48 protein-coding genes and 1 tRNA gene (1 of these 49 running past the window's edge) are annotated in these 57,671 nt (G+C 66.6%); 28 read left to right on the top strand and 21 right to left on the bottom strand.

Going from position 1 to position 57,671, the window contains the following annotated elements; translation table 11 throughout:
* Positions 1–1,079, top strand: the 3' portion of a protein-coding gene (locus GJG85_RS28895; RefSeq protein WP_089489149.1) for a mechanosensitive ion channel domain-containing protein. Its footprint begins 1,312 nt before the window's first position; the window shows 1,079 of its 2,391 coding nt (coding positions 1,313–2,391); its start codon lies beyond the left edge, outside the window; the stop codon is at positions 1,077–1,079.
* Between the two features lie 33 nt (positions 1,080–1,112).
* On the opposite strand, the gene GJG85_RS28890 is transcribed toward GJG85_RS28895, so the two are convergent.
* Positions 1,113–1,949: a CerR family C-terminal domain-containing protein gene (locus GJG85_RS28890; protein ID WP_204384138.1), complete on the bottom strand. Its 837-nt coding sequence runs from the start codon at positions 1,947–1,949 to the stop codon at positions 1,113–1,115.
* A 91-nt stretch (positions 1,950–2,040) separates the two neighbouring features.
* On the opposite strand from GJG85_RS28890, the gene GJG85_RS28885 reads away from it, so the two are divergent.
* From GJG85_RS28885 to GJG85_RS28835, 11 genes are all read left to right on the top strand, one after another.
* Positions 2,041–3,159 carry an HlyD family secretion protein gene (locus tag GJG85_RS28885; protein WP_124630539.1) on the top strand — a complete coding sequence of 373 codons (1,119 nt, stop codon included), beginning with the start codon at positions 2,041–2,043 and terminating at the stop codon, positions 3,157–3,159.
* A complete protein-coding gene (locus GJG85_RS28880) occupies positions 3,152–4,741 on the top strand; it encodes an MDR family MFS transporter (RefSeq protein WP_050011317.1) in 1,590 nt (529 codons plus the stop codon). The genes GJG85_RS28885 and GJG85_RS28880 overlap by 8 nt, the downstream gene beginning before the upstream one ends.
* A 13-nt stretch (positions 4,742–4,754) precedes the next feature.
* Complete coding sequence (locus GJG85_RS28875; RefSeq protein WP_204384136.1) at positions 4,755–6,242, top strand: efflux transporter outer membrane subunit; 1,488 nt, start codon at positions 4,755–4,757, stop codon at positions 6,240–6,242.
* 235 nt (positions 6,243–6,477) lie between these two features.
* On the top strand, positions 6,478–8,013 hold the full coding sequence (locus tag GJG85_RS28870; RefSeq protein WP_050011319.1) for a catalase: 1,536 nt from the start codon (positions 6,478–6,480) through the stop codon (positions 8,011–8,013).
* 79 nt (positions 8,014–8,092) lie between these two features.
* Positions 8,093–8,704 (top strand): ankyrin repeat domain-containing protein, encoded by a 612-nt coding sequence (locus tag GJG85_RS28865; protein ID WP_050011320.1) that lies wholly within the window; start codon positions 8,093–8,095, stop codon positions 8,702–8,704.
* A gap of 401 nt (positions 8,705–9,105) precedes the next feature.
* The gene (locus tag GJG85_RS28860) at positions 9,106–10,266 is read left to right on the top strand and encodes an efflux RND transporter periplasmic adaptor subunit (protein ID WP_050011321.1); all 1,161 of its coding nucleotides are present in this window, start codon (positions 9,106–9,108) and stop codon (positions 10,264–10,266) included.
* A 20-nt stretch (positions 10,267–10,286) separates the two neighbouring features.
* A complete protein-coding gene (locus GJG85_RS28855; RefSeq protein WP_124630544.1) occupies positions 10,287–13,430 on the top strand; it encodes an efflux RND transporter permease subunit in 3,144 nt (1,047 codons plus the stop codon).
* 4 nt (positions 13,431–13,434) lie between these two features.
* Positions 13,435–14,865 (top strand): efflux transporter outer membrane subunit, encoded by a 1,431-nt coding sequence (locus GJG85_RS28850; RefSeq protein WP_089489144.1) that lies wholly within the window; start codon positions 13,435–13,437, stop codon positions 14,863–14,865.
* Between the two features lie 101 nt (positions 14,866–14,966).
* Entirely contained in the window at positions 14,967–15,659 is a 693-nt protein-coding gene (locus GJG85_RS28845) for a response regulator (protein WP_050011324.1), read from the top strand.
* Positions 15,656–15,994: a hypothetical protein gene (locus GJG85_RS28840; protein WP_235356134.1), complete on the top strand. Its 339-nt coding sequence runs from the start codon at positions 15,656–15,658 to the stop codon at positions 15,992–15,994. The genes GJG85_RS28845 and GJG85_RS28840 overlap by 4 nt, the downstream gene beginning before the upstream one ends.
* Positions 15,995–16,622: 628 nt before the next feature.
* The gene (locus tag GJG85_RS28835; protein WP_089489142.1) at positions 16,623–18,458 is read left to right on the top strand and encodes a S53 family peptidase; all 1,836 of its coding nucleotides are present in this window, start codon (positions 16,623–16,625) and stop codon (positions 18,456–18,458) included.
* A gap of 142 nt (positions 18,459–18,600) precedes the next feature.
* Here the strand turns inward: GJG85_RS28835 and GJG85_RS28830 are convergent, their stop codons facing one another.
* Positions 18,601–19,251 (bottom strand): pyridoxamine 5'-phosphate oxidase family protein, encoded by a 651-nt coding sequence (locus GJG85_RS28830; RefSeq protein WP_204384489.1) that lies wholly within the window; start codon positions 19,249–19,251, stop codon positions 18,601–18,603.
* 237 nt (positions 19,252–19,488) lie between these two features.
* Here GJG85_RS28830 and GJG85_RS28825 point away from each other — a divergent pair, with 237 nt between their 5' ends.
* Positions 19,489–21,015 (top strand): PLP-dependent aminotransferase family protein, encoded by a 1,527-nt coding sequence (locus GJG85_RS28825; RefSeq protein WP_204384135.1) that lies wholly within the window; start codon positions 19,489–19,491, stop codon positions 21,013–21,015.
* A gap of 7 nt (positions 21,016–21,022) precedes the next feature.
* On the opposite strand, the gene GJG85_RS28820 is transcribed toward GJG85_RS28825, so the two are convergent.
* The 7 genes from GJG85_RS28820 to GJG85_RS28790 form a co-directional block, all read right to left on the bottom strand.
* Positions 21,023–22,573: a phospholipase D family protein gene (locus GJG85_RS28820; RefSeq protein ID WP_204384133.1), complete on the bottom strand. Its 1,551-nt coding sequence runs from the start codon at positions 22,571–22,573 to the stop codon at positions 21,023–21,025.
* A gap of 310 nt (positions 22,574–22,883) precedes the next feature.
* A tRNA-Ile gene (locus GJG85_RS28815) sits at positions 22,884–22,962 on the bottom strand.
* A 138-nt stretch (positions 22,963–23,100) separates the two neighbouring features.
* Entirely contained in the window at positions 23,101–25,518 is a 2,418-nt protein-coding gene (rpoD, locus tag GJG85_RS28810; RefSeq protein WP_080334133.1) for an RNA polymerase sigma factor RpoD, read from the bottom strand.
* 88 nt (positions 25,519–25,606) lie between these two features.
* The gene (gene dnaG, locus GJG85_RS28805) at positions 25,607–27,481 is read right to left on the bottom strand and encodes a DNA primase (protein WP_124553982.1); all 1,875 of its coding nucleotides are present in this window, start codon (positions 27,479–27,481) and stop codon (positions 25,607–25,609) included.
* A 70-nt stretch (positions 27,482–27,551) separates the two neighbouring features.
* Positions 27,552–27,998 carry a GatB/YqeY domain-containing protein gene (locus tag GJG85_RS28800; protein WP_050011331.1) on the bottom strand — a complete coding sequence of 149 codons (447 nt, stop codon included), beginning with the start codon at positions 27,996–27,998 and terminating at the stop codon, positions 27,552–27,554.
* A gap of 194 nt (positions 27,999–28,192) precedes the next feature.
* Positions 28,193–28,405, bottom strand: coding sequence for a 30S ribosomal protein S21 (rpsU, locus tag GJG85_RS28795; protein ID WP_006479415.1), 213 nt, complete (start codon positions 28,403–28,405; stop codon positions 28,193–28,195).
* A 105-nt stretch (positions 28,406–28,510) separates the two neighbouring features.
* Positions 28,511–29,740 carry an NAD(P)/FAD-dependent oxidoreductase gene (locus GJG85_RS28790; protein WP_256975831.1) on the bottom strand — a complete coding sequence of 410 codons (1,230 nt, stop codon included), beginning with the start codon at positions 29,738–29,740 and terminating at the stop codon, positions 28,511–28,513.
* A gap of 121 nt (positions 29,741–29,861) precedes the next feature.
* Between GJG85_RS28790 and tsaD the strand changes: the two genes are divergently transcribed.
* Positions 29,862–30,902 (top strand): tRNA (adenosine(37)-N6)-threonylcarbamoyltransferase complex transferase subunit TsaD, encoded by a 1,041-nt coding sequence (gene tsaD / locus GJG85_RS28785; protein ID WP_050011333.1) that lies wholly within the window; start codon positions 29,862–29,864, stop codon positions 30,900–30,902.
* 89 nt (positions 30,903–30,991) lie between these two features.
* Here the strand turns inward: tsaD and folE2 are convergent, their stop codons facing one another.
* The 4 genes from folE2 to GJG85_RS28765 form a co-directional block, all read right to left on the bottom strand.
* Positions 30,992–31,801: a GTP cyclohydrolase FolE2 gene (gene folE2, locus GJG85_RS28780; RefSeq protein WP_050011334.1), complete on the bottom strand. Its 810-nt coding sequence runs from the start codon at positions 31,799–31,801 to the stop codon at positions 30,992–30,994.
* A 153-nt stretch (positions 31,802–31,954) separates the two neighbouring features.
* Positions 31,955–33,859, bottom strand: coding sequence for a 1-deoxy-D-xylulose-5-phosphate synthase (gene dxs / locus GJG85_RS28775; RefSeq protein WP_050011335.1), 1,905 nt, complete (start codon positions 33,857–33,859; stop codon positions 31,955–31,957).
* Positions 33,860–33,940: 81 nt separating this feature from the next.
* Positions 33,941–34,825 carry a polyprenyl synthetase family protein gene (locus GJG85_RS28770; protein WP_050011336.1) on the bottom strand — a complete coding sequence of 295 codons (885 nt, stop codon included), beginning with the start codon at positions 34,823–34,825 and terminating at the stop codon, positions 33,941–33,943.
* Positions 34,822–35,115 (bottom strand): exodeoxyribonuclease VII small subunit, encoded by a 294-nt coding sequence (locus GJG85_RS28765; protein ID WP_006479428.1) that lies wholly within the window; start codon positions 35,113–35,115, stop codon positions 34,822–34,824. The genes GJG85_RS28770 and GJG85_RS28765 overlap by 4 nt, the downstream gene beginning before the upstream one ends.
* Positions 35,116–35,384: 269 nt before the next feature.
* Here GJG85_RS28765 and GJG85_RS28760 point away from each other — a divergent pair, with 269 nt between their 5' ends.
* The gene (locus GJG85_RS28760; protein ID WP_050011337.1) at positions 35,385–36,491 is read left to right on the top strand and encodes an aromatic ring-hydroxylating dioxygenase subunit alpha; all 1,107 of its coding nucleotides are present in this window, start codon (positions 35,385–35,387) and stop codon (positions 36,489–36,491) included.
* A 117-nt stretch (positions 36,492–36,608) separates the two neighbouring features.
* Positions 36,609–37,478: a sulfurtransferase gene (locus GJG85_RS28755; protein ID WP_050011338.1), complete on the top strand. Its 870-nt coding sequence runs from the start codon at positions 36,609–36,611 to the stop codon at positions 37,476–37,478.
* 54 nt (positions 37,479–37,532) lie between these two features.
* Here the strand turns inward: GJG85_RS28755 and GJG85_RS28750 are convergent, their stop codons facing one another.
* The 3 genes from GJG85_RS28750 to polA form a co-directional block, all read right to left on the bottom strand.
* Entirely contained in the window at positions 37,533–38,408 is an 876-nt protein-coding gene (locus tag GJG85_RS28750) for a dienelactone hydrolase family protein (protein ID WP_050011339.1), read from the bottom strand.
* Between the two features lie 301 nt (positions 38,409–38,709).
* The gene (locus GJG85_RS28745; protein ID WP_050011340.1) at positions 38,710–40,044 is read right to left on the bottom strand and encodes an NAD(P)/FAD-dependent oxidoreductase; all 1,335 of its coding nucleotides are present in this window, start codon (positions 40,042–40,044) and stop codon (positions 38,710–38,712) included.
* A 278-nt stretch (positions 40,045–40,322) separates the two neighbouring features.
* A complete protein-coding gene (gene polA / locus GJG85_RS28740; protein WP_050011341.1) occupies positions 40,323–43,076 on the bottom strand; it encodes a DNA polymerase I in 2,754 nt (917 codons plus the stop codon).
* Position 43,077: 1 nt separating this feature from the next.
* Between polA and GJG85_RS28735 the strand changes: the two genes are divergently transcribed.
* From GJG85_RS28735 to GJG85_RS28720, 4 genes are all read left to right on the top strand, one after another.
* Positions 43,078–43,836, top strand: coding sequence for a TIGR00730 family Rossman fold protein (locus GJG85_RS28735; RefSeq protein ID WP_050011342.1), 759 nt, complete (start codon positions 43,078–43,080; stop codon positions 43,834–43,836).
* Between the two features lie 400 nt (positions 43,837–44,236).
* Positions 44,237–44,536, top strand: coding sequence for a hypothetical protein (locus tag GJG85_RS28730; protein ID WP_050011343.1), 300 nt, complete (start codon positions 44,237–44,239; stop codon positions 44,534–44,536).
* A gap of 170 nt (positions 44,537–44,706) precedes the next feature.
* A complete protein-coding gene (locus tag GJG85_RS28725) occupies positions 44,707–45,699 on the top strand; it encodes a helix-turn-helix domain-containing protein (protein ID WP_050011344.1) in 993 nt (330 codons plus the stop codon).
* Between the two features lie 149 nt (positions 45,700–45,848).
* Positions 45,849–46,412, top strand: coding sequence for a Tautomerase enzyme (locus GJG85_RS28720; RefSeq protein WP_204384131.1), 564 nt, complete (start codon positions 45,849–45,851; stop codon positions 46,410–46,412).
* Between the two features lie 260 nt (positions 46,413–46,672).
* Here GJG85_RS28720 and GJG85_RS28715 read toward each other — a convergent pair whose 3' ends face one another.
* Positions 46,673–47,605: a LysR family transcriptional regulator gene (locus GJG85_RS28715; protein ID WP_050011346.1), complete on the bottom strand. Its 933-nt coding sequence runs from the start codon at positions 47,603–47,605 to the stop codon at positions 46,673–46,675.
* A gap of 271 nt (positions 47,606–47,876) precedes the next feature.
* Here GJG85_RS28715 and GJG85_RS28710 point away from each other — a divergent pair, with 271 nt between their 5' ends.
* From GJG85_RS28710 to GJG85_RS28700, 3 genes are all read left to right on the top strand, one after another.
* Positions 47,877–48,227 carry a cupin domain-containing protein gene (locus GJG85_RS28710; protein ID WP_239468960.1) on the top strand — a complete coding sequence of 117 codons (351 nt, stop codon included), beginning with the start codon at positions 47,877–47,879 and terminating at the stop codon, positions 48,225–48,227.
* A 63-nt stretch (positions 48,228–48,290) separates the two neighbouring features.
* On the top strand, positions 48,291–49,094 hold the full coding sequence (locus GJG85_RS28705; protein WP_089489724.1) for a glucose 1-dehydrogenase: 804 nt from the start codon (positions 48,291–48,293) through the stop codon (positions 49,092–49,094).
* A 26-nt stretch (positions 49,095–49,120) separates the two neighbouring features.
* A complete protein-coding gene (locus GJG85_RS28700) occupies positions 49,121–50,092 on the top strand; it encodes an aldo/keto reductase (RefSeq protein ID WP_204384129.1) in 972 nt (323 codons plus the stop codon).
* Between the two features lie 384 nt (positions 50,093–50,476).
* Here the strand turns inward: GJG85_RS28700 and GJG85_RS28695 are convergent, their stop codons facing one another.
* Both GJG85_RS28695 and GJG85_RS28690 read right to left on the bottom strand, forming a co-directional pair.
* Complete coding sequence (locus tag GJG85_RS28695) at positions 50,477–50,674, bottom strand: hypothetical protein (protein ID WP_124593245.1); 198 nt, start codon at positions 50,672–50,674, stop codon at positions 50,477–50,479.
* Positions 50,675–50,955: 281 nt separating this feature from the next.
* Complete coding sequence (locus tag GJG85_RS28690; protein WP_050011350.1) at positions 50,956–52,482, bottom strand: AMP nucleosidase; 1,527 nt, start codon at positions 52,480–52,482, stop codon at positions 50,956–50,958.
* 129 nt (positions 52,483–52,611) lie between these two features.
* Between GJG85_RS28690 and GJG85_RS28685 the strand changes: the two genes are divergently transcribed.
* The 5 genes from GJG85_RS28685 to GJG85_RS28665 all read left to right on the top strand — a co-directional run bounded on the left by GJG85_RS28685 (position 52,612) and on the right by GJG85_RS28665 (position 56,129).
* Complete coding sequence (locus GJG85_RS28685) at positions 52,612–53,007, top strand: hypothetical protein (protein ID WP_027782546.1); 396 nt, start codon at positions 52,612–52,614, stop codon at positions 53,005–53,007.
* Between the two features lie 99 nt (positions 53,008–53,106).
* The gene (locus tag GJG85_RS28680; RefSeq protein ID WP_050011351.1) at positions 53,107–54,105 is read left to right on the top strand and encodes a homoserine kinase; all 999 of its coding nucleotides are present in this window, start codon (positions 53,107–53,109) and stop codon (positions 54,103–54,105) included.
* Positions 54,096–54,905 (top strand): BPSS1780 family membrane protein, encoded by an 810-nt coding sequence (locus GJG85_RS28675; RefSeq protein WP_050011352.1) that lies wholly within the window; start codon positions 54,096–54,098, stop codon positions 54,903–54,905. Before GJG85_RS28680 ends, GJG85_RS28675 begins: the two co-directional genes overlap by 10 nt.
* Before the next feature lie 189 nt (positions 54,906–55,094).
* On the top strand, positions 55,095–55,547 hold the full coding sequence (locus GJG85_RS28670) for a MarR family transcriptional regulator (protein ID WP_050011353.1): 453 nt from the start codon (positions 55,095–55,097) through the stop codon (positions 55,545–55,547).
* A 162-nt stretch (positions 55,548–55,709) separates the two neighbouring features.
* A complete protein-coding gene (locus GJG85_RS28665) occupies positions 55,710–56,129 on the top strand; it encodes an organic hydroperoxide resistance protein (RefSeq protein WP_050011354.1) in 420 nt (139 codons plus the stop codon).
* A 116-nt stretch (positions 56,130–56,245) separates the two neighbouring features.
* Here GJG85_RS28665 and GJG85_RS28660 read toward each other — a convergent pair whose 3' ends face one another.
* Together GJG85_RS28660 and GJG85_RS28655 are read right to left on the bottom strand one after the other, a co-directional pair.
* Positions 56,246–56,422, bottom strand: a complete 177-nt coding sequence (locus tag GJG85_RS28660; RefSeq protein WP_069618521.1) for a DUF3563 family protein — start codon at positions 56,420–56,422, stop codon at positions 56,246–56,248.
* 80 nt (positions 56,423–56,502) lie between these two features.
* Complete coding sequence (locus tag GJG85_RS28655) at positions 56,503–57,612, bottom strand: PHB depolymerase family esterase (RefSeq protein WP_089489132.1); 1,110 nt, start codon at positions 57,610–57,612, stop codon at positions 56,503–56,505.
* Positions 57,613–57,671: the final 59 nt, after the last annotated feature.

Genomic DNA, 57,671 nt, shown 5'->3' with positions numbered 1-57,671 from the left:
GCCGCGACGACGATCGCACGCTCGTTCATCTGCACGCATACCGCTACTACCCGCTGCTGCGCCAGATCGTGTCGGGCGCGATCGGCGTCGTGACCGTCGTGCTGCTACTGCAGATCTGGGGCGTGCCGATCTTCCGCGCATTCGAGACGGGCACGATCGGCCACCGGCTCGCGTCCGCGCTGGTGACGATCGCGATCGCGGCGATCGTCGCGCTCGTCGTGTGGGAAGCGGCCAACATCGCGATCGAGCGCCGGCTGCAACGCTGGACGCGCGAAGGCAACCTGGTGCGCGCCGCGCGGCTGCGCACGCTGCTGCCGATGCTGCGCTCGCTGCTGTTCGTGATGATCGCGCTCGTCGTCGTGCTGACGGGCCTCAGCGAACTCGGCGTAAACGTCGGCCCGCTGCTGGCCGGCGCCAGCATCTTCGGCGTCGCGCTCGGTTTCGGCTCGCAGAAGCTCGTGCAGGATTTCATCACCGGGATCTTCCTGCTGATGGAAAACGCGATGCAGGTCGGCGACTGGGTCACGCTCGCCGGCGTGTCGGGGACGGTCGAATACCTGTCGATCCGCACCGTGCGGCTGCGCGCCGGCGACGGGTCGCTGTACACGATTCCGTTCAGCTCGGTGACGACCGTCAACAACACGAATCGCGGGCTCGGCAACGCGGCCGTCAAGGTCAGCATCGCGTACGGCGAGGACGTCGAGCGCGCGATCGCGACGCTGAAGGAAATCGGCGCCGCGTTGCGCGACGATCCGAAGTACCACGACGGCATCCTGTCGGACTTCAGCTACTGGGGCATCGACCAGGTCGACGGCGCGGCGCTCGCGCTGGCCGGTCAGATCCAGTGCACGGACTCGGCGCGCTGGAGCGTGCAGCGCGAATTCAACCGGCGGATCGCGGAGACGTTCCTCGAACGCGGGATTCGGATCGCCAATCCGCAGCGCAGCGTCGTGGCCTATGCGGACGGGTCGCGACCCGTCGGCAGCGATGACAACGACGCGCGCCCAGACGCGCAGAATACCGCCGAACCGGCGGCCCGGCCGCCGTCGCCCGACGCAGCGGAGCGCAAGCCGGGATGATCGCGATCGCCCGGGGCCGGTGACCGGCGGCGCTCAACGCGCGGCGGGCTTCTTCACGCGCGCCGTGCTTTTCGCGGCGGGCGGTGCGGCCCCCGGCTTCGCCGCACGTCGTTTCGCCGCGGCACCCTGCCCGCGCTTCGCGGCGGTTTCCGGACCAGCGGCCCCCGCATCGCGCTGCGCATGCCATTGCTCGAGCAGCACGCGCGTCTGGTCGGCAATCGTGTCGGTCACCAACGCCGCGCGTTCGCCCTCGAACGCGTCCCATTCGAGCAACTGCAGCGCCGAACGCTGCGCGATGTGGAACACCGTGATCTGCCCGAACAGGCTCAGCGCGCGCAACCGCGTGACGGCATCGTCGGCCGGCCGCCCCGAGATGCGGCCGATCAGCTCCGCGCTCACGTCGTTCAGCGGCTTGCGCATGCGCTTCATCAGGATTTCGCTCGCGCTCGCCGGTTCCTGGCCGCCTTGCTCGCGCGCGAAGAACATCCGCTGGTTCATCGTCTTCGGCGCGGTGAACATTCGGTCCGACAGCGCCCGCAGCAGCCCGATGAACGCATCGATCAGCGCATCGACGCTCGCGTGGGCGTCGAGCATCGCACGCGCATGGCCGACCGCCGGCGCGAACACCTGCCAGCCGTGCTCGGCGATCGTCTCGACGCACGCGCGGTACACGCCTTCCTTGTTCTCGAAGTAGTACTGGAGCGCCGGCGCGTTCACGCCCGCCATCGCGGCGATCTCGCGCGTCGACGCGCCCGCGAACCCGCGTTCGCCGAACAGTTCGATCGCCGCCTCGATGATCCGCTGACGCGTTTCGTCGCCGCGCGCGTAGCCGCCCGCCGACGTGCGGCGCAGCTTCTTCGCTTCGTTCATGCCTTCCTCGTCATTCGCTCGATCGACATTCTACTTGACACAATTTTATCAACTGGAATAATTCTTCCACTTGGAATAAATTGGATCCCGCATGTCGACGCCACAAGACCCGCCACAGAAAGCAGATCGTCAGGAAAACGGAACAAAACCTCGCAACGGCGGAACGAGGCGGCGCGTCCTGCTCGCGGTCGCCGTGCTCGCGACTGTCGGCGGCGCGGTGTGGCTCGGCCGCTGGTGGACGGTCGGCCGCTTCATCGAAAGCACCAACGACGCGTACCTGCAGGCGGACAGCATGACCGCCGCACCGAAGGTCGCCGGCTACGTGACCGACGTCTACGTGCGCGACAACCAGCCCGTGAAGGCCGGCGATCCGCTCGTGCGGCTCGATGTCCGCCAGTACCAGGTGGCGCTCGCGCAAGCGCAGGCGACCGTCGACGCCCGTCGCGCCGATATCGCGCGCGCCGAGGCCGACATCAGCCAGCAGCGCGCGAATCTCGACCAGGCCGACGCGCAGGCGAAGGTGTCGCGCATCAACGCGCAGCATGCGAGCGACGAATACACGCGCTATGCGCCGCTCGCGGCGACCGGCGCCGAAACGCACGAACGCGTGGCAGACCTGAAGAGCACGCGCGACCAGGCGGCGGCGACGCTCGCCGCGAACAACGCGTCCATCGCCGCCGCCCGCACGCAGATCGCGTCGTTCACCGCGCAACTCCAGCAGGCGCGCGCGCAGCTCGAGGCCGCGCAGGCCAGCGCCGCGCAGGCGCAGCTCGACCTCGACAATACGATCGTGCGCAGCACGCTCGCGGGCCGCGTCGGCGACCGGACGGTGCGCGTCGGCCAATACGTGCAGCCCGGCACGCGGCTGCTGACCGTCGTGCCGGTCGATTCGATCTATCTCGTCGCGAATTTCAAGGAAACGCAGATCGGCAACATGCGCATCGGCCAGCCCGTCGAGCTGCACGTCGACGCGCTGCCGGACGGCCCGCTGTCCGGTGTCGTCGACAGCTTCGCGCCCGGCACCGGCGCGCAGTTCGCGCTGCTGCCGCCGGAGAACGCGACCGGCAACTTCACGAAGATCGTCCAGCGCGTGCCGGTGCGCATCCGCCTCGCCGCGAACGCTCGCGCGCAACGCATGCTGTTGCCCGGGCTGTCGGTGACGGTCGACGTCGATACGCGCTCGGTGCGCGACGAGCAGCATCATGGCTGATACGCCCGCCACGATACCCATGCCGCCGCACGAAGGCCGCGCGAGCGTGACCGACTGGATCGCGGTCGCGGCCGGCGCGCTCGGCGCGCTGATGGCGACGCTCGACATCTCGATCACGAATTCCGCGCTGCCGCAGATCCAGGGCGAAATCGGCGCGACCGGCACCGAAGGCACGTGGATCTCGACCGGCTACCTGATGTCGGAAATCGTGATGATCCCGCTCGCCGCGTGGCTCACGCGCGTGTTCGGGCTGCGCAATTTCCTGCTGACGAACTCCGCGCTGTTCATCGCGTTCTCGATGATGTGCGGCTGGTCGCATTCGCTGCCGATGATGATCGCCGGCCGGATCGGCCAGGGCTTCACCGGCGGCGCGCTGATCCCGACCGCGCAGACGATCATCCGCACCCGCCTGCCGCTGTCGCAGTTGCCGGTCGGGATGACGCTGTTCGGCCTGATCGTGCTGCTCGGGCCGCTGTTCGGTCCGGTGCTCGGCGGCTGGCTCGCGGAAAACGTGAACTGGAGCTGGTGCTTCTTCCTGAACCTGCCCGTGTGCCTGCTGCTGATGGCGCTGCTGGTGTTCGGCCTGCCGTCGGACCGCCCGCAATGGAGTGCGTTCTTCAACGCGGACTGGCTCGGCATCCTCGGCCTCGCGATCGGCCTGAGCTCGCTGACCGTCGTGCTCGAGGAAGGTCAGCGCGAACGCTGGTTCGAATCGCAGATGATCGTCACGCTAAGCGTCGTGTCGTTCGTCGGGATGGTCCTGATCGCGCTGTCGCAGCGCTTCGCGAAGCGGCCGATCATGCGGCTGTCGCTGATGCGCAACCCGCGTTACGCGAGCGTGATCGTGATCGTGTCCGCGGTGGGCGCCGGGCTGTACGGCGTGTCCTACCTGCTACCGCAGTTCCTCGCGATCGTCGCCGGCTACAACGCGGAACAGGCCGGTGCGATCATGCTGCTGTCGGGGCTGCCGGCCTTTCTGGTGATGCCGATCCTGCCGCGCCTGCTCGGCAAGGTCGATTTCCGCATCCTCGTGATCACCGGGCTGCTGCTGTTCTGCCTGAGCTGCATGCTCGACATCAGCCTGACCGCGCAGAGCGTCGGCCACGATTTCGTGTGGTCGCAACTGATCCGCGGCCTCGCGCAGATGCTCGCGATGATGCCGCTCAACCAGGCGTCGATGGCGGCCGTCGCGCGCGAAGACTCGGGCGACGCGGCCGGGCTCTACAACATGGCGCGCAATCTCGGCGGCTCGATCGGGCTCGCGATCATCGGCACCGTGATCGACCGCCGCACGACCTTCCATACGGCCGTGCTGCGCGAATCGGTGAGCGCGAACTCGCTGATCGGTCAGGATCGCCTGTCGGCCTATGCGGCCAACTGGTTCGCGCACACCGGCGATCTCGCGTATTCGAACATGCGCGCGCTCGGCCAGTTCGCGCGGCAGATCCAGATCCAGGCCGTCGTCATGACCTATTCAGAAACCTTCTATCTGCTGGGCCTCGCGCTGCTCGCCTGCGTGCCGCTCGCGCTGCTGCTGAGAACGCCGCCGCGCGGCCCGCAACCGATGTCGTCCGGCCATTGACCCGTCATACGCGATGAAATCCTTCTCCCTGCCCCGCCGCCCCGTGCTCACCCTGTGCGTGGCCGCGTGCCTGCTCGCCGGCTGCACGGTCGGCCCCGACTATCGCGGCGCGCCCGCCGCGCCGGATGCGCCGACCTTCGTGCGTGCGCCTGCCACCGGCGTCGACACCGCCGCGCCCGCGCCGAGCGCGTGGTGGCACGCGTTGAACGATCGCCAGCTCGACGAGCTGATCGTTGCCGCGCTCGTGTACAACCCCGACCTGCACGCCGCGCAAGCGCGCTTGCGCGCGGCGCGCGCGCAGCTCTCGCAACAGCGCGCCGCGCAGATGCCGAAATCGTCGGCCACCGTCGCGGCCATCCGCATGCGCGAACCGGACGTCGGCGCGCTCGGCTCGCTGCTGCCGTCGAACGGCTCGGAACAACCAGGCAGCACGTCGCCGTCGCTCGGCGGCGCGGGCCCGCTGCAACTCTATTCGGCGGGCTTCGACGCGACGTGGGAAATCGACCTGTTCGGCGGCACGCGCCGCGCGGTCGAAGCCGCGTCCGCGCAAGCCGAGGCCGTCGATGCCGATCTCGCCGACACGCAGGTGTCGATCGCGGCCGAAGTCGCGAATGCGTACGTCGACCTGCGCGACCAGCAGCAACGGCTTGCGTTGTCGCGGCGCACCGCGCAATTGCAGCAGCAGATGCTCGAACTCACGCGGCAGCGGCGCGCGCGCGGCGTCGCGGCCGATGCGGAGATCGAGCGGCTGACCACGCAGGTCGAGAACACCCGCGCGTCGTTGATCCCGCTCGATGCCCAGGTGACCGAATCGCTCGACCGGCTCGCGATCCTGACGGGCCGCGCGCCGGGCGCGCTGGACGCCGCGCTGTCGACTCTGGACGCCGCATTGCCGACGCTGCCCGGCAGCGTCGCGATCGGCGATCCGGCCACGCTGCTGAAACAGCGCCCCGACATCCGCGCGGCCGAACGCCGGCTCGCATCGAGCAATGCGCAGATTGGCGAACACGTCGCCGACTATTTCCCGAAGGTGACGTTGCTCGGCGATCTCGGCTTCAGCGCGACCGACCCCGGCCATTTGTTCCGCAAGCAGAATTTCACCTGGGTGGGCGCACCATACCTGCAATGGAACATTCTCGATTTCGGGCGTACGCGCGGCGCGGTGCGCGCAGCCGAAGCGTCGCGCGACGAAGCGGAAGCGAATTATCAGAAGGCCGTGCTCGGTGCGTTGCAGGACGCCAATACCGCACTGCAGCGTTACGGGCATCAGCGCGAGCACGTCGTCGCATTGACGAAGGTGCAGACGTCGGCCGTGCATTCGTGCACGCTGATGGACCAGCGCTATCGCGCGGGCGTCGCGTCGATGATCGACCTGCTCGATACGCAACGCGAAGCGCTGTCCGCGCAGCAGAACGTGATCGCCGGGCAGGCCGAACTGATCAAGGACTATGTGTCGGTGCAGAAGAGCCTCGGGCTCGGATGGCAGGCAAGCGCCGGTTGACTGCGCGGCCGAAAATCATGCACGGCCGATACATCATCCTCATCGAAACAATCCGGCAATAACTCATTGCGCGCGCAACAATACGGCTTGGTTTCTTGCGCAACAAACAGGCTCGCACCGCATCGCCCCACGGCTATCGAAAACATATCGAATATCAATTAGCCAATCGTCTGACGATCTCTTCTAATTCAGTCGGCTTCCCCACCACCGATCGGATTCAAGGAGTTCCATCGTCATGTCCTCATCTTCCCATCGCGTGCTGCGGCACGCAGTCGCCGCGATCTGCGTCGCACTCTCCGCCTCTCCGTACGCCGCCGAACTCACGCGCGACACCGGCGCGCCCGTCGGCGACAACCAGAATTCGCAAACGGCCGGCCCGGCCGGCCCGGTACTGCTGCAGGACTCCGCGCTGATCGAGAAACTGCAGCGCTTCGATCGCGAACGCATTCCGGAACGCGTCGTGCATGCGCGCGGCACCGGCGCGTTCGGCGAGTTCGTGCCGAGCGCCGACATTTCCGACCTGACGAAAGCGAAAGTCTTCACGCCGGGCACCCGCACGCCGGTGTTCGTGCGCTTCTCCACCGTGATGGGCTATCGCGGCTCGCCGGAGCAGGCGCGCGACCCGCGCGGCTTCGCGGTGAAGTTCTATACGCAGCAGGGCAACTGGGACATGGTCGGCATCAACTGGCCGGTGTTCTTCATTCGCGACGGCATCAAGTTCCCCGACTTCGTGCACGCGAACAAACCGAGCGCCGTGACCGGCGTGCAGGACCCGAACCTCGCGTTCGACTTCTTCGCGCACACGCCCGAAGCGACCCACATGCTGACGCGGCTGTACACGGACGAAGGCATGCCCGATTCGTATCGCCGCATGGACGGCTTCGCGGTGCATGCATTCAAGTTCGTCAATGCGCAAGGCGACGTGCATTACGTGAAGTTCCACTGGAAGAGCCAGCAAGGCGTGCACGGCCTGCGCCCGCAAGAAATCGCCGCATCGATCGGTCGCGACTGGAACCTGATGACGAACGATCTGTACGGCGCGCTGAAACAGGGCGATTTCCCGAAGTGGGACCTGTACGTGCAGGTGCTCACGCCGAAGGACCTGAACCGCTTCGACTTCGACGCACTCGACGACACGAAGGTGTGGACCGGCGTACCTGAACGCAAGATCGGCACGATGACGCTCAACCGCGTGCCCGACAACTACTTCCAGTCGACCGAGGAATCGGCGTTCGCGCCGTCGCGGCTCGTGCCGGGGATCGAACCGTCCGAAGACCGGATGCTGCAGGATCGCCTGTTCGCGTACGCCGACACGCAGCTGTACCGGCTCGGCGCGAACTACATGGATCTGCCGATCAACCGCCCGGTCGTGCCGGTCGTCAACAACAACCAGGACGGCAAGATGAATGCCGGCGACCGCAAGGGCGAGGTCAATTACGAACCGTCGACGCTGAACGAACTCGCGCAGGATCCGCAGTACAAGTCGGTCCGCATGGCGCTCAGCGGCACGACGCAGCAGGAAGCGATCCGCAAGAAGCTGCCGTTCCGTCAGGCCGGCGAGTACTACCGCAGCCTGTCGCAGCAGGACAAGGACGACCTCGTCACCGCGCTGTCCGGCGATCTCGGCCAGGTGAAGAACGCGCAGAACCAGTACGCGATGCTGTCGTACTTCTACAAGGCCGACGCCGACTACGGCACGCGTCTCGCGCAGGCCGTTCACGCGAACGTCCAGCAAGTGCAGTCGCTCGCGGCGAAGCTGAGCGACAACTGATCCCTCGCGGCTCCGGTCGCTGCCGACGTGTGCGCTCGCGCCGCCCACGTCGGCCCGGCCACTTCATCAGGACACTCTCATGCGATCCGAACGCTTCCCCCACGCGATCCGCGCGGCCGCGGCGGCGCTCGCGCTGGCCGCGCTCGCCGGCTGCGCGCACCTGCCCGACCGGCCGACGTACGGCAAGGCCGACCCTGCCGCGCTGCGCCGCTATGACGACGACTGGTTCGACGCGGCGCGCGTCGGCCGCGTCGATATCCTGCGCGCGTTGCACGACGCCGGCTATCCGGTCGACGCGACCGACAGCCACGGCTACACGGCCGTGATCCTCGCGTCGTACGACGGCCAGCCCGCCGCACTCGACTACCTGTTGTCGGCCGGCGCCGACGCGTGCGCCGGCGATCGTCACGGCAACACCGCACTAATGGGTGCGCTGTTCAAGAACGAACCCGACATCGCGCGACGCCTGATCGACACGCGCTGCCCGATCGACCAGACGAACGGCGCCGGCGAAACCGCGCTGGGGTTCGCGACGCTGTTCAACCGCTTCGAGCTGATTCCGCTGCTCGTGGCGCATGGCGCGAATCCGAACCATGTCGACCGGCGCGGCCAGTCGCTGCTTCAGCTCGCGCTGACGCACGACAACACGTATGCCGCGGACGCACTGCGGAAGGCCGGCGCAAAACAGTAGCGCGACTACGCGTCAAATGGCGCGACGCATTCGCTGACCTCCATCCGCGTCGCCATCACGCGATGCCCGCGCCCTGTCGCGCACGTGTGCGCCCTGCGGTCCCGTCGTCGCCAGCCAGCGCAGACGCACCGCCTCGTCGGCCAGTCCGCCCGGCCGCCCTGCCGGCTCGATCTTTAAACACCAACGCGAACCGACGCGCGCATCGAGCCGAAACACCGCGCGCATGAACACCGCGCCGCCCCCTGTTCGTCCGGGCGTTCCGCTTCGGCTCCCCCTCCTTTCGGCGCCTTTCGCCGCCTCCATCGAATCTCCATCTTTCCGCATCAAAGCCCCCAACTAATCCAAGCACACTCCGCCCCGTCAAAGCAGGCAGTGGGCTGCCTGCGCTTCCTGGAGTCGCTATGAAGAATCAGAAACGATGCTGCCACGGCGCCGTATGCGCGCTGGTGGCGGCGATGCTGGTGGGTTGCGGGCCGGCCGAGCAGCAGGCCGCCGCACCGGCCACTCCGGTCGCGGCCATGACCGTGACCGCCATGCGCGTCGACGTGACCGAAGACCTGCCGGGCCGCGTCGCGGCCGTGCGGGTGGCCGAGATCCGGCCGCAGGTGAGCGGCATCGTGCAGCGCAGGCTGTTCGAACAAGGCACCGAAGTGCGCGTGGGCCAGCCGCTGTTCCAGATCAATCCGGCGCCGTTCAAGGCCGAGATGGATACCGCCGCCGCGTCGCTGCAGCGGGCACAGGCCGCGCTCGAACGCGCGAAGGTGCAGACCGCACGCTTCAAGCCGCTCGTCGAGGCCGATGCGATCAGCCGCCAAGTGTACGACGACGCCGTATCGCAACGCGACCAGGCCGCGGCCGACGTCGCGCAGGCCCGCGCGACGCTCGCGCGCCGCCAGCTCGACCTGAAGTTCGCGACCGTGGAAGCGCCGATCGCCGGCCGCATCGACCAGGCGCTCGTGACCGAAGGCGCGCTGGTGTCGAGCGGCGACAGCCAGCCGATGGCGCGCATCCAGCAGATCGACCAGGTGTACGTGGACGTGCGCCAGCCGGCCGCGTCGCTCGAAGCGCTGCGCGGCGCGCTCGCGTCGCAGCCGCAAGCGTCGGACCGCAACGGCCTGCCGGTCGACGTGCTGCGCGACGACGACACCCGCTACGACGTGAAGGGCCGCATGCTGTTCTCGGGCGTCAACGTCGATCCGGGCACCGGCGACGTGCTGCTGCGCGTGCTGGTCGACAACCCGAAGCGCCAGTTGCTGCCGGGCATGTACGTGCGTGCCCGGATTCCGCGCGCGCACTACGCGAACGCGGTGATGGTGCCGCAGCAGGCCATCGTGCGCGCCGGCGGCAAGCCGCAGGTGTGGGTGCTCGACACAAAGGGCATCGCGCACCTGAAGGCGGTCGAGGTCGGCGAACTGACGAACCGCAGCTACCGCATCAAGTCGGGCCTGCAGGCCGGCCAGAAGATCGTCGTCGAAGGCATGGAACGCCTGACCGACGGCGCGCCGGCGGCCGCGACCGACTGGAAGTCGCCTGACGCGGCCGCCACCGCGTCCGCGCACTGAGTCACGAGGAGCCTCCAGCCATGGCTGAATTCTTTATCCGACGCCCGGTGTTTGCGTGGGTGATCGCGCTCTTCATCATCCTGACGGGGCTGATCGCGATCCCGCAATTGCCGGTCGCGCGCTATCCGTCGGTCGCGCCGCCGTCCGTCACGATCACCGCAACCTATCCCGGCGCCACGCCGCAGACGATGAACGACGGCGTGCTGAGCCTCATCGAGCGCGAACTGTCCGGCGTCAAGAACCTGCTGTACTTCGAATCGTCGGCCGACACGTCCGGCGGCGCGCAGATCACCGTCACGTTCAAGCCCGGCACTAATCCTGAGATGGCGCAGGTCGACGTGCAGAACAAGATCAAGTCGATCGAGCCGCGCCTGCCTGCCGCGGTGCGCCAGAACGGGCTGATCGTCGAATCCGCATCGTCCGGCTTCCTGATGCTGATCGGCCTGCGCTCCGACAGCGGCCGCTTCGACGAAGGCGCGCTCGCCGACTACATGGCGCGCAGCGTGTCCGAGGAGTTGCGGCGCATCGACGGCGTCGGGCGTGTGCTGCAATTCGGCTCCGAGCGCGCGATGCGCATCTGGGTCGATCCGCAGAAGCTGATCAATTTCGGCCTGTCGATGAACGACCTGACGACCGCGATCGGCCAGCAGAACGTGCAGATCGCGCCGGGCAGCCTCGGCGCGCTGCCCGCGCTGCCGGGCCAGCGCGTGACCGTGCCGCTGACCGCGCAAGGTCAGCTCACGACGCCGGAGGAATTCGCGAAGGTCGTGCTGCGCGCGAACGCGGACGGCTCGAAGGTCGTGCTCGGCGACGTCGCGCGCGTCGAACTTGGTTCGCAAAACTACATGTTCGTGAGCCGCGAGAACAACAAGCCGGCCACCCTCGCCGGCGTCCAGCTCGCACCGGGCGCCAACGCGGTGAAGACCGCAGACGCGATCCGCACGCGCATGGCTGAACTGAGCAAGTCGATGCCGTCTGGCATGAGCTATTCGATCCCGCTCGACACGTCGCCGTTCGTGAAGATCTCGATCGAGAAGGTGCTGGCCACGCTGTTCGAGGCGATGGTGCTCGTGTTCCTCGTGATGTATCTGTTCCTGCAGAACGTGCGCTATACGCTGATCCCGGCCATCGTCGCGCCGGTCGCGATGCTCGGCACCTTTGCGGTGATGCTGCTGACCGGCTTCTCGATCAACGTGCTGACGATGTTCGGCATGGTGCTCGCGATCGGCATCATCGTCGACGATGCGATCGTCGTCGTCGAGAACGTCGAGCGCCTGATGGCCGAGGAAGGGCTGTCGCCGAAGGACGCGACGTCGAAGGCGATGAAGGAAATCACCGGCGCGATCATCGGCATCACGCTGGTGCTGACCGCGGTGTTCCTGCCGATGGCGATGGCGAGCGGCTCGGTCGGCGTGATCTACAAGCAGTTCACGCTGTCGATGGCCGTGTCGATCCTGTTCTCCGCGCTGCTGGCGCTGACGCTCACGCCGGCCCTGTGCGCGACGATGCTCAAGCCGCTCGCACCGGGCCATCACGAAAAGCGCGGCTTCTTCGGCTGGTTCAACCGCCGCTTCGATCGCCTGACGACCTGGTACGAGACGCGCGTCGGCCGCCTGGTCGGCCGCACCGGCCGCGTGATGCTCGTGTTCGTCGCAATCGCGGGCGCACTGGTGTTCGGTTTCCGCAGCCTGCCGTCGTCGTTCCTGCCGGACGAGGACCAGGGCTACTTCATCACCAGCTTTCTGCTGCCCGCGGACGCTACCGCCGAGCGCACGCATGACGTGGTCAACACGCTGGAGAAGCATCTTGCTTCGCGTCCGGCAATCCAGTCGAGCATTTCCGTGATCGGCTACGGCTTCTCGGGCCAGGGTCCGAACGCGGCGATCAACTGGTCCGTGATGAAGGACTGGAAGAACCGCGGCGGCGCATCGACGCTCGAGGAAGGCATGCTCGCGCAGCAGGCGATGGCCGGCGTGACCGAAGGCACGGTGATGAGCCTGCTGCCGCCGGCGATCGACGAGCTCGGCAACAGCTCGGGCTTCTCGATGCGTCTGGAAGACCGCGCGAACCAGGGCACGGCCGCGCTCAAGGCAGCGGAAGTCAAGCTGCTCGAACTCGCCGCGCAAAGCAAGGTCGTGACCGGCGTGTACCCGGACAGCCTGCCGGCCGGCACGAGCATCCGCCTCGAGATCGACCGCGCGAAGGCGCAGGCGCTCGGCGTGTCGTTCACGACGCTCAGCGACACGCTGTCGACTGCGATGGGCTCGACCTACGTGAACGACTTCCCGAACGCAGGCCGCATGCAGCAGGTGATCATCCAGGCCGACGCGCCGGCGCGCATGCAGATCGACAACGTGATGAAGCTGTACGTGCGCAACGCGGCCGGCGGCATGGTGCCGCTGTCCGAGGTGGTGCGCCCGGTGTGGGCCGACACGCCGCTGCAGATGGTGCGCTTCAAGGGCTATCCGTCCGCACGGATCTCGGGCACCGCCGCCCCCGGCCAGTCGAGCGGCGCGGCGATGGCCGAGATGGAACGGCTCGCCGCGCAACTGCCGCCGGGCTTCGCGGTCGAGTGGACCGGCCAGTCGCTGCAGGAACGCCAGTCGGCGTCGCAGGCGCCGATGCTGATGGTGCTGTCGATGATCGTCGTGTTCCTGGTGCTCGCCGCGCTGTACGAAAGCTGGTCGATTCCGCTGTCGGTGATGCTGGTGGTGCCGCTCGGCCTGATCGGCGCGATCGGCGCGGTGCTGCTGCGCGGCTTGCCGAACGACGTGTTCTTCAAGGTCGGGATGATCACCGTGATCGGTTTGTCCGCGAAAAACGCGATCCTGATCGTCGAGTTCGCGAAGCAGTTGCGCGAGGAAGGCAAGGGATTGATCGAGGCAGCCGTGCAGGCGTCGAAGCTGCGCCTGCGCCCGATCCTGATGACCTCGCTCGCGTTCGGCCTCGGCGTCGTGCCGCTGATGATCGCGACCGGCGCCAGCGCCGAGACGCAGCATGCGATCGGCACCGGCGTGTTCGGCGGCATGGTGACCGCGACGGTCCTGGCCATTTTCTTCGTCCCTGTTTTCTTTGTGTTCGTGATGAGCATCCAGGAGCGCATCGGCGCATGGCGGGCGTCCCGCAAGCAGCCGGCCGCCCCGACTCACGGACAGGAAGGTTGATGCCATGCGATTGCTTATTCTTCCCCTCGTCCTCGCGCTGTCGGCCTGCTCGCTCGCGCCGACGCTCGTCAAACCCTCGATGCCGGTGCCGACGGCCTACACCGCCGCCGCGGCCGCCGATCTCGACGCGAATGCCGCCGACCTCGGCTGGCGCACGATGTTCGGCGACCGCCGCCTGCAGCGCCTGATCGAGCTCGCGCTCGACAACAACCGCGACCTGCGCGTGGCGGCGCTGAACGTCGAGGCCGCCGAGGCGCAGTACGGCATCCAGCGCGCCGCGCGGCTGCCGTCGATCGGCGCCGGCGCGAACTTCACGCGCCAGCGTACGTCGGACGACACGCAGTCGAATCCGCCGCTGTTCGGCACGACGCAGAACCAGTACGGCGTGAACGTCGGCATCAGCGCGTTCGAGATCGACCTGTTCGGCCGCGTGAAGTCGCAGTCGGATGCCGCGTTCGCACGCTACCTCGCGACCGATCACGGCCGCCGCGCGGTGCAGATCTCGCTCGTCGGCGGCGTGGCCGACGCGTACTTCGCGGAACGCCTCGCGTACGAGCAACGCCAGTTGTCCGAGCGCACGCTCGCCGACTGGCGGCAGTCGCTCGATCTCGCGCGCCGCCTGAAGGAAGCGCATCAGGCGAGCGGCGTCGACATCGCGCAGGCCGAAGGCCAGGTCGCGAGCGCGACGGCCGATCTCGAAGCGCGCACGCGCGCCGTCGAGCAGGCGCGCAATGCGCTGCGCGTGCTGGTCGGCGCCGAACTGCCGAAGGATCTGCCCGAGCCGCTGCCGCTTCAGCAGCAACCGGTGATGACGCAATTGCCGGCCGGCCTGCCGTCCGAACTGCTGTTCCGTCGCCCGGATATCCAGCAGGCCGAACAAAACCTCGTCGCCGCGAATGCGGACATCGGCGCCGCGCGCGCCGCGTTCTTCCCGCGCCTGTCGCTGACGTCGTCGATCGGCTTCCTCAGCCCCGCGATGGGCAGCCTGTTCGACGGCGGGCAGCGCGTATGGAGCTTCGCGCCGCAGGTCACGGTGCCGATCTTCCAGGGCGGCCGGCTGCGTGCCGAGCTGCGCCTCGCGGAAGTGCGCAAGTCCGGCGCGGTCGCCGAATACGAACGCGCGATCCAGGCCGCGTTCCGCGAAGTGGCCGACGGCATCGCCGGACGCGAAACCTTCGGCCGCCAGATCGACGCGCAGACGCGCGTGGTCGGCTCGGCCGAGCGCCGCACCGACCTGTCGAATCTGCGCTATCGCGCCGGTGTCGAGGGGCGGCTGGAGTTGCTCGATTCGCAGCGGCAGCTCTATGCGGCACGGCAGGCGCTGCTCGACCTGCGCCGCAGCGAGCTCGGCAATGCCGTTGCGCTGTACAAGGCCCTCGGCGGCGGCCTGACGGACCAGGACGTCGCACCGTCGAAGCACGTGGTGCAGAACTGAACGAACGGCGCCGCTCCGCCCGCGCAGCAGCGTGGCAGAACGGCGCGCCCCGCGCCCGGCAATGGGCCGCCCCGATTGTTCGACATCGCACGGCACACTCCATGACGAATTCCCTGATACTGATTGCAGAAGACGAGCCCGACATCTCGGACATCCTCGATGCGTACCTGAAACGCGACGGCTTTCGCACCTACCGCGTCGCCGACGGCCAAGCGGTGCTCGACATGCAGCCGCACCTGAAGCCCGACCTGATCCTGCTCGACGTGAAGATGCCGCAGAAAAACGGCTGGGACGTGCTCGCCGAGCTGCGGCGGCGCGACAACACGCCCGTCGTCGTCGTCACCGCGTTCGATCGCGACCTCGACCGGCTGCAGGCGCTGCACGCCGGCGCGGACGACTACATCGTCAAGCCGTTCAACCCGGCCGAGGTCGTCGCGCGGTTGCGCGCGATCCTGCGCCGGTCCGCCGCGCCGCCGGCCCAGCGCATGCTGCGCGTCGGCGACCTGGAGATCGATACCGACAGCTATCTGGCCCGCGTGCGCACGGCTGACACCGAGGTGCCGATCACGCTGACGCTGACGGAGTTCCGGCTGCTCGCGCACATGGCGAGATCGCCGAGCCGCGTGTTCACGCGCGGCGAGTTGCTCGATGCGTGCATGGCCGACGTGAGCGCGCTGGAACGCACGGTCGACAGCCACATCTGCAGGCTGCGCAAGAAACTCGAACAGGCCGGCGCACCGGGCATGCCGGAAGTGATGCGCGGCGTCGGCTACCGGCTGCGGGGCGCGCAGTGATCGTGGCCGGCGATCGGTCGGCGCGCACGGTTTCCCGCGACGGCTGCCCGGCCGACCTCGCGCGCTTCATCGAGCACTTCAATGAGATGACTCATCCAATGCAATCGACGAATCCACCTGATGCGGCAGCCCCCGTCGCCGGCCGCAACCGCGTCACGCGCACCCAGCTCACTGAACTCCAAACCCGGCTCGACGCCATCAAGGTGCTCGCCACCGATGCGCACGCTGCCTCTCACGACGCGCTGCTTCAGCATGTCGACGCGCTGTTCCGGTGCGTCGAAGACCTTCAGGTGGCCGAACGACAGGCGCCGGCGATTCGAACATTTCCTCGATAACGAACGGCCGTTTCAACACGCATCGGAAAGGATCGGCGAGTCGCTTTCGGCATTACCTGCGTTACCGGTTTCGAACATTACAAAATGCCGCCGATCTTTCAAAATCATTGCGCCTTATTCGATTTAATTTTGTTTCATATAATCAGAAAAAGTTTGACATCGCGCTTTCGTTCTTGATACCGTCCGATGCAAGCAATCCGACGGATTGCCCGCCACGTAATCGATTCCGCTCCACATTTTTTCGCTTCCGCTGCACCGAAGTACGCGCCGCCGAATGATTCGTTCGTCCGCCGGCGCGTGCAGTATCCCGATGCATTTCACTGGACGGCTGCCATCCGGCAGCGGGCCGAAGGACCGAATCAAATGAGCAGGACAACGAAGCTGTTGCTCTAGCAATCCCGCCCGCGCCGACTCCGGCGCGACTGCCCCGCCCTGCGGCGCAGCCTTCCCGTTACCGCGTTTTCCGTATTTCGCCTCCGGAGAAAACCCGCTTTCCGGATCGGGCGAAAGGCCCTGTCGCGTCCGTGCCATCCGCCCGTATGCGACAGAAAACGGCGGTGCATGACCCGCACCGCTGTCGACCGTTGTTGTTCGTGCCGTTCGTTGTTCAACCGGAGGGGTAATTCAAATGAATCAGGTTGCAAACAAGAAACAAAAGCACATTCGCGCCGTCAATCTCGCACTCGCCGCCGCGGCCGCCGCCGCTTCGTTCGGCATGGCGACCGCCCATGCCGCGCCTGCGGCCGGCTGGACGGAAACGCGCACCAAAGGGTTCCTGCCGCTCGTGCAGCAGAACGAAGCCGGCACGGCCGGCGCGCCCGCCGCGAGCACGGCAGCCGCTGCCGCGTCGGCTATCGACATGGCGCCCGGCGAATCGGTGGACATCGTGCTCGGGCTGAACCTGCGCAACGAAGCCCAGCTCGACCAATACCTGCGCGACCTGCACACGCCCGGCTCGCCGCACTACCGGCAGTTCCTCACGCCTGCGCAATTCGCCGCGCGATACGCACCGACCGACCAGCAGGTCGCGTCCGTCGTCGCCCACTTGCGCAAGGCCGGCTTCGTGAATATCGTGGTCGCGCCGAACCGGCTGCTGGTCTCCGCGTCCGGCACCGCGGGGACCGTCCAGTCCGCATTCCGCACGACCCTCAAGCGCTTCACGCGCAACGGCCGCAGCGTCTATGCGAACACCGACGCCGCGCAAGTGCCGAACGCGATCGGCAACGTCGTCGGCGCGGTGCTCGGCCTGCAGAACGTCGAGCTCGTGCATACGGGCGCGGGCGGCACGCCGCAAGGCAACACCAGCAACCTGACGATCCCGGCCGGCGCGTCGGCGGTGCCGCACAACCCTACCGAGTTCTCGTCGATCTACGGCGGCGACGGCACGCCGACGGCTTCGCAGACCACGGTCGGCATCATCTCCGAAGGCGATCTGTCGCAGACGGTGAGCGACCTCAATACGTTCGCCGCGAACAACGGCCTCGGCACGATCAGCAGCAGCATCGTGAAGACGGGCCCAGCCGGCAGCTCGTACACCGACACCGACGGCACCGTCGAGTGGAACCTCGACAGCCAGTCGATCGTCGGCACGGCCGGCGGCAGCGTGAAGCAGGTCGTGTTCTACGTCGCGCCGTCGATGACGCTCACCGCGATCACCGCCGCGTACAACAAGGCCGTGACCGACAACGTCGCGAAGGTGATCAACGTATCGCTCGGCGTGTGCGAATCGTCCGCGTACAGTACCGGCTCGCAGGCGACCGACGACACCATCTTCAAGCAGGCGGTCGCGCAAGGGCAGACCTTCTCGGTGTCCGCCGGCGATCACGGCGCGTACGAATGCGCGAGCGGCAAGCCGTCGCGCTCGACCTACACGGTGAGCGAGCCGGCCACGTCGCCGTACGTGATCGCGGTCGGCGGCACGACGCTGTTCACGAATACGTCGACCAATGCGTACAACAGCGAAATCGTCTGGAACGATCCGAGCTGGCAGTCGGGCACCGTGTGGTCGACGGGCGGCGGGTACAGCAAGTACGAGGCCGCGCCGACGTGGCAATCGTCGACCCTCACCGGCTCGACCAAGCGTGCGCTGCCCGACGTCGGCTTCGACGCCGACCTGCGCACGGGTGCGATTCTCGTCGTGAACGGTCAGACGTCCGACACGCTGTGGGGCTCGGGGTACCTGAACAACGAAGGCGGCACGAGCCTCGCCGCGCCGATCTTCACGGGCATCTGGGCGCGGCTGCAGTCGGCCAACAACAATGCGCTCGGGTTCCCCGCGTCGAGCATCTACAAGTACTTCCCGACCAACGCGGCGCTGCTGCACGACGTCACGTCCGGCAACAACGGCAGCGGCACCTACGGCTACAAGGCGAAGGCCGGCTGGGATGCGACGACGGGCTTCGGCAGCGTGAACATCTCGAAGCTGAACGCGTTCATCCAGAGCACGTCGGATTTCGCGCGCTGATGAGTCGCTGACCGTTGCGGTTGCGCAAGCGCGACGTATCGTACGCAACCGCGTCTGACGACCCGCGAAGGCTGCGAAGCCATCGCGGGTTTTCTGCATGCGGCGTCATCTCGCCTCTCCGATGCGAGCCCCGCCGCGCCGCTCAATCGGCCCAGTCCCGGACATAATCCGGCACCGGCACGGTGCCGCCCGCATGCACCGGCGCGCCGCGTATCGTCTTCAGCGGCAGGATCCCGGCCCACACCGCCAGCCCGAGATCCTCTTCCTTGGCGGACGGCAGCGAATCGCTGATTTTCACGGCCGCTTCCGCCATCGAAATCCGCAGCACGCTGGTCGCATTGATTTCCTTCGAATTGCCCGGCCGCGCTTCATGCTTGCGGCCCGGCGCGATCTTGTCCATCAACGCATCCAGCGCGGCGAGTTTTTCCTCACTGCCTTCGACCACGTCGAACGGCCCGTAGATCACCGCCGATCGATAATTCATCGAATGGTTGAAGGCGGACCTGGCCAGCACGAGACCGTCCAGCAGCGTCATCGCGACGCAAGCCTGCGCGCCGACCGACAGCGCCTTGATCATTCGGCTGCCGTTGGACCCGTGGATATAGAGCGCATCGCCCGTCCTCCAGTGTGCGGTCGGGATGCAGTGCGTGTTCTGCCCGTCGCCGAACGCGATGTGACAGACGTACGCGTCGTCCACGATGCGGTAGAGCATCGTGCGATCGCGACTCGCCAGTTCAGGCAGACGGCGAATGGTCGTGCGCGGCGTGGAAGAGAGAGTGGTCTGGTTGCTCATATATATCTGTACTGCGAAATGAATTGTATCGGCATCGTGCCGTATCCGTGTCTCAGCGCGTGGTTGCCCCGCCCATCGACAGTCGCGCGCCGAATCGAGCAAAATACGCGCACACCGCGAGTTGCGCCGATCGCCAGCCATGTGTGCGAACCGGCCTGCGCCGCGCAAGCATGAACGATACGACGCGCGACGCGTCTTCGAAAGAACCAGCACAAGGAAAATTTCTGGAACCAGCCCATGGATCTCGCGCTGCTCATCTCATCGCTTGCCAGACAGGACGGCGCGACAACCCATAGCCAGCAGGAAGCGCTCTACCGGAGCCTGCGCGACATGCTGCTGGACGGGCAGCTTCCGCCCGGCACGCGGCTCGCGTCGACCCGCGTGCTCGCGGCCGAGCTGGGCATCGCGCGCAATTCCGCGGTCTATGCGTACGAGCGTCTTGCCGAGGAAGGCTTCGTGGCGGCCACGCGCAACGGCACGATCACGCGATGGGACGGATGCGGCCGCCCGGGCGCCGGACAGGAAGACGGCCCTGCGCCGGTTCACCTGTCGGCGCGCGTGCAAGGGTTGGAGAACGCCGATCCCGAGCCCGAACGCATGTTGCCGTTCGTTCCCGGCCTCCCGTCCCTCGACGAATTCCCGGTTGCCCAGTGGCGCCGCTGCGTCGAGCGCGCATGGAAGACCATCACGCCCGCCCGGCTGGCGTACGGTCCGGTCGAAGGATTGCCCGAATTGCGGCGCGCGGTGGCCGCGTACATTCGCGTGTCGCGCGGCGTGCGCTGCGACATGGCGCAGGTATTCATCACCGACGGCACGCAGGGCAGCCTCGAACTGTGCGCGCGGATGCTGGCGAATCCCGGCGAATACGGCTGGCTCGAGAACCCTTGCTACAACGGCGCGAGGACTGCGTTCCGCTCGACCGGCCTGACTCCCGTGCCGATCGAGGTCGATCGCGAGGGCATGGCGCCAACCGACGCGCAGTGGCGCACCCACCCGCCCCGGCTGATCTATACGACACCGTCGCACCAGTACCCGCTCGGCACGCTGATGAGCCCCCGGCGGCGCGCGGCGCTCGTCGAGCATGCCCGTGCATGCGGCACGTGGATCATCGAGGACGACTACGACAGCGAGTTCCGTCGCGGCGGCCAGCCGCTGCCCGCGATCCAGGGCCTACAGGCGGACGCGCCGGTGTGCTATCTCGGCACGTTCAGCAAGACGATGTTTCCGGCGCTGCGGCTCGGTTTCATGGTGGTGCCGCCGGTGCTGGTCGAACGCTTCACCCGAACGCTGCGCGAACTCGTCCATCGCGGCCACCCGGCCGACCAGCTGGCGATGGCTGAATTCATCGATACCGGCCTATTTGCGCGGCATCTGCGGAAGATGCGGGCGCGCTATGCGGACCGGCGCAGCAGCCTCGAAGCGGCGCTCGCCCGCCATCTCGGCACGTCGCTGAGCGTGCGGGAAAGCCCGGGCGGCATGCATCTTTCCGCGGATCTCGCGATGCCGCTGCACGATACCGACGTCGCGCGCACTGCCGCCGCCCATGGCTTGCTGCTGCAACCACTGAGCAGCTACTGCATCGGCGACGGCCGCCGCGGCGACGGCCGCCGCGGCAACGGCCGCCGCGGCAACGGCCGCCGCGGCAACGGCCGCCGCTACAACGGCTTCGTGCTCGGCTATTCAGGGCTGAGCGACGCGACGATCGAGACAGCCGCGATGCAGTTCGCAGCCGTCATCGACGAGCACCGCCGCGCGCGGCGCTGAGCATCGCTCACAGTTGCGATTCGATCGGAAACAGCCCGAGGAACCACACTTCCATCCGCCGCCCGGCGGATACCTCCGGCTCGTGGTCGATCTCGGTGACCTTCCCGTCCGCGTCCGTCTGAACCCACGTGAGCCGCCCTTTGCCAGCCGCGTCGGTTCTCGCTTCCACGCGCCATGCGATCTGGTCGAGCCGCGCTTCCAGATCGTTGGCCACCTGGGATGCGATCGCCGGGCTCTCGCAGTAAAGGCCGATCTCCGTATTGAGGTTCAGCGAGCGTGGATCGAGATTCATCGACCCGATGAAAATGCTCGTGTGATCGAACACGTAGGTCTTCGCATGCAGCGACGCACGCGACGAGCCGATGATGACCTGCTTCGAAATGCTCTTGTCGCCCGATGGCCGGCGCTCGTAAAGCCGCACGCCCGCGTTCACCAGATCGCTTCGATAGCGGCGGTAGCCGGCATGCACGGCCGCCACGTCGGTCGACGCGAGCGAATTGGTCAGCACCGTCACGCGCACGCCGCGCGCCACGAGCGCGCGCAGCCGATCTACGGCATCCTTGCCCGGCACGAAATACGGCGACACGATCAGCAGGTCGTGCTGCGGCTGCAACGCGAGCGCACGCAACTGCGGCATCAGGTGCCCGTCGCGGTCCTTCGGCGGGTGCGCGATCTTCGACGGATCGTCGTACAGCACCGTCGCATGCCCCCACGACAATTCGGTGCCCTGCCCGTGAACGATCCGGTCGAGCCGCTGGCGTGCCTCGAGCACGTACGGATTGTCTTCCATCGCCCTCAGGTAGTCGCGCAACCGTTCGCGCTCGCGGTCGAGCCCGCCCGGCGCCGCATCGTGCCCGACCAGCGTATCGACCGGATACGCATACGGCGAATTCCAGAACGTATCGAATTCGGTCGAGATGTCCTTCACGACCGGGCCGTGAACGACGACGTCGAGATCGCCGAATTCCAGCATCGACGATGCGCCGAAATATTCATCGCCGATATTGCGACCGCCGACGATCGCCGCCTGGTTGTCCGCGATCATCGCCTTGTTGTGCATGCGCCGGTTGACGCGCGAGAACTCGAATACGGTGCCGATCTTCTTGAACCGGCGCGTGGCCACTGGATTGAACAGCCGGATCTCGATGTTCGGATGCGCGCTGATCTCGAGCAGCTTGCGGTCGTCCGCGTTGGTGCCGAGATCGTCGAGCAGCGCGCGCACGCGCACGCCGCGATCGGCCGCGCGCATGACCGCATCGGCCAGTTCGTGGCCGGTCAGGTCGTCGTGCCAGATGTAGTACTGAAGGTCCAGCGAGCGATCGGCGCGGTCGGCGAGCAGCACGCGCGCGTCCAGCGCGTCGACCGGATCGGTCAGCAAATGAAACGCGTCCTGCCCCGGATGCGCGGCAGCCTGCTGGCGAAATGCCGCGCCGAGGCGCGTATCGTCGGTATCGGTGAATGCATGCGTCGGCGCGCGGTCGGCCTGCGGCGGCAGGCTCGCGCACGCGACAAGCATCAACAACGACAGAATCGCACCCCACGAACGCAGCATGATCATGTTGGCCGCCCCCACTGTCGGGCGAAGTCGGATTGTGTTTGTTCTGGCTGCCGGACGGAGCGCGGCGCGGGTCATCGGTGCGCGCGCGACGGAGCAGCGTGCGACCGGATCGCGCCACAGCATACTTCGATTGATATCGGGGCCGCACGCTTTCCGTGTTTCCGCGGTGGCGAAGATGCGACAGGCGGCGCCGGCGCGAACGCGTTCAATACGGTCGACACATGCGTCCCGCGCCCCAAAAGAAAAACCCGCGACGCCGTGCGGCATCGCGGGTTTCGCGGCTTCCCCCGGACAACCGTGGAAGCGAATCTGGTGGGCCCCCCGGGAGTCGAACCCGGCACCAACGAATTATGAGTTCGCTGCTCTAACCAAGCATGAGCTAGGGGCCCAGACGAGAAGCAAAGCGTGCTACACGCCACCCCGGCAACGAGGCCGGGCCGGCATTGTAACAACAAAGACGACAGAGGGAACAAACGCCACCGGCATCATGCGGACACCGGCGGCGTTCGTGGCAGAGACGCTGGAAATCAGTTCCCTTCGAGGAACGACTTCAGCTTGTCGGAACGGCTCGGGTGACGCAGCTTGCGCAGCGCCTTGGCCTCGATCTGACGGATCCGCTCACGCGTGACGTCGAACTGCTTACCGACTTCCTCGAGCGTGTGATCGGTGCTCATCTCGATACCGAAACGCATCCGCAGCACCTTCGCCTCGCGTGGCGTCAGCGAATCGAGCACGTCCTTCACGACGTCGCGCATGCTGGCATGCAGCGCGGCATCCGCCGGCGCGACCGTGTTGGTGTCCTCGATGAAGTCGCCGAGATGGGAATCGTCGTCGTCGCCGATCGGCGTTTCCATCGAGATCGGCTCCTTCGCGATCTTCATGATCTTGCGGATCTTGTCTTCCGGCATCTCCATCTTCTCGGCGAGCGTGGCCGGATCCGGCTCGAGACCGGTTTCCTGCAGGATCTGCCGCGAGATGCGGTTCATCTTGTTGATCGTTTCGATCATGTGAACCGGAATACGGATCGTGCGCGCCTGGTCCGCGATCGAGCGCGTGATGGCCTGACGGATCCACCACGTCGCATAGGTCGAGAACTTGTAGCCGCGACGGTATTCGAACTTGTCCACTGCCTTCATCAGGCCGATGTTGCCTTCCTGGATCAGGTCGAGGAACTGCAGGCCGCGGTTCGTGTACTTCTTCGCGATCGAGATCACGAGACGCAGGTTCGCCTCGGTCATTTCGCGCTTCGCCTGACGTGCCTTCAGTTCGCCGGCCGCCATCTGGCGGTTGGTTTCCTTCAGGTCCTTCAGCGGCAGCACGACGCGCGCCTGCAGGTCGAGCAGGCGCTGCTGCTGTTCGCGGATCGCCGGGACGTTACGCGACAGCACCGCGCTGTACGAATGGCCTTCCGCGGTGATCTTCTCCGCCCAGTCGAGATCCGTCTCGTTGCCCGGGAAGCGTGCGATGAATTCCGAACGCGGCATGCCGCACTTGTCGACGACGATGTGCAGGATCTGACGCTCGACCTGACGCACTTCGTCCACTTGCGCACGCAGCGTGTCGCACAGACGCTCGACGGTACGCGCGGTGAAGCGGATCGTCATCAGTTCGGTCTGGATCGTTTCCTGCGCCTTCAGGTAGGCCTTCGACTTGTAGCCTTCCTTCTCGAACGCGCGGCGCATCTTGTCGAACCACTCGCTGATCTGCGAGAACTTCTCGAGCGACGCACGCTTGAGGGCTTCGAGTTGGGCGGCGTTCGCCGATGCCTGCGCGGCGCCGTCGTCTTCCTCCTCTTCCTCTTCTTCCTCTTCCTCTTCGGCTTCCTCATCCTCGTTCTCGATGGCTTCCGCTTCCTTCGCGGAGAAGCCGTCCGTATCGGCGGAGTCCGAAGCATTCGGATCGAGCAGGCCGTCGACGAGCTCGTCGACGCGGATCTCTTCGTTCGCGACGCGTTCGGCCATCGCGAGGATGTCGGCGATCGTCGTCGGGCACGCGGAGATGGCCATCACCATGTGGCGCAGGCCGTCCTCGATCCGCTTCGCGATCTCGATTTCGCCTTCGCGCGTGAGCAGCTCGACCGTGCCCATCTCGCGCATGTACATCCGGACCGGATCGGTCGTGCGGCCGAATTCCGAATCGACGGTGGACAGCGCGACTTCCGCTTCCTCCTCGACTTCATCGTCCGACGACGCGGCGGGCGCGTTGTCGTTCAGGAGCAGCGTCTCCGCGTCCGGCGCCTGCTCGTAAACCGCCACGCCCATGTCGTTGAACGTGCCGATGATGCCCTCGAGGGCTTCGGTCTCGGTGAAGTTGTCCGGCAGGTGGTCGTTGATTTCGGCGTACGTGAGGAAGCCGCGCTCCTTGCCGAGCTTGATCAGCGCGCGCAGTTTCACGCGGCGCTCTTCGAGCTCCTCGGCCGTGCCCGGCGTGCTCGTCGCGAACGCTTCCTTCAGCAGCGCCTTTTCCTTGGCGCGACGATCGCGCACCTTGGACTTGCCCGGTGCAGCCGCGGCTGCGGGCTGCTCGTCGCTCTGATTTGCGTCGTCTTCGACGGATACTTCGTTCAGCTTTTTGGTCATGGAGTTCGCCGTACCGGCTATATCGACTCGCGGCTGCTGGACGACAGCCGGTTGAACCGTGGGTGCATGAGTAGTACGTACTGCCGTTTCGTCCGCGTCGGCAGTCGTGTCCCTTGCGCTTTTCGCACTTGCCCGCTTCGCCGCCGGCTTGGCCGGCCCGGAGTCGGGTCTGGCGGCAGCCCGTGTTCTGGCTGCCGGCGCCGGCGCAGCCTGAGCAGTGCCGGCCGCGGTTTTCTTTCCTGCAGGGGCTGACGTGGCTGAAGACGTTGTCCTGGTGGAAGAAGCAGACTTGGCCGCTGTGACCTTTTTGGTCGGCTCCGTCGAGCCCTTGCCCGTTGCTTTCTTTCCGCCTGTCGTCTTTGCCATCGCGATTCTCGCCTCTGCTTGGAAAACAAACCGCTGGAAACCTTATATTATAGCACGCTGGGGAGCCCTCTCTAAGCGCCCCGGCCGCCTACAGCCCGAGCCGACGCTTCATGTCGGTTCGCTGCTGGTTCAATTCCGTCAATTCGGCCAGTTCCTCGGGGGTGAAGGTGGATTGCCGCGCCAGCCTGTCCAGCCGGTCGCAGCAGGCGTCGTAGCGCATCTTGAGCACAGCTGCCTGCAGCTCCTCCCCCGCAATCCGCTCCTGCTCACGCTGCCGTTCGGGCACCGTCTCGTCTTCCGGATTCTGTAACAGCAGATCGCGGACGTTTTCATCATAGTCCAGAATTTCGCGGAAGATTTCCTCGTAAGTCGCCCCATTCGAGGACGTCCTCAGGACATCAGACAGCAGCCGGAACTCCGCGCCGTCGCCCAGCGCACGCGCATGATCGACAACTTCCGCGAACAATTCGCCGATGCGCGGCAGCGCGCGCAGGGTCGCAATCTGTTCGTCGTCGAGCTGCGATGCGATGCGCGGATGCATTACCAGCGTGCGCAGCGCGCGCTTTTCGCTGTCCGTCACGCGACGCCGCTCGCTGCGCGCGGGCGCCTGACGCGGCGGCGCCGCGATACGCGTATCGACGTCCGACAGCGCCGCGACCTCCTCGAACGGGATATCGAGGCGATCGGCGAACATGTGCATGATCTGCGCGCGCAACGCGTTCGCGGGCAGCGCCTGCAACAGCGGCTTCGCATCGAACAGGGCCTTCGCGCGGCCTTCCGGCTGATCGAGCGCCTTGCCGGCAATGGCTTCGTTCAACAGAAATTGCGACAGCGGCATTGCGCGTTCGACCTGCTCGGAGAACGCGTCCGCGCCGAACTCGCGCACGTAGCTGTCCGGATCGTGCTCGGTCGGCAGAAAAAGGAACCGGATCGTCCGGTTGTCGCCCGCATGCGGCAGGCAGGCCTCGAGCGCGCGCCGGGCCGCGCGCCGCCCGGCCGAATCGCCGTCGAAACTGAAAATGACGGTGTCGGTCTGTCGCAGCAGCTTCTGCACGTGAATCGGCGTGCACGCGGTACCGAGCGTCGCGACCGCGTTCGGAAAGCCGAGCTGCGCGAGCGCGACGACGTCCATGTAGCCTTCGACGACCAGCACGTACTTGCGCTCGCGAATCGCGAGCCGCGCCTCGAACAGCCCGTACAGCTCGCTGCCCTTGTTGAACAGCGGCGTTTCCGGCGAGTTCAGGTACTTCGGCTCGCCGCTGCCGAGCACGCGGCCGCCGAAACCGATCACCTGCCCCTTCACGTTGCGGATCGGGAACATGATCCGCTCGCGGAACCGGTCGTAGCGGCGCGCGACACCCTGCGCGTCGGTTTTCTCGCTGACGATCACGAGCCCCGCCTCGACAAGCGACTCGTCGCGATAGTCGGGGAACGCGGCTTCGAGGTTCTGCCAGCCGTCCGGCGCATAGCCGAGACCGAAGCGCGCGGCGATCTCGCCGGTCAGGCCCCGGTTCTTCAGGTACTGGATCGCGACGGTCGCGCCGCGCAACTGCTTGCGGTAGTAGTCGCACGCCGCGGTCATCGCGTCGGACAGCGCGGTCGCCACCGATTTCGACACGGGCGCCGGATAGTCGCCGCCCCCGCCTCCGCCCCCACCGCCGCGCATCGACGGCTCGTGCGGCACGGTCAGCCCGACGGATTGCGCGAGTTCCTGCACGGCTTCCGGGAACGTGAGCCCCGCGTGTTCCATCAGGAAGCCGATCGCCGTGCCGTGCGCACCGCAACCGAAGCAGTGATAGAACTGCTTGGTCGGGCTGACGGTAAACGACGGACTCTTCTCGTTATGGAACGGGCACAGCCCCATGAAGTTGGCGCCGCCCTTCTTGAGCTGCACGTACCGGCCCACCACGTCGACGATATCGACGCGGTTCAGCAAATCCTGCAGGAACGAATGCGGAATCACCGTGGGATCGAGCGAAAAAAGACAATACGACGCCCGGCGCACGCATCGCTGGGCGCGCCGGGAACGGGTTTTACTTCGTGAGCGCGGCCTTGACCTGCGCGGAAACGGCCGTCATGTCGGCACGGCCGGCGAGCTTGCCCTTCAGCACGCCCATCACCTTGCCCATGTCCTGCGGGCCGGCTGCGCCGGTTTGCGCGACCGCCGCCTGGACCTCGGCCGCCACTTCGGCGTCCGACAGTTGCGCGGGCATGTAGCCGCCCAGCACGGCCAGCTCGGCCTGCTCCTTCGCAACCAGATCGTCGCGGCCGGCCGCCTGGAACTGGCTGATCGAATCCTTGCGCTGCTTGATCATCTTGTCGATCACGGCCGTGATGCCCGCGTCGTCGAGCGTGACCCGGTCATCGACTTCGCGCTGCTTGATCGCGGCCATCAGCAGGCGAATCGTTGCCAAGCGCTCGCTTTCCTTCGCGCGCATCGCGGCCTTCATGTCTTCGCTGATCTGCTCTTTCAAACTCATCTTTCACCCGGGATGGAAACGTGAAACCGACGCCCGCAAATGGGCGTCAACACAAAAACCCGCTTGGGACAGTGTCTCAAGCGGGTTGCTCGAATCCGGCATCGGCGACTCGCCGCCTGATCGGCTGCGCGACCGGACCCGATCACACGGAGTCGCCGGTGCGCCGCTCAGTGAACCGCGCGGCGCCCAATCGTTCAGTACAGCTTCTTCGGCAGCGTCTGGCTGCGAATACGCTTGTAATGACGCTTCACCGCAGCGGCCTTCTTGCGCTTGCGTTCTGCGGTCGGCTTCTCGTAAAACTCACGCGCACGAAGCTCGGTCAACAGACCATTCTTCTCGATCGTGCGCTTGAAGCGACGCATTGCAACTTCGAACGGCTCGTTCTCTTTAACGCGAATGATCGTCATGATCCGACACGAATAAAGGTTTGCAGGGAAAGACTACCGAGTATAGCAGAGCGATGGGTCAAAGGCACGGACCCCACCCCCGCCAGAACCGTGCCGGCCGGCGCGTCAGGCGCCTCGCGCATACTCGGCCGCGGCCTGCCCGGCCGCCGTGCCGGACGCCCACGCCCACTGGAAGTTGTAGCCGCCGAGCCAGCCCGTCACGTCCACCGCCTCGCCGACGAAGAACAGCCCGGGCACGCGCGCGCTCATCATCGTCGCCGACGACAGCTCGCGCGTATCGACTCCGCCCTTCGTCACTTCGGCCTTCTTGTAGCCCTCGGTGCCGTTCGGCGTCAGCGTCCAGCCGGACAGCGCGTCGCCGATCTGGCGCAGCGTCTTGTCGGGCAGGTCCGCGAGCCGCGCGTCGGCCGCGACGCGATGCGTGTCGAGCCACGCATGCGCGAGGCGCGACGGCACCCAGTCGGCGAGCAGCGAACCGATCTGGCGCTTCGACGTGCGTTTCGCGTCGAGCAGGTCGGCCACCGTGTCGCGCTGCGGCAGCAGGTCGACGCGGATCGGATCGCCGGGCTGCCAGTAGCTCGAGATCTGCAGGATGCCGGGCCCGGACAGCCCGCGATGGGTCAGCAGCAGGTCCTCGACGAATTCGCCGCCGCGCTTTTTGTCGCCGGTCGATACGCGCACTTCGAGCGATACGCCGGACAGCGGCGCGAACGGCGCCCAGTCCTGCGGCGCGAACGTCAGCGGCACGAGCGCGGGCCGCGTATCGACGAGCTTGTGGCCGAACTGCTTCGCGAGCCGGTAGCCGAAGTCGGTCGCGCCGATCTTCGGGATCGACAGGCCGCCGGTCGCGACGATCAGTGCGCGCGCGCCGATCGGGCCGGCCTGCTGCGTGTCGAGCGTAAAGCCGTCGGCCGGCGCATGGCGCACCGCGTCGACGACGACGGGCCGGCGCCACGCGATGCCGCCCGCGTCGCACTCGTGCTTCAGCACGTCGATGATCGCGTCGCTGCCGTGGTCGCAAAAGAGCTGGCCCTTGTGCTTTTCGTGCCAGGTCACGTGATGGCGCTTGAGCAGCCCGAGGAAGTCGCGCGGCGTATAGCGCGCCAACGCCGAGCGCGCGAAATGCGGATTCGACGACAGGTAGTTGTCGGGCCCTGCGTACAGGTTCGTGAAGTTGCAGCGGCCGCCGCCCGAGATGCGGATTTTTTCGGCGAGCCGCGGCGCGTGATCGATCAGCACGACGCGGCGGCCGAGCTGCCCGGCGACCGCGGCGCTCATCATGCCGGCGGCGCCCGCGCCGATCACGGCGATGTCATAAGTTTCCATGGCGCGGATTGTACCTGCCCGGCCTCGGGCCCGGCCCGCCCGCGGCGGCGGCGAGCCCCCGCCTGCTATAATTTCAGGTTACGTCGACCTACCCGCGGCGCGTCCGAATCGGCGCGCCCTGCCCTCACCCATGCTCGTTCTCGGCATCGAAAGCTCCTGCGACGAAACCGGCCTCGCGCTCTACGACACGCAGCGCGGCCTGCTCGCGCACGCGCTCCATTCGCAGATCGCGATGCACCGCGAATACGGCGGCGTCGTGCCCGAGCTCGCATCGCGCGACCACATCCGCCGCGCGCTGCCGCTGCTCGAGGAAGTGATGGCGCAAAGCGGCACGCGCCGCGACGACATCGACGCGATCGCGTTCACGCAAGGCCCCGGCCTCGCCGGCGCGCTGCTGGTCGGCGCGAGCATCGCGAATGCGCTCGCGCTCGCGTGGAACAAGCCGACCGTCGGCATCCATCATCTCGAAGGCCACCTGCTGTCGCCGTTGCTGGTCGACGCGCCGCCGCCGTTCCCGTTCGTCGCGCTGCTGGTTTCCGGCGGCCACACGCAGTTGATGCGCGTGACCGACGTCGGCGTGTACGAGACGCTCGGCGAAACGCTCGACGACGCGGCCGGCGAAGCGTTCGACAAGACCGCGAAACTGATCGGCCTCGGCTACCCGGGCGGCCCCGAAGTATCGAAGCTCGCCGAAACGGGCACGCCGGGCGCGGTCGTGCTGCCGCGCCCGATGCTGCATTCGGGCGATCTCGACTTCAGCTTCAGCGGCCTGAAGACGGCCGTGCTCACGCAGATGAAGAAATTCGAAGCGGCGAAGCTCGACGGCGAAGCACTCGAACGCGCGAAGGCCGATCTTGCGCGCGGCTTCGTCGATGCGGCCGTCGACGTGCTCGTCGCGAAGTCGCTCGCCGCGCTGAAGCGGACGAAGCTCAAGCGCCTCGTGGTCGCGGGCGGCGTCGGCGCGAACCGCCAGTTGCGCGCGGCCCTGTCGGCGGCCGCGGCCAAGCGCGGCTTCGACGTGCACTACCCCGATCTCGCACTGTGCACCGACAACGGCGCGATGATCGCGCTCGCGGGCGCGCTGCGGCTCGGCCGCTGGCCTGAACAGGCGAATGCCGATTACGCATTCACGGTGAAGCCGCGCTGGGATCTCGCGTCGCTCGCAAGCTGAATCGCGCCACGCGACGCCCCAGACAGAAAACGAAAAGGCCGCTCGGTTCCGAGCGGCCTTCGTCATGGGCGCGACAAAACGCCGCGACGTTATGCAGCGTGCCGCTTGTCGCGTTCGATCAGCGCATACGCGCTGTGATTGTGGATCGACTCGAAGTTCTCGGCTTCGAGCACGTACGCGATCACGCGCTCGTCCGCATCGAGACGTTGCGCGACGTCACGCACGAGATCCTCGACGAACTTCGGGTTCTCGTAGGCACGCTCGGTGACGAACTTCTCGTCCGGACGCTTCAGCAGCCCCCACAGTTCGCACGACGCTTCCTCTTCCGCGATGCGGATCAGCGCCTCGACCGGCAGATCGGCGGCCAGCTCCGCATCGATCGTCACGTGCGAGCGCTGGTTGTGCGCGCCGTACTGCGAGATCTTCTTCGAGCACGGGCACAGGCTCGTCACCGGCACGAGCACCTTCAGGAACACGCGCGTGTCGCCGTTGCGGCTTTCGCCCGTGAGCGTCACTTCATAGTCGAGCAGGCTCTGCACGCCGGACACCGGCGCCGTCTTGTTCACGAAGTACGGGAACGTGACTTCGATGCGGCCGGCCTCGGCTTCGAGCTTCACGAGCATCGATGCGAGCATCGCGCGGAAGCGCTCGACCGTCAGCGGCGCGCGATTCTCTTCGAGCAGCGCGACGAAGCGCGACATGTGCGTGCCCTTCTGATCGGCCGGCAGACGGACGTCGAGGTTCCAGACACCGACCGTCGGTTGCACGTCGCCGCTTTCGGTACGCACCGTCAACGGATGCCGAACCGCCTTCACGCCCACGCGCTGAATCGGGATCTGACGGATATCCACCGTGCTCTGCACGTCGGGCATCACGAAGGCGGGATTCATCTGGTTCATTTGTTCAATCCTTGTAAGCCGCGCGTCCGACGACGCGCACGCCGCATCATGCGGCGGCCGGAAAAGCAACATGGGCCCGCAGGCCCATGTTTTCCGCATCAATGAAGACCGGTTGCGCCAGTCGCACCGACGCCGCCCACGGGCGGCGTCAGCTTACGCGACGCGCTTCGCCTGACCGGCGACATCGGCCGCCGGATTCAGAAAGCGTTCGCGAATCGATTTCGCGATGCCCGCGCCGTCGAGGCCGCATTGCGACAGCAGCTTCGCGGGGTCGCCATGATCGATGAACAGGTCAGGGAGGCCCAATTGTAGTACGGGTCGGATAACCCCACTCTCCATCAGGGCTTCGACGCAGGCCGAGCCCGCGCCACCCATCACGCAGCCTTCCTCGACCGTGACGACGTAGTCGTGCGTTTCGGCGAGCTCGCGCACGAGCGCCGCGTCGATCGGCTTCACGAAGCGCATGTTCGCGACCGTTGCATCGAGCTCCTCGGCAGCGGCGAGCGACGGCGCCACCATCGTGCCGAACGCGAGGATCGCGACGCGCTTGCCTTCCGGCTGCGACGTGCGGCGCCGCACTTCGCCCTTGCCGAGCGGGATCTCGGTGAATTCCTTCACCGTCGCCACGCCCGTGCCCGCGCCGCGCGGATAGCGCACCGCGGTCGGGTTCGGCTGCTGCAGCGCCGTGTGCAGCATCTGGCGGCATTCGTTCTCGTCGGATGCGGCCATGATCGTCATGTTCGGGATGCAGCGCATGAACGCGAGATCGTACGCGCCCGCATGCGTCGCGCCGTCCGCGCCGACGAGGCCCGCGCGGTCGATCGCGAACACGACCGGCAGGTTCTGCAGCGCGACGTCGTGGATCAGCTGGTCGTACGCACGTTGCAGGAACGTCGAGTAGATCGCGACGACGGGCTTCAGCCCTTCGGTCGCGAGACCGCCGGCGAACGTCACCGCATGCTGCTCGGCGATGCCGACGTCGTAGTAGCGATCCTTGAAGCGCTTCTCGAATTCGACCATGCCCGAGCCTTCGCGCATCGCGGGCGTGATGCCGACCACGCGCGTATCGCGCTCGGCTTCGTCGCACAGCCACTCGCCGAACACCTGCGTGTACGTCTTCTTCGCAGGCGTGGTCGACGGCTTGATGCCTTCGGCCGGATTGAACTTGCCGGGGCCGTGATAGAGCACGGGATCGGCTTCGGCGAGCTTGTAGCCCTGGCCTTTCTTCGTCACCACGTGCAGGAACTGCGGGCCGCGCAGCTCGCGGATGTTCTGCAGCGTCGGGATCAGCGAATCGAGATCGTGACCGTCGATCGGGCCGATGTAGTTGAAGCCGAATTCCTCGAACAGCGTGGCCGGCACGACCATACCCTTCGCGTGCTCCTCGAGCTTGCGCGCGAGTTCGAGCACCGGCGGCGCCACGCTCAGCACGCGCTCGACGCCCGCGCGCGCGGCCGCATAGAAGCGGCCCGACATCAGGCGCGCGAGATGGCGATTCAGCGCGCCGACCGGCGGCGAGATCGACATGTCGTTGTCGTTCAGGATCACGAGCACTTTCGCATCTTCCGACACGCCCGCGTTGTTCATCGCCTCGAACGCCATGCCGGCCGTCATCGCGCCGTCGCCGATCACGGCGATCGAGAAGCGGTCGTCGCCATTCAGCTGGCTGCCGATCGCCATCCCGAGCGCGGCCGAGATCGACGTGCTCGAGTGCGCGGTGCCGAACGTGTCGTATTCCGACTCCGAACGGCGCGGGAAACCCGAGATGCCGTCCTGCTGACGCAGCGAGTGCATCTGGTCGCGGCGGCCCGTCAGGATCTTGTGCGGGTAGGTCTGGTGACCCACGTCCCAGACGATGCGATCGTTCGGCGTGTTGAACACGTAGTGCAACGCGATCGTCAGCTCGACCGTCCCGAGGTTGGACGACAAATGGCCGCCCGTCTTCGACACGCTGTCGAGCACGAACGCGCGCAGTTCATCCGCGAGCGGTTGCAGTTGGCGACGATCGAGGCGGCGCAAATCCGCCGGGTCGTCGATGGTTTTCAGCAAGTCGTACATCGTCGTTCCATTGTAGGAAATCAAACGCGCCCGCATTCTTTTGCACGCACCGTAGCGTGTGCGCGGCGGCGGGCTTTCGCGTCAGCTGACCCGGTTCACTACCAGGTCGGCAAGTTCGGCGAGACGCTGTGCGCGTGCGCCGAACGGTTTCAGCGCGTCGTGCGCTTCGGCGCGCAGCTGCGCTGCCAGCTCGCGCGACGCCTCGAGACCGAGGATCGATACATAGGTCGGCTTGTCGTTCGCCGCGTCCTTGCCGGCCGTCTTGCCGAGCGTCGCCGAATCGGTCGTGACGTCGAGAATGTCGTCGACGACCTGAAAGGCCAGACCCACGGCGCCCGCGTAAACATCCAGCGCGGCCATCGTTTCCGCCGACGGCGTCTCGCCGGCCAGCGCGCCCATCCGCACGGCCGCGCGCAGCAAAGCGCCCGTCTTCATCCGGTGCATCGTCTCGAGCTGTTCGCGCGTCAGCTTCAGGCCGACGCTCGCCAGGTCGATCGCCTGCCCGCCGGCCATGCCGATCGAGCCGCTCGCGAGCGCCAGCTCGCGCACCAGCGCCGCTTGCTGCACCGGCGACAGCGCATCGGCGTCGGTCAGCGCGACGAACGCCTGCGACTGCAGCGCGTCGCCGACCAGCAGCGCCGTCGGTTCGTCGTACTGTACGTGCACGGTCGGCTTGCCGCGACGCAGCGCGTCGTCGTCCATGCACGGCATGTCGTCGTGCACGAGCGAGTAGACGTGGATCATCTCCAGCGCCGCCGCCGCCGCGTTGCGCGCCGCTTCGGTCGCGCCGGTCAGTTCGCCTGCTGCATGGCACAGCAGCGGGCGAACGCGTTTGCCGCCACCGAGGACCGCATAGCGCATCGCCTCGTGAAGTTTCGCGGGCGTCGCGGTTTCAGCCGGCAGATAGTGGCCGAGTGCGTCCTCGACACGGTCAAGCACGGACCGCATCCATTGTTCGAATGTCATAGATCGTCGTCTTCGCCGTCCGTGGCGGCCGTTCCGGACGAAAGCGGCTTCAGCGTCGCGCCGTCGAGCACGCGAACCTGCTGCTCCACTTTCTCGAGCTGCTGTTGGCAAAACGCAACGAGGGTCGCACCGCGGCGATACGCCGCCAGCGAATCCTCGAGGCTCAACGCGCCGCCTTCCATCCGGGCAACCAGCGTCTCGAGTTCCGCGAGCGCCATCTCGTAATTGTCCGGCAACGGTTCGGTGCCGTTGCCGGGCGGCGTGGCGCCTGGGGATGCGGTTTTCGCCATGGACGAGGTGTCAAATTTCAAAACAAGTCGGACATTCTACGGCAAAAGAGAATTTTCCGACCTGCCGTCGTGGGCGCCCGCGCACAATTCCGGCCCCCTCTACGACGCACAGTGTGCGCCTCTCGACGGCCGCCCGACAAAAAATTGACACAAATCAGGCACTTAATCCTAGCCTTGCGGGGCGAACCGGGTATAATTGTCCGTTTCCCTAAATCGATTTTTCGATGGTTGGGTTGTTCACTGCTTTCACGCTAACACCGGGAGTGGGAATGTCCAATCTGAGCGATGCGCTTCAGTTGAAGTCGGCCCACAGCCAGCTTCCAGTCACTGCATATTTCGATGAGGCGCTACTCGAGCGCGAGATCGAAACCCTCTTCAAGAAAGGTCCTCGTTACGTCGGGCACGAGTTGATGGTGCCCGAGGCGGGAGACTATTTTGCGCTGCCGTCCGAGAAGGAAGGCCGCGTGCTGGTCCGTAACCAGACGAACCAGATCGAGCTGCTGTCGAACGTGTGCCGCCACCGGCAGGCGATCATGCTCAACGGGCGCGGCCATGCGCAGAACATCGTGTGTCCGCTGCACCGCTGGACGTACGACCTCGAAGGCCAGTTGCTCGGCGCGCCGCACTTCCCCGACAAGCCGTGCCTGAACCTCGGCAAGAGCCCACTGCAGAACTGGCAGGGGCTGCTGTTCGAGGCCGAGGGCCGCAACGTCGCGCGCGATCTCGCGAACCTCGGCACGAAGCATCACTTCGACTTCGCCGAATACCAGTTCGATCACGTCGAAGTGCACGAGTGCGACTACAACTGGAAGACGTTCATCGAGGTCTACCTCGAGGATTACCACGTCGTCCCGTTCCACCCGGGTCTCGGCAGCTTCGTGTCGTGCGACGATCTCAAATGGGAGTTCGGCGACTGGTACAGCGTGCAGACGGTCGGCGTGCACAACGCCCTCGCGAAACCGGGCAGCACGACTTACCAGAAATGGCACGAGCAGGTGCTGAAGTTCCGCAACGGCGTGCCGCCGGAGTTCGGCGCGATCTGGATGGTCTACTACCCGGGCCTGATGATCGAGTGGTATCCGCACGTGCTGGTCGTGTCGTGGCTGATTCCGCGCGGGCCGCAGAAGACGACCAACATCGTCGAGTTCTATTACCCCGAGGAAATCGCGCTGTTCGAACGCGAATTCGTCGAGGCCGAGCGTGCCGCCTATATGGAAACGGCCGTCGAGGACGACGAGATCGCGATGCGGATGGACGCGGGCCGCCGTGCGCTGATGGCCCGCGGCGAGTCGCAGGTCGGCCCGTACCAGAGCCCGATGGAAGACGGGATGCAGCACTTCCACGAGTTCCTGCGCCGCCACCTCGGCGGCCTCTGACAGCGGCTGCGGCGCGTTGACGCCGCGCGGCATCCGGCAGACGAAAAGACGGGCTTCGGCCCGTCTTTTTTTGTTTAGACTTGGAGTGTCAGGCCATTTGCACTCCAGGGAGTCGTCATGCCACACACTCATTACACCACGCTCATCTCCGCCGCCAATCTCGCCGAGCGCCTGGCCGCGGCGCCCGGCAGCGTCGCGCTGTTCGACTGCCGCTTCGATCTCGCCGATCCCGGCGCCGGCGAAGCCGCCTACGCGGCCGGTCACCTCCCCGGCGCGCACTATCTTCATCTCGATCGCGACCTGTCAGGCCGCAAGACGGGCACCAACGGCCGCCATCCGCTGCCGACCCGCGACGCGCTCGCGACGCTGCTCGCCAGCCGCGGCCTCAAGCAGGGTCAGCAGGTCGTCGCGTACGACGCGCAAGGCGGCGCCTATGCGGCGCGCCTGTGGTGGCTGCTGCGCTGGCTCGGCCACGATTCGGTCGCCGTGCTCGATGGCGGCCTGCAGGCCTGGGAAGCGGCCGGCCAGCCGCTGACGACCGACGTGCCGCACCCGGCCGCCGGCGACTTCCGCTCGGCCACGCCGCTCGAATCGACCGTCGATGCGGCGGCCGTGCTCGCGAACGTGTCGTCGCCCGCGCGCGTCGTGATCGATGCCCGCGCACCGGATCGCTATCGCGGCGAAAACGAAACGATCGATCGGGTGGGCGGGCACATTCCGGGCGCGCGCAACCGCTTCTTCAAGGACAACCTGACCGCCGACGGCCGCTTCAAGACCGGCCATGAATTGCGCGAGGCATTCACCACCGTGCTGGCCGGCACCGAGCCGAACCGCGTGATCCTGCAATGCGGCTCCGGCGTCACCGCATGCCACAACGCGCTGGCGCTGGAAGTGGCCGGCCTGCACGGCGCGTCGCTGTACCCGGGCTCGTGGAGCGAATGGAGCGCCGATCCGTCGCGGCCGATCGCGACCGGCCCGAATCCTTGAGCACCCGCGCGGCGCGACGACGATGATGCGGCGGCCGTTGCCGCCGCTCGTCGCTTACATCACGCCGTACTTGTGGAACCACTCGATCGCGCGCTTCCAGCCGTCCTCGGCATCGCCCTTCACGTAACTCGGCCGGTAGTCGGCGAAGAACGCGTGACCGGCATCCGGATACACGACGATCTCCGATTCGCGCGCGCGCTTCGAGTCGCTCGCCTGGATCGCCTTGCGCATGTCCGCGAGCGACGCCTGCGTGATGTTCTGATCCTTCTCGCCATACAGCCCGAGCACCGGCACCTTCAGCAACGACGCATGGTCGACCGGATTGAACGGCGTCATCTCGTCGGTCTTGCCTTCGACGAACCCGTACCACGCGACGGCGGCCAACACGTGCGGATTGTGTTCCGCATACAGCCATGCCTGGCGGCCACCCCAGCAGAACCCCGTCACGCCGAGACGCGACAGGTCGCCGCCGTTCTTGCCGGCCCATGCGGCGGTCGCATCGAGATCCTCCGTCACCTGCCGGTCCGGCACCTTGCTGATGATGTGGTCGTACAGCTCCTTCATCGTCGGATACTTCGCCGCATTGCCCTGCCTGGCGAACAGGTCGGGCGCGATCGCGAGATAGCCGAGCTTCGCGAAGCGCCGGCACACGTCGGCGATATGCGCGTGGACGCCGAAGATCTCGTGGATCACGATCACGACCGGCAGGTTCGTCTTGTCGATCGGCTGGGCGCGATACGCCGGAATACTCGCATCGCCCGAGCGGATCTCGATGGTGTCGACGTCCAGCCCGGCGCTGTCGGTCGTGACCGTCTGCGCCGACACAGGCAGCACGGCCGCCGCGAAGGTGCCGCCGAGCGCAGCCTGCATGAACTTGCGGCGCGAAAACGGGACGTGGGGGACCAGGCTGTCGACTTCGGGTTTCAACATGAATGCACTCCTCGATTGGGCGCCGCCGTCACGATCGCGGATACGGCATGACGGGGCATCGCACCGGCGCGCGGCGCGGAAGTCGCGGCGGTTGGCACCCCGCCGCAAACGAAAACCCGGACAAGATGCCCAATAATCCGTTGTCGCGTCAACTGTCGGATGTGTAAGACTCGATTACGACGCGCGGCCGCACGTCTCGCGCTTCGGCGCGCGACCGAATCCTCGCGAATCGAAAAGAAAAACGGGCGGCGAACACGCACGACATGCGCATTCCCCGCCCGCTCCGCGCGCGACGACGCGATCAGTGCAGCTTGACGCGCGGCAGCGTCGTGCGCCGCAGCCAGTGCGCGACCGTGTCGAGCATCATCCGCGGATAACCGTGCAGCGCCGCGATGTGCAGCCGGTACAGCGACATGTACATGAAGCGTGCGAACAGCCCTTCGATCAGCATGTTGCCGCCGATCAGCCCGCCCATCAGGTTGCCGACCGCGCTGAAGTGACCGAGCGATACGAGCGAACCGAAATCGCGATACGTGAACTCCGGCTGCGGGCGCCCTTCGAGCCGGCAGCCGATCGCCTTGAGCAGGAAACTCGCCTGCTGGTGCGCCGCCTGCGCGCGCGGCGGCACGTTGCGTTCGTTGCCCGGCCATGCACAGGCCGCACAATCGCCGAGTGCGAACACGTTGTCGTCGGTGAAGGTCTGCAGTGTGCGACGCACGTCGAGCTGACCGAGCTTGTTGACCTGAAGGCCGTCGAGGTGCGACAGCACGGACGGCGCCTTGATGCCGGCCGCCCAGACCGTCAGGTCCGCGCGCACCGCCTTGCCGCTCGCGGTATGCACGAGCCCGGGCGCCACCTCGGTCACGCGCTCGCCGAGCATCAGCCGCACGCCGAGCTTTTCGAGCAGTTCGGCCGTCGCCGTCGACACGCGCTCCTGCAGTGCCGGCAGGATCCGCGGCCCCGACTCGATCAGCACGATGCCGACGTCATGGCGCGGATCGAGCTTGTGCAGCCCGTATACCGACAGCACCTGCGCGGTATTGCGCAGCTCCGCGGACAGCTCGACGCCCGTCGCGCCGCCGCCGACGATCACGACCTGGATACGCGGCTCGGCCGACTCGCCGGGCACGGTGGGCGCCGGTGCCTGGTGCTCGGCGCGCATGCATGCCGCGATCAGCCGCTTGCGGAAGCGTTCGGCCTCCCCGACCGTGTCGAGTGCGATCGCGTTTTCCGGCGCGCCCTGCACGCCAAAGAAGTGGGTCGTGCTGCCGATCGCGATCACGAGCGTGTCGTATTCCAGCTCGCGCGCCGGCAACAGTTCCTCGCCGTCGCTGTCGTTGAGCGGCGACAGCGTCACGCGCTTCGCCGCGCGGTCGAGCCCGGTCAACTCGCCCTGCTGGAACTCGAAGCCGTGCCAGCGCGCCTGCGCCGCATATTCGAGTTCCTGCGTGAACGGGTCCATGCTGCCGGCCGCGACCTCGTGCAGCAGCGGTTTCCAGATGTGAGTCGGATTGCGGTCGACGAGCGTGACGAGCGCACGCGCGGGACGATTGCCGCGCGCACCGTAACGGTCGCCGAGCCGCGTCGCCAGTTCCAGGCCGCCCGCGCCTCCGCCTACGATGATGATCCGATGCATCTGATTCTCCCTTTGCGAGTCGAAACGGCTGCCGCCGGATGAAGCAAACGCGATGCACGCGCGCCGCCCGGTGGATTAACCGGTTCGGACATCATCGATGTGCAGTTCGAAGCACTACGATGCGACCGATCCGGCACGCGGGGCGCGCCGCCCCGCGTCAATGACATGACTGACATGCATTGTCCGGGAGCTTGCGCGTTGACCACAAGCAAACCATCTCGATATTTGGCATCCCTGCAACAATATGCCGCGGGAAGCGGGGAATCGCACGGGGTGCGTCAGTGTGCCTCTTCCCAGTTCGCGCCGGCGCCCACTTCGGCGACCAGCGGCACCTTCAGCTTCGCGACGCCGCACATCATTTCCGGCAGTTTCTCGCGCACGAGCGACAGCTCGCTGTCGGGCACCTCGAGCACCAGTTCATCGTGCACCTGCATGATCATCCGCGACGCAAGCCGGTCGCGCGTGAGCCAGTCGTCCACCGCGATCATCGACAGCTTGATCAGGTCGGCCGCCGTGCCCTGCATCGGTGCATTGATGGCCGCGCGCTCGGCCGCCTGGCGGCGCGGACCGTTGCCGCCGTTGATCTCCGGCAGCCACAGGCGGCGACCGAACACGGTTTCGACGTAGCCCTTCTCCTTCGCGATCGCGCGCGTGTCTTCCATGTACTGCGCGACGCCCGGATAGCGCGTGAAATAGCGGTCGATATAGAGCTTCGCCGCGTCGCGCGTGATGCCGAGATTCGATGCGAGCCCGAACGCGCTCATCCCGTAGATGAGCCCGAAGTTGATCACCTTCGCAATCCGGCGCTGGTCGGAATTGACCTCCAGCGGCGTCACGCCGAACACCTCGGCGGCCGTCGCGCGGTGGATGTCCTCGCCTTGCGAGAACGCGCGCAGCAGCGACGCGTCGCCCGAGATGTGCGCCATGATCCGCAGTTCGATCTGCGAATAGTCGGCCGACACGATCCGGTGGCCCGGCGACGCGATGAACGCCTCGCGGATGCGCCGGCCTTCGGCCGTGCGCACCGGAATGTTCTGAAGATTGGGGTCGTTCGACGCAAGGCGGCCCGTCACCGCGACTGCCTGCGCATAATTCGTGTGCACGCGGCCGGTGCTGGGGTTCACCATCCGCGGCAGCTTGTCGGTATAGGTCGACTTCAGCTTCGACAGCCCGCGATGCTCGAGCAGCAGCTTCGGCAACGGGTAGTCCTCGGCGAGCTTCTGCAGCACTTCCTCGTCGGTCGACGGCGCGCCGCTCGGCGTCTTCTTCACGACCGGCAACTGCAGCTTCTCGAAGAAGATCTGCCCGATCTGCTTCGGCGAGCCGAGATTGAATTCGCCGCCCGCCAGTTCGTACGCCTCGCCCTCGAGTTCGATCAGGCGCGTCGCGATTTCGGTGCTTTGCGCCTGCAGCAGTACGTCGTCGATCAGCACGCCGGTGCGCTCCATCTTGCGCAGCACGAGCGACACCGGCATCTCGATCTCGCGGTACACGCGCTCGAGGCCCGGCTCGCGCGCGACCTGCGGATACAGCGCCTGGTGAAGCTGCAGCGTGATGTCCGCATCTTCGGCTGCATACGCGGCGGCCTGCTCGAGCGCCACTTCGTCGAAACCGATTTGCTTCGCGCCCTTGCCGGCCACGTCCTCGTACTTGATCGTCTTGACGCCGAGATGCCGCAGCGCGAGGCTGTCCATGTCGTGCGTGCGGTGCGATTCGAGCACGTACGATTCGAGCAGCGTGTCGTGCTCGATGCCGTTCAGCGCGATGTCGTAGTTCGCGAGCACCTGTGCGTCGTACTTCAGGTGCTGGCCGACCTTCTTGCGATCGGCCGATTCGAGCCACGGCTTCAGGCGCGCGAGCACTTCGTCGAGCGGAAGCTGCTCGGGCATGTCGGGGCCGCGGTGCGCGACCGGCAGGTAGGCCGCCTTGCCCGGCTCGATCGAGAACGACAGGCCGACGAGCCGCGCGAGCATCGGATCGAGCGCGGTCGTCTCGGTGTCGAACGCGGTCAGCGCGGCCGCATCGATCTTCGCGAACCACGCATCGAACTGTTCCCAAGTCTGGATCGTGTCGTATTCGCGCACGACGTCGGCTGCGATCACCGGAGCCGGCTCGCCTTCCGGCGCGTCAGCGCCGCCGCCTTCGGCCGGTGCGCTCTCGACTTCGCGCAGCCAGGTCTTGAAGCCGTAGCGCGCGAAGATGTCGCGCAGCAGGTCGCGCGCCTCGCCGTCGCTCTTCAGCGACGCTTCGATCGAGTCGAGATGCGGTGCGAGATCGCACGCGGTGTCGACCGTCACGAGCTTGCGGCCGAGCGGCAGGAAGTCGAGCGCGCGGCGCAGGTTGTCGCCAACCACGCCCTTGATGTCGGCCGCGTGTTCGATGACGCCATCGAGGCTGTCGTATTGCGACAGCCATTTCACGGCCGTCTTCGGCCCGCATTTCTCGACGCCCGGCACGTTGTCGACGGTGTCGCCGATCAGCGCGAGGTAGTCGATGATGCGCTCGGGCGGCACGCCGAACTTCGCGAGCACACCGTCGCGGTCGAGCGTCTCGTTGGTCATCGTGTTGACGAGCGTGACGCGGTCGGTCACGAGCTGCGCGAGATCCTTGTCGCCCGTCGACACGATCACGTTCATCCCGTGCCGTTCGGCTTCGCGCGCGAGCGTGCCGATCACGTCGTCGGCCTCGACGCCTTCGACCATCAGCAGCGGCCAGCCGAGCGCGCGCACCGCGCCGTGGATCGGCTCGACCTGCAACGCGAGGTCGGGCGGCATCGACGGACGGTTTGCCTTATAGTCCGCATAAAGGTCGTCGCGGAACGTCTTGCCCTTTGCATCGAACACGCAAGCGCTATACTCTGCACTGACTTCCTTGCGCATACGGCGCAGCATGTTGATGATTCCGTAGAGCGCTCCGGTCGGCTCCCCGCCAGGGCCACGCAAATCAGGCATCGCATGGTAAGCCCGATACAGATAGCTCGAACCGTCAACCAATAGCAGGGTCTTACCTTCCAGATTTCGTTCTTCAGGCATTATGAACAAGAGAAAAGTGATTCCGAGTCTGCGTTCGCTCGCAGATCAAGAGCGCGCGACGGCCAAGAAGGCGCGCGCATCGTGGCAGATGTTCACGATTATGGCAGAGTTTATCGAGGCGACCGAGTACCTGTCGGAGATCCGCCCGGCTGTCAGCATCTACGGTTCTGCCCGCCTCAAACCCGACACGCCGCACTACAAGCTCGCCGCGCAGATCGCGCGCAAGCTGTCGGACGCCGGCTTCGCGGTGATCTCCGGCGGCGGCCCCGGCATCATGGAAGCCGCGAACAAGGGTGCGCACGCCGGCAAGGCGCCGTCGGTCGGCCTGAACATCGAGCTGCCGCACGAGCAGGCCGGCAACCACTATCAGGACATCTCGCTGCGCTTCCGCCACTTCTTCACGCGCAAGGTCACGTTCGTGAAGAATTCGGATGCGGTGATCGTGATGCCGGGCGGCTTCGGCACGCTCGACGAGCTGTCCGAAGTGCTCACGCTGATCCAGACGAAAAAATCGCGCCTCGTGCCGATCATCCTCGTCGGCAGCGAGTTCTGGAAGGGGCTGCTGCAATGGTTCCGCGATCAACTGATTCCGATGGGCCTGATCAATCCGGAAGACATGGATCTGATGCAGGTGATCGACGATCCCGACCAGGTGCTCGACGCGGTGCTCGCGTTCTACGAGGACAGCGGCGAGGAAGAAGGTTCGGACGAAGACGGCCATCCGCCGCGCCCCGAAGAAGACCGGATGTTCTATCTGTAATCCATCCGTGACGTCCACCGGCCCGACGGCCGGCGGACGGCGGACGGCTTCCCGCACGGCACGCGTGGCGATCCCGCCACCTGCCGCGTGTCACTTTGTAACGCGCTGTTAATCCCGCGCCGCGGCCGCGCGCCGCCGAATGTCAAATTCGCGCAGCCGGCGCCGTGCGACACAGCGCGGCCCGCCCTGCCCGCAGCCCGCCATTGTCAAACGGTTCGGCGTGGTATCCGTTCCCATGCGCCTGCCGGCCGCCAATCCGCCGTAACAAACACGCCTCGCCTTTTTCGTCGCGTACCAGCACACTGCATTGTGTCGGCCCGGCGTTCCCCCCCGGTGGAACGGTCCCCCTCGCTTCCATCGTGTCGCGCCGGCCTCTTATAACGACCTCACGGAAAAGAACATGCAACGCTCGCTGATCGCCCTTGCCTTCGCCGGCCTCGGCCTTTCGCTGTCCGGCCTCGCCCACGCCGTCAACGTCGACGTCAACATCGGCACGCCCGCACCGGTCGTCGTCGCGCCTGCGCCCGTCGTGGTCGCCCCGGCGCCCGCGATCATCATTGGCTGGCATGGCGATCGCTACTGGGACGGCCGCCGCTACTGGGAACGCCGCGAGTGGGAGGATCACCAGCGCTATCGCGGCCGTGACGATCACCGCGGCTATCACTGCCCGCCGGGACACGCGAAGAAAGGCGAGTGCTGACCGGCACGGCGCGGTCGCTCGATGCACGCAAGGCCGCCCGGGCGCTTCGGCGCCGGGCGGCCTTTTGATTGTCGAGCGCCCGACCGCATGAATCGACGGCCTGACGACCCGCGAAATCGCTCGGCACCGGGTGGTAGTATCGCCCTTCTCCGAGGCCATTTCCGCCACTCATGCCGCTCATCCGAATCTGGGTCGTCGATCAGGCCCTTGCATCCGGCGTCGCCGCGCCGACTGACATGCTCGCGGCGGCCAACCATCTCGCCTCGACGACTTCGCAGGGCCGCACGAGCGCACCGTTTCGCTGGCGCGTCGAATCGATCGGCGGACGGCCGGTGCGAACGACCTCCGGCCTGATCATCCCGGTCGATGGCGCGATCGACGGCAGCAGTCCCGCCGACGCGATCTGGCTGACCAGCCCGTTCGTCGCGGATCTCGAGCGGCTGCTCGATCGGCCCGCAACGCTCGCGCCACTGTTCGACGCGCTGCGCCGGCAACACGCACGCGGCACGCTGATCGCGACGTACTGCACCGGCACATTCCTGCTCGCGGAGGCCGGCCTGCTCGACGGCCGCCTTGCCACGACGCACTGGTCGAAAGCATCGAGCTTCCGCGCACGCTATCCGGACGTAGCGCTGCGTGCGTCGGACATCCTGACCGAGCAGGACGGCATCCTGTGCGGCGGCGCCGTCACCTCGTACCAGAATCTCGCGCTGCGACTCATCGACAAACTGGCGAATGCGCGCCTTGCCGCGTCGGTCGCCAGGCTCATGCTGATCGACATGAACCGCGTCTCGCAGGATTCGTTCATCGACCTCGACCGGATGGGCCATCGCGGGCACGACGATCCAACCATCGCGCGCGCCCAGCGCTGGATGGAAAAGCACCTGCGGGAACCCTTCAGCCTCGCCCGGCTGAGCGATCACGTCGCGATGAGCGAACGCTCGCTCCACCGCCGCTTCAGAGACGCCGTGGGCGCGCCGCCGCTCAGGTATCTGCAGACACTCAGGATCGAAGTCGCGAAGCGGCTGCTCGCGGAAACGAAGCTCGCGATCGACACGGTCTGCGAGCGCGTCGGCTACGCGGACATCAGCGGCTTTCGGCAATTGTTCAAGCGCGAGACCGGCATCTCCCCCGGCGAATATCGCCGTCGCTTCACGCCCTAACCTCGCGCAACCGGCATCGGAAACGATGGCGGAAATGGCATCGTCGAATGGCAGTTTCGCCACTCTGCGCGTCAGCATGAGGTTCGTACACTGGATTCACGTCGCCCCGCCTCGGAGCGGCACCCTCTCCACCGAACCAGGACACCATCATGCCGATGATCGACGTATACATTCCCGAAGGCGCGCTCGCACCGGATGCCGAAGCACAACTGATGGAAGAACTGATGGACACGCTGATCCGCCACGAGGGACTCGATCCCGACAATCCGCGCGTGCGGGACGTGACATGGATCTTCGTCCATCGGCCGGCGGCCGTGTATCGCGCCGGGGCGGTCGCGCCCGCGCCGATCTATCGGATCGTGCCGACCGTGCCGGAAGGGCAGTACACGGACGCCGCGCGTGCTGGGCTGATTGCGGACGTGACCGCCGCTGTGGCTCGCGCGGAAGGCGTGCCGATCGCCACCATCGCGGCGCGTGTGTGGGTCTTTCCATCGGAAATCGACGACGGCTGTTGGGGCAGCCGCGGCGTCGTGCGCCGCCTGCCCGACATCATGGACTATTTCGGCGGCGCACCGCTGCGGGCGCTCGGAGAACAGCGGCTGGCGATCAAGCGGCGCACGGATGCGATCGCGATGCTCGAAGCCGCACTCGCCGCGATGCGCGAGACGCATCAAGACCTGTCGCTCACTCGCAACGCCGAGCTCGCGAACTGATGCTCGGCGAGCGCGTACCGCCTCCCGATGCCCGAACCCGGCTTCAGGTGATGCGGGCATCTGCGGCGCACGCAACGGCGCGGCGACCTCGCCCGACTCGCCACCAGGGTTCGCATTGGCCGTGACGACGTCGCACGGCCCGACGAACGCGCCGATCGCAACCATGACGACTGTCATTGCCAGCCGGGGCTCTTGAAGATGGGCGAGCGCGGAGCGACGACGCGCAGCCGCACGGAGGCTCGCCCGCGATCACGCGTGTGTCATGCCGACACCTCCGCAAACGAAAGCGGTGCGAGATCCGGATGCGCGCCAAGCCGGGCGGCGAGGAAATCCATCAGCAAACGGCTCCTCCGCGGCAGATGCATGCGCTGCGGCATGCACAGGTGCAGGCCGTAACGGCAGGTCACGTGCCGGATCAGCAGCGGCACGAGACGCCCCTCGCGAATGTGCGCGTGAACCGAATAGCCGAAGAACTGGCCGATCGCGGCGCCGCTCAGTACCGTGTCGAGTTCCGCATCGATGTCGTTGGTCGCGATGAACGGGGCGATCTGTCGTGTGTCGACCCGACCATCAACCAGGAATTCCCACGGAAACGGCTTGCCGGTGCGCGGATACAGGAACGCGGTGCAACGATGATCGCGCAGCGCGTCGATCGTCTGCGGCTCGCCGTGTCGACGCAGATACGCGGGCGCCGCGCAGACGATCAATTGCAGATCGGCGATGCGTCGTGCAACGAGCCCGCTGTCGGGCAGATTGCCGGTCCGCACGGCGATGTCGATCCGCTGCTCGACGATGTCGGCCATGTCGTCGCTGACGATCAGCTCGGCCGTGACGCCCGGCTGCCGGTCGCAGAATTCGCCGAGCAGTGGCGCGAGAAAGCGCCGAGCCAGCGAATACGGCGCCGCAACACGGATCGTGCCGGCCGCGTGCGCCCGATCGTCGTCGAGCATGCGCAGCGCGCTCTCCAGTTCCCCGACAGCGCCGCGGCACTGTGCAAGCAAACGCTCACCCTCGAGCGTCAGCACGATCCCGCGCGTCGAGCGCTGGAGCAGCCGCACGTTCAACAGCGCTTCCAGCGCCGCGACCTGCTTGCTGGCCGCTTGCGGCGTCATGCCCAGCTCGCGGGCGCCCGCGCTGATACCGCCCGCGGCCGCGATACGGACGAATACCGTCAGCGCCTTCAACCGATCCATTCGCAGCTCCCGTCAAGCCCGGAACGCCCGGGCGATCGTCCCTGGCATCGTAACGCCTGTCCGATCGGTTGAATCGGTTTCAACCGGTCAGGTGCTATTCGCGCGGCACCCTGCTTCGCACAATGGCGCTGTCTGGATACCCGGGGCCAAACGGCCCGTCGCCATGAACACATTTTCATTTTCAGTCGTTTCGCGAACCGTCTTCGCGGCCGCATTGATCGTCGCCGGTTCGCCCCGAGCAATCGCACAGGAAGCGGACGCGGGCAGCCGCGTGACCGAGACGGTACTGCTGCGAACCACGCATGCGTGGGACGGCTCGCGATATCGCACCTATCCGTCAGGACAACCGGAAATCACGGTCGTACGCTACACGATTCCGCCGCACGCGGTATTGCCGTGGCATACGCATCCGTCGATCAACATCGGCTACGTGCTGTCGGGCCACCTCACCGCCGTGCGCCGCAGCGACGGCAAGCGGCTGGCGCTCGGTCCCGGCGACGTGGTGCCGGAAATGATCGACGGCGCCCATCGCGGCGAGACCGGCGACGAGCGCGCCGAACTGATCGTGTTCTACGCCGGTACGCCTGGCGCGCCCCTGACGGTGCCCGACCGCCAGGACTAAGCACCTCGACCCTGCCCCCGGCCAGTCGGCCGGCTCGTTTCCCTTCACATGGAGCAACTCGTCATGTCCGATTCACGGAGCCTGTCAACCTCTTCCGCCGCGACGCGGCCCCGGCTCGACGGACGCGTCGCGCTCGTCACCGGCGGCGGCACCGGCATCGGCCGGGCGGCCGCGCTCGCATTCGCGCGTGAAGGCGCCCGCGTCGTCGTTGCCGGACGGCGCGCGGCGCCGCTCGACGAAACCGTGCGCGCGATTACCGGGCGCGGCGGCGAAGCCTTCGCGATAACCATCGACGTCGCCTCCGCCGATGGCGTGCGTGCGCTCGTCGACGCAACGATCGGACGCTACGGCGCATTGCATGCGGCATTCAACAATGCGGGTACGGAAGGGGCGTTCGCGCCGATCGTGGAACAGACCGAGGCCGACTTCGACACGGTGATCGCCACCAATCTCAAGGGTACGTGGCTGTCGATCAAATACGAAATGGAGGCAATGCTCGCGCACGGCGGCGGTGCGATCGTCAATACGTCGTCGTGGCTCGCGAAAGGCGCGCTTGCCGGCTCGTCGACCTATTCGGCCAGCAAGGGCGCGCTCGATACGCTGGTGCGCGCGGTGGCGCTCGAAGGCGGCCCGCACCGCATCCGGATCAACAACGTGAACCCCGGCATCATCGATACGCCGATGGCGCGCCGTTTCGGCGACGACGAGATGTTCCGCCCGTTCGCCGCATTCACGCCCGCCCGGCGGATCGGCACGCCCGAAGACGTGGCCGACGCGGCCGTCTGGCTTTGCAGCGACGAAGCGCGCTTCGTGACGGGCGAATCGCTCCTGGTCGACGGCGGCTACACGATCGGCGGCATGCGCTGACCGGCACTGCCACGGAGGAAGAACCGATGGAATACGTGAGACTGGGAGCGTCCGGGCTGAAGGTGTCGACGCTGTGCCTGGGCTGCATGACCTACGGCGACCCGTCATGGCGCCCGTGGGTCACGACCGAGGAGGTGGCTCGCCCTTTCATTCGCACGACACTCGATGCGGGGGTGAATTTCTTCGACACGGCCGACATCTACTCGGGCGGCGAGAGCGAGCGCATTCTCGGGCGCGCGCTGCGCGATTTCGCGACGCGCGACGACGTGGTGATCGCAACCAAGGCGTTCTTTCCGACCGGCGACGGGCCGAATGCGCGCGGGCTGTCGCGCAAGCATCTGCTCGCCAGCATCGATGCGTCGCTGCAGCGCCTCGGGACGGATTACGTCGATCTCTACGTGATCCACCGGTTCGATCCGGACACGCCGATCGAAGAAACGCTCGATGCGCTCGATACCCTCGTGAGGAGCGGCAAGGTCCGCTACCTCGGCGCGTCGTCGATGCATGCATGGCAATTCATGAAGATGCTCGCGTTTCAACGGCATCACGGACTCGCCCGATTCGTGTCGATGCAGAGCCAGTACAGCCTGATCTGCCGCGACAACGAGCGCGACATGCTGCCGCTTTGCATCGCAGAAGGGATGGCCTACACGCCGTGGTCCCCGCTCGGCCGCGGGCTACTGGCCGGCTCGCGTGATGCGGCGACGACGCGGGCCGCAACCGACCGGCAAATGGTGTCCTGGTACGACGGGCGCGACGCGGTCGCGGCGACCGTCGATGCGGTCAGGCAGGTGGCGCAGGCGCATGGGCTACCGCCCGCGCGGATTGCCCTGGCGTGGGCGCTGCACCGGCCCGGCGTCACCGCGCCGATCGTCGGGCTGTCGAAGCCGCATCACTTGGACGATGCGCTCGCGGCGCTCGATCTGACGCTCGACGATGCTGAAAACGCGTTGCTCGAGGTCGCGTTCAATCGAACGGTCGAACCGGTGCAGTGGTAACGGCGATGCGGGGAGCTGACCCGGTTGAAGGCGTGCGCTGCGCGAAGACAACGGAACGTGCGGCCCGCGCCACTGGAGCACATGCAGTTCAACGCACCCAACTGACGCCGCCGACGGCGACGCAGACGAATACCGTCACCGCCTTCAATCGATCCTCCGTGCCGGGCACGCCTTCATGGCGCCGCTCAGAACGGAGACCGTAGCGATCACAATGACGGGAAAAAGCCGACGGCTGATGAACGATGAAATCTCCAGGCTGCCGGTGTCTCCCCCGGGCTTGCGCAGTAGAGGCCGCTCCGTCGCGCCATCGACGCGTTCCCTTCCCTGTCGCTCTTCAACCTGCGAACGAGGCGCACCCAAGGATGGGCGCGCCTGTTTCACGGCTTACTTAACGATGTAGCACCAACACGGTTTGGGTTTGCTCGGGCCGACCACTGCGACAGGTTTGCAAGGATCGGACGGGCCGAGCACCGCTTCTCTTTCGCAAGGCGGCTGCGGCTTGGATGGACCGATCACCGCTTGAGCCATGGCCGATAGCGAAGCAGTGAGCATCAGGGAAGCCAGCAGGATTTTGATTTTCATCGGATATGTCTACTCTCAATATTATAGGAATCAATTGGATCGGCTGTTCGCCGTTCCTTCGTGCGGGCGTCGGAGAACGCCACGCAGGAGAGCATATTCTCGATGACAAGGACAAAACTATAGGACAACTTCCAAATTGGAGAAAATGGTCGCGTCCGAGTACGAAGGCCACATTGCGGCCACGACGAGTGTCCCGGCGACCGGATGGGTGACGCAGGGCAGGCGCGCGCCGGCCGCCGCAAAGCCCGGCAGCCCATCGCCCCGCCTGCCAGTCATGCGCGTTACTGGAACGCCACTTCCGCGAAGCTCCGCAGCTTCCGGCTATGCAGCTTGTCGAGCCCGTTCGTGCGCAGGATCTCCATCGCCTTCACGCCGATCTGCAGATGCTGGTCGACCTGTCCGCGATAGAACGTGTCGGCCATACCCGGCAGCTTCAGCTCGCCGTGCAGCGGCTTGTCCGACACGCACAGCAGCGTGCCGTACGGCACGCGGAAGCGGAAACCGTTCGCGGCGATCGTCGCGCTTTCCATGTCGAGCGCGATCGCGCGGCTCTGCGACAGCCGCTGCACGGGCTCCCGATGGTCGCGCAGCTCCCAGTTGCGGTTGTCGACGCTCGCGACCGTGCCCGTGCGCATCACGCGCTTCAGTTCCACGCCCTCGAGCCGCGTGACCTCGGCCACGCCGCGCTCGAGCGCGAGCTGCACTTCGGCCAGCGCCGGGATCGGCACCCATAGCGGCAGGTCGGCGTCGAGCACGTGATCTTCCCGCACGTAGCCGTGCGCGAGCACGTAGTCGCCCAGGCGCTGCGTGTTGCGCAGCCCCGCGCAGTGGCCGAGCATCACCCACGCGTGCGGGCGCAGCACCGCGATGTGATCGGTGATCGTCTTCGCGTTCGACGGGCCGACGCCGATGTTGACCATCGTGATCCCGCTGCCGTCCGCGCGCTTCAGGTGATACGCAGGCATCTGCGGCAGGCGCGGCGGCGCGGTGCCCTCGGCCGGCTCGCCGCCGAGGTTCGCGTTGTACGTGACGACGTCGCCCGGCTCGACGAACGCGCTGTACTCGCTGCGGTACGCGCGCACCTCGGGATCGTCGCTTTCCGTCATCATCGTGCGGCCGAGCTTCACGAACTCGTCGATGTAGAACTGGTAGTTCGTGTAGAGCACGTAGTTCTGGAAATGCGTGGGCGACGTCGCCGTGTAGTGGCGCAGCCGATGCAGCGAGAAGTCGACGCGCGCGGCCGTGAACAGCGCGAGCGGATGCGGCTCGCCCGGCGCCGGCTCGAACGTGCCGTTGACGATGCGGTCGTCGAGATACGACAGGTCGGGCGTGTCGAAGATGTCGCGCATCGCGAGCAGGCGGTCGCGATCGAGCTCGCCCTCGAGATGGATGCCTTCCGGAAACGCGAAATGGATCGGAATCGGCTGCGACGACACGCCGATCTCGATCTTGACATGGTGGTTCTTCGCCAGCAGGCGCAGTTGCTCGCGGTAGTAGTTCGCGAAGAGATCGGGGCGCGTGACCGTCGTCTCGAATACGCCCGGCCCCGCGACGAAGCCGTACGAGCGGCGCGAATCGACGTGCGTGTTGACGTCGGTGCGGATCCGCACGAACGGATAGCACGCGCGCACGTGCTCGGTAATCGCTTCGTGGCGGCGATAGCGCGCAAATGCATCGCGCAAGAAGCCCGTATTCGTGTCGTAAATGGCGGACAGCCGCGCGACGGCAGCGATCGGATCGTCGAAAGCCTCGATCGACGGGCTTTCGGGCGACAGCACACGGTGCCGGCGGCTCAAATCGTTCTTCATTGTCATTACCTCGTCTGATCCGACGACATTACCACGGAACCCGGTCGCGCTTATGGCCGCCCCTGCGCACGCCGGGGCCGGATGGCGCGCAGTATTTGCTAAAATCGGTAGGTTCACTGGAGACTCATCATGAAGCCGCTCATTTTCGTCGCCGCTGCCGTCGCGTTTGCCGCCGCCAGCGTCGCTCATGCCGCCGGCGGCACGCCTGACGCCGACGCGCAGGCCCGGGCCGAGGCCAACGAAGCCGCCGGCCTGCCCGATCTCCGCAAGATCAACCGGCCGGGCGCCGAAGTCACGTCGAAAGTCGACTTCGCCGACATCCGCCGCACGCCGAGCTTCCACGAAAAGAGCAAGAACGGCACCGAAGTCACCGAGTACCGCGACCGCGGCAAGCCGGTCGAGATCGACGTGAAGTCGAACTTCGGCACGCGCTACCAGATGAGCTCGACGCCCGACACGTCGCCGAAGCCGCACGACGCGGGCGTCCCGATCACGCGCCTGCCGTCGCTGAACCTGCGCTACTGATTCCGAGGCGCCGCGCCCCGACCGCGCCGCCCCGCCCCTTCACCCGCTGTCGCGCCGCACGCCGCCCGCGTGCCGACACCCTGACCTGACGCATCCCGCATGGCCGTTTTCACCGCTGTTTCCGACTCCGATCTCGCGCAATGGATGCGCCACTACGAACTGGGCGACGTGCTTGCGTTCCGCGGCATTCCGTCCGGTATCGAAAACAGCAATTTCTTCCTGACGACGACGCGCGGCGAATACGTCCTCACGATCTTCGAAAAGCTCACGGCGCAGCAGTTGCCGTTCTACCTCGACCTGATGCGCCACCTGGCCGCCCACGGCGTGCCGGTGCCGGACCCGGTCCCGCGTGACGACGGCGCGTTGTTCGGCGAGCTGCACGGCAAGCCGGCCGCGATCGTCACGAAACTCGACGGCGCGGCCGAACTCGCGCCCGGAGTCGAACACTGCATCGAGGTCGGGCAGATGCTCGCGCGCCTGCACCTCGCGGGCCGCGACTATCCGCGCAGCCAGCCGAACCTGCGCAGCCTGCCGTGGTGGCAGGAGAACGTGCCGGCGATCGTGCCGTTCATCACGGACGCGCAACGCACGCTGCTCGAAGGCGAGCTCGCGCACCAGGCCGGCTTCTTCGCGTCGGACGACTATGCGGCGCTGCCGGCCGGCCCATGCCATTGCGACCTGTTCCGCGACAACGTGCTGTTTGCGCACGCGGCGCCCGGCACCGGCCACGACGTGCGGCTCGGCGGCTTCTTCGACTTCTATTTCGCAGGCTGCGACAAGTGGCTGTTCGACGTCGCGGTCACCGTCAACGACTGGTGCGTCGACCTCGCGACCGGCGTGCTCGACGTCGCGCGCGCCGATGCGCTGCTGCGCGCGTACCAGACGGTCCGGCCGTTCACGGCCGAGGAACGCCGCCACTGGAGCGACATGCTGCGCGCGGGCGCGTACCGCTTCTGGGTGTCGCGCCTGTACGACTTCTACCTGCCGCGCGCGGCCGAGATGCTCAAGCCGCACGACCCCGGCCATTTCGAACGCATCCTGCGTGAGCGTATCGCGCATACGCCCGCGCTTCCCGAGATCCAAACCGCATGCAACTGATCGAAGTGCCCGCGAAAACGGGCTATGTCTGGTTCCGTCAAGGCATCTGGCTGTTCCGCCGGAATCCGCTCGCGTTCATCACGCTGTTCTTCACGTATCTGCTCGCGATCACGCTGGTGTCGATGGTGCCCGTGATCGGCTCCGCGCTGCCGCTGGTGTTCATTCCCGGCATCGCGGTCGGCTTCATGGCCGCGTGCCGCGACACGGTGGCCGGCAAGACCGTGATGCCGACGATCCTCGTCGACGGCTTTCGCTCGTACGGCACCGTCGCGACCCAGCGGCTGCTCGTGCTCGGCGTGATCTACGTCGCGTCGATGGTGCTGGTGTTCGCCGCGTCGTCGCTCGTGGACGGCGGCGCGCTGTTCCACGTGATGATGGGCGCGGCCGACGAAGCGAACACGACGCCCGAGACGCTCGCCGCGCAAGGCACGCTGGGCGCGCTGTTCTTCGCGACGCTGCTCTATCTGCCGGTCGCGATGTTGTTCTGGTTCGCGCCGGTGCTGGTCGCGTGGCATGACGTTCCGCCCGCGAAGGCGCTGTTCTTCAGCGTCGTCAGTTGCTGGCGCAATCGCGGCGCGTTCGTCGTGTACGGCGTGCTGTGGTTCGCCGTCGCGCTCGGCACGTCGCTCGCGCTGTCGCTGCTGCTGCAGGCGCTCGGCGCCGGCGCGTACGCGCTGACGATCATGATGCCGGTGACGATCATCATCGTCACGATGCTGTACTGCTCGTTCTACGCGACCTATCGCGGCTGCTTCGGCGTACAGGAACCGGGCGCGACGACGACGATGTCGGGCCGCTGACCCTCTCCCGGCCGGCGCGCGTCGTCAGCGCCGCCGCGCTGTTTCCAGTACCGGGTCGTCGCCCCGCGCGCTTCTGATCTCTCCCTTTTCCGGTATCCAAAGCTTCGGGCGCCTCTGTTCAACCCGATCTTTTGCGCGCAAAATAATTTGCGTACAAATCGTTCGCGCATCCGACGCGCTTCCCGAATCATGGATCGCCCGCCTTCCCTGCCCCAGACGCTCGACGAGCAACTCTGCTTCGCGCTTTACTCGACTTCGCACGCGATGACGAAGGCGTACAAGCCGCTGCTCGACAAGCTGTCGCTGACCTATCCCCAATATCTCGCGATGCTCGTGCTGTGGGAGCGCGACGACCTGGCCGTAAAGGACATCGCCGCGCGGCTCGACCTCGATCCGGCCACGGTCACGCCGCTGCTCAAGCGGCTGGAAGCGCTCGGCTACGTCGAGCGCGTGCGCAGCGCGGCGGACGAACGCGTCGTCAACGTGCGCGTGACGTCGGAAGGCCGTGCGCTGAAGGACCGCGCGCGCTCGGTGCCCGCCGACCTCTTTTGCGCGATGCAACAGACACCCGACTTCCTGATCAGGCTGCGCGCCGATCTCCAGCAGTTGCGCGACGCGTTGTCGGTGGCCAACGAACGCTGACGCTCGCACGCTGAAACTCGGACCGACCTACCCGGCGCCGCCGGTTTTTTTTAAAAATTTGATTTGCACACTAATCATTTGTGTTCTATATTCTGGTCATGGCCGGCGACATCCCGTCCAACCGGACCGCTTTCTCCCTCTCTTCCCGACAGGAGCTGCACGATGAACATTCTGTACAAGACCAGCGCCACGAGCACGGGCGGCCGCGACGGCCGCGCGGTATCCGCCGACCACAAGCTGGAAGTGAAGCTGGCCGCGCCGCGCGAACTCGGCGGCACGGGTGCGGAAGGCACGAATCCGGAGCAACTGTTTGCCGCAGGTTACTCGGCCTGTTTCCTGAGCGCGATGAAATTCGTCGCGGGCCAGAACAAGCAGACGCTGCCGGCCGATACGCAAGTCACCGCGGAAGTGGGCATCGGCCCGAACGACGCAGGCGGCTTCGGGCTCGACATCGAGCTGCGCGTGTCGCTGCCGGGGCTGGACAAGAACGACGCGCAAACGCTGGTCGACAAGGCGCACCACGTGTGCCCGTATTCGAACGCCACGCGCAACAACGTGCCGGTGCGCCTGACGGTCGTCTGACGCGACGCAGGTTGCGGCTGCAGTAGAGTACAAAAAGGGCGCGTGCGGCTCCATGCCGCACGCGCCCTTTTGCACGATTCGTCGAAATGGCGGGCCGGCAGGCCCGCGTGCGCCGCTTAGCGCGCGCCGATCGAATACGGACGGTTCATTGCCGCGTCGCGATCGATCTTGCGCATGCGGAATTCGAGATCGTAGATGTCGGTGGCTTCGGCCAGGTACGCGTCGGCGCGCTCTTTCGCGGCCTTTTCAGCGTTCTTGGTCAGCATCAGGAAGAGGTGGCTCAGCAGGTACATGGTCGATCTCGCTGTTCAAAGGTTCTGGACTAGGGTTTTCCCGAATTATAGGGAAAACCCTAGTCTTTGACCAGCGTCGATCAAACGGTGCGTCGTTCGGTCGCCACAGTGCGGCGATGGGCTTCGAAAAAAGCCCAGATCATCGCGCTGGCGTCGGGGCCGACCGCCGCGTGAAACGGCACGGCTTCGTCGCCGCCGGCCCACGCGTGATCGAGCCCTTTCACGTGGCACAGCCGCACGACCGGCTCGCCGTCGCGGCACACGTCGGTAATCTGGACGCCCGTTTTGCGCGTCTCGACGCGCTCGCCGCCGCGCAGCGCGCCCCGGCTGTCGGCGAGCCCGTTCAGGCGCATGAACTGGACGGTCAGCTGATCGGCATTCTTCGGCGCGACGACATGATCGCCGTCGCCCTGGACGATCAGCGCGGGCATGCCCGGATACGCACCGGCATCGACCAGCGCGTCGACCGCCGCGGCCGGGTTCTGCCGCAGCCCGCGGCGCATCACGTCCATCGCGGTGATGCCGGAATTCGCTTCGCCGAACGCGGGGCCCGAGTGCAACGCGACCGCCGCGAAACGGTCCGGGTGGTGCAGCGCAAGCAGCGACGCAAGCCCCGCGCCGGCCGACAGCCCCGCGACGTAGACGCGCGACGCGTCGAAGCCGTGCTCGTCGACCAGCGCGTCGACCAGCGCCGCCACCGTGTCCGCCTCGCCGCGCCCCGCGCGGTCGGTGTCTTCATACCAGTGCCAGCAACCATGCGCGTGCGCGCGCAGCGACTGTTCCGGGTACAGCACCGCGAAGCCGTGCTTGTCGGCCAGCAGGTTCATTCGCGTGCCCTGCGCGAATTCGTCCGCCGACTGCTGGCACCCGTGCAGCATCACGACGAGCGGCATCGCGCCACGCCGGCGGCCGGGCGGTACGTAAAGCCCGTACGCGAGATTCTGGACGAGGCGGCCGAGCGCGGGCGCCATCGGATGTTCGCCGCGCGTCCACTCGCCCGCCGCCCACGCGGCCGCGCGCGGCCGCACGCGCGATTCGCGTGGCGGGGACGGATCGGACACGGCGGGAGAGGCCGCGGCCTCGAGTGCGTCGCGCGTGATGCGCTGCGCGTCGCGCGCCGCGCGCTTGGCGGCCGGGGACAGCATGCGTTTCATGCCGCCCAGCCACACCTTGGTCAGACTTTTGGTCATCGATCGGGCTCGCAGTCAGGAAAAATAGGGGCGCGATGAAGGCGCCGCAACGGATGCAT

The sequence above is a fragment of the Burkholderia sp. MS389 genome (assembly GCF_016899425.1).
GTDB classification, from domain to species: Bacteria; Pseudomonadota; Gammaproteobacteria; order Burkholderiales; family Burkholderiaceae; genus Burkholderia; species Burkholderia sola.
Note: the sequence above shows the minus strand (reverse complement) of the source record. Positions and strands in the feature narration are given on the sequence as shown.

Bases quoted from the DNA above. Each gene is read 5' to 3' on its own strand.
- GJG85_RS28830 (WP_204384489.1), bottom strand. From the start codon at position 19,251: ATGAGCAACCAGACCACTCTCTCTTCCACGCCGCGCACGACCATTCGC.
- GJG85_RS28720 (WP_204384131.1), top strand. From the start codon at position 45,849: ATGCCGATGATCGACGTATACATTCCCGAAGGCGCGCTCGCACCGGAT.
- GJG85_RS28855 (WP_124630544.1), top strand. From the start codon at position 10,287: ATGGCTGAATTCTTTATCCGACGCCCGGTGTTTGCGTGGGTGATCGCG.
- GJG85_RS28695 (WP_124593245.1), bottom strand. From the start codon at position 50,674: ATGAAAATCAAAATCCTGCTGGCTTCCCTGATGCTCACTGCTTCGCTA.
- GJG85_RS28745 (WP_050011340.1), bottom strand. From the start codon at position 40,044: ATGCATCGGATCATCATCGTAGGCGGAGGCGCGGGCGGCCTGGAACTG.
- GJG85_RS28655 (WP_089489132.1), bottom strand. From the start codon at position 57,612: ATGACCAAAAGTCTGACCAAGGTGTGGCTGGGCGGCATGAAACGCATG.
- GJG85_RS28835 (WP_089489142.1), top strand. From the start codon at position 16,623: ATGAATCAGGTTGCAAACAAGAAACAAAAGCACATTCGCGCCGTCAAT.
- GJG85_RS28845 (WP_050011324.1), top strand. From the start codon at position 14,967: ATGACGAATTCCCTGATACTGATTGCAGAAGACGAGCCCGACATCTCG.
- GJG85_RS28875 (WP_204384136.1), top strand. From the start codon at position 4,755: ATGAAATCCTTCTCCCTGCCCCGCCGCCCCGTGCTCACCCTGTGCGTG.
- rpoD (WP_080334133.1), bottom strand. From the start codon at position 25,518: ATGGCAAAGACGACAGGCGGAAAGAAAGCAACGGGCAAGGGCTCGACG.
- GJG85_RS28880 (WP_050011317.1), top strand. From the start codon at position 3,152: ATGGCTGATACGCCCGCCACGATACCCATGCCGCCGCACGAAGGCCGC.
- GJG85_RS28860 (WP_050011321.1), top strand. From the start codon at position 9,106: ATGAAGAATCAGAAACGATGCTGCCACGGCGCCGTATGCGCGCTGGTG.
- GJG85_RS28725 (WP_050011344.1), top strand. From the start codon at position 44,707: ATGCCGCTCATCCGAATCTGGGTCGTCGATCAGGCCCTTGCATCCGGC.
- GJG85_RS28660 (WP_069618521.1), bottom strand. From the start codon at position 56,422: ATGTACCTGCTGAGCCACCTCTTCCTGATGCTGACCAAGAACGCTGAA.
- GJG85_RS28760 (WP_050011337.1), top strand. From the start codon at position 35,385: ATGTCCAATCTGAGCGATGCGCTTCAGTTGAAGTCGGCCCACAGCCAG.
- GJG85_RS28680 (WP_050011351.1), top strand. From the start codon at position 53,107: ATGGCCGTTTTCACCGCTGTTTCCGACTCCGATCTCGCGCAATGGATG.
- GJG85_RS28705 (WP_089489724.1), top strand. From the start codon at position 48,291: ATGTCCGATTCACGGAGCCTGTCAACCTCTTCCGCCGCGACGCGGCCC.
- polA (WP_050011341.1), bottom strand. From the start codon at position 43,076: ATGCCTGAAGAACGAAATCTGGAAGGTAAGACCCTGCTATTGGTTGAC.
- GJG85_RS28690 (WP_050011350.1), bottom strand. From the start codon at position 52,482: ATGAAGAACGATTTGAGCCGCCGGCACCGTGTGCTGTCGCCCGAAAGC.
- GJG85_RS28675 (WP_050011352.1), top strand. From the start codon at position 54,096: ATGCAACTGATCGAAGTGCCCGCGAAAACGGGCTATGTCTGGTTCCGT.
- GJG85_RS28890 (WP_204384138.1), bottom strand. From the start codon at position 1,949: ATGAACGAAGCGAAGAAGCTGCGCCGCACGTCGGCGGGCGGCTACGCG.
- GJG85_RS28820 (WP_204384133.1), bottom strand. From the start codon at position 22,573: ATGATCATGCTGCGTTCGTGGGGTGCGATTCTGTCGTTGTTGATGCTT.
- GJG85_RS28870 (WP_050011319.1), top strand. From the start codon at position 6,478: ATGTCCTCATCTTCCCATCGCGTGCTGCGGCACGCAGTCGCCGCGATC.
- GJG85_RS28825 (WP_204384135.1), top strand. From the start codon at position 19,489: ATGGATCTCGCGCTGCTCATCTCATCGCTTGCCAGACAGGACGGCGCG.
- GJG85_RS28750 (WP_050011339.1), bottom strand. From the start codon at position 38,408: ATGTTGAAACCCGAAGTCGACAGCCTGGTCCCCCACGTCCCGTTTTCG.
- GJG85_RS28885 (WP_124630539.1), top strand. From the start codon at position 2,041: ATGTCGACGCCACAAGACCCGCCACAGAAAGCAGATCGTCAGGAAAAC.
- GJG85_RS28865 (WP_050011320.1), top strand. From the start codon at position 8,093: ATGCGATCCGAACGCTTCCCCCACGCGATCCGCGCGGCCGCGGCGGCG.
- GJG85_RS28670 (WP_050011353.1), top strand. From the start codon at position 55,095: ATGGATCGCCCGCCTTCCCTGCCCCAGACGCTCGACGAGCAACTCTGC.
- GJG85_RS28730 (WP_050011343.1), top strand. From the start codon at position 44,237: ATGCAACGCTCGCTGATCGCCCTTGCCTTCGCCGGCCTCGGCCTTTCG.
- GJG85_RS28665 (WP_050011354.1), top strand. From the start codon at position 55,710: ATGAACATTCTGTACAAGACCAGCGCCACGAGCACGGGCGGCCGCGAC.
- GJG85_RS28765 (WP_006479428.1), bottom strand. From the start codon at position 35,115: ATGGCGAAAACCGCATCCCCAGGCGCCACGCCGCCCGGCAACGGCACC.
- GJG85_RS28850 (WP_089489144.1), top strand. From the start codon at position 13,435: ATGCGATTGCTTATTCTTCCCCTCGTCCTCGCGCTGTCGGCCTGCTCG.
- GJG85_RS28700 (WP_204384129.1), top strand. From the start codon at position 49,121: ATGGAATACGTGAGACTGGGAGCGTCCGGGCTGAAGGTGTCGACGCTG.
- GJG85_RS28770 (WP_050011336.1), bottom strand. From the start codon at position 34,825: ATGACATTCGAACAATGGATGCGGTCCGTGCTTGACCGTGTCGAGGAC.
- GJG85_RS28755 (WP_050011338.1), top strand. From the start codon at position 36,609: ATGCCACACACTCATTACACCACGCTCATCTCCGCCGCCAATCTCGCC.
- dxs (WP_050011335.1), bottom strand. From the start codon at position 33,859: ATGTACGACTTGCTGAAAACCATCGACGACCCGGCGGATTTGCGCCGC.
- folE2 (WP_050011334.1), bottom strand. From the start codon at position 31,801: ATGAACCAGATGAATCCCGCCTTCGTGATGCCCGACGTGCAGAGCACG.
- GJG85_RS28685 (WP_027782546.1), top strand. From the start codon at position 52,612: ATGAAGCCGCTCATTTTCGTCGCCGCTGCCGTCGCGTTTGCCGCCGCC.
- rpsU (WP_006479415.1), bottom strand. From the start codon at position 28,405: ATGACGATCATTCGCGTTAAAGAGAACGAGCCGTTCGAAGTTGCAATG.
- GJG85_RS28715 (WP_050011346.1), bottom strand. From the start codon at position 47,605: ATGGATCGGTTGAAGGCGCTGACGGTATTCGTCCGTATCGCGGCCGCG.
- tsaD (WP_050011333.1), top strand. From the start codon at position 29,862: ATGCTCGTTCTCGGCATCGAAAGCTCCTGCGACGAAACCGGCCTCGCG.
- GJG85_RS28800 (WP_050011331.1), bottom strand. From the start codon at position 27,998: ATGAGTTTGAAAGAGCAGATCAGCGAAGACATGAAGGCCGCGATGCGC.
- GJG85_RS28735 (WP_050011342.1), top strand. From the start codon at position 43,078: ATGAACAAGAGAAAAGTGATTCCGAGTCTGCGTTCGCTCGCAGATCAA.